The 46,736-nt window shown below is 51.7% G+C and carries 41 protein-coding genes and 1 riboswitch; of the genes, 13 read left to right on the top strand and 28 right to left on the bottom strand.

Annotation, left to right across the window (positions count from 1 at the left end):
* The coding region (locus TY09_RS18620) for a hypothetical protein (protein ID WP_187119612.1) at positions 1 to 338 on the top strand (338 nt) is incomplete at its 5' end.
* 10 nt (positions 339 to 348) lie between these two features.
* On the opposite strand, the gene TY09_RS11950 is transcribed toward TY09_RS18620, so the two are convergent.
* From TY09_RS11950 to TY09_RS11925, 5 genes are all read right to left on the bottom strand, one after another.
* Positions 349 to 1,764, bottom strand: a complete 1,416-nt coding sequence (locus TY09_RS11950) for a UDP-N-acetylmuramoyl-tripeptide--D-alanyl-D-alanine ligase (protein ID WP_242841491.1) — start codon at positions 1,762 to 1,764, stop codon at positions 349 to 351.
* The gene (locus tag TY09_RS11945; protein ID WP_042434710.1) at positions 1,761 to 3,224 is read right to left on the bottom strand and encodes a UDP-N-acetylmuramoyl-L-alanyl-D-glutamate--2,6-diaminopimelate ligase; all 1,464 of its coding nucleotides are present in this window, start codon (positions 3,222 to 3,224) and stop codon (positions 1,761 to 1,763) included. Before TY09_RS11945 ends, TY09_RS11950 begins: the two co-directional genes overlap by 4 nt.
* A 304-nt stretch (positions 3,225 to 3,528) precedes the next feature.
* Positions 3,529 to 3,762, bottom strand: coding sequence for a PTS sugar transporter (locus TY09_RS11940; protein WP_042434708.1), 234 nt, complete (start codon positions 3,760 to 3,762; stop codon positions 3,529 to 3,531).
* A 19-nt stretch (positions 3,763 to 3,781) separates the two neighbouring features.
* On the bottom strand, positions 3,782 to 4,267 hold the full coding sequence (locus TY09_RS11935; protein ID WP_009066111.1) for a methylglyoxal synthase: 486 nt from the start codon (positions 4,265 to 4,267) through the stop codon (positions 3,782 to 3,784).
* 397 nt (positions 4,268 to 4,664) lie between these two features.
* Positions 4,665 to 6,017 (bottom strand): MATE family efflux transporter, encoded by a 1,353-nt coding sequence (locus tag TY09_RS11925; RefSeq protein WP_042434701.1) that lies wholly within the window; start codon positions 6,015 to 6,017, stop codon positions 4,665 to 4,667.
* A gap of 123 nt (positions 6,018 to 6,140) precedes the next feature.
* Between TY09_RS11925 and TY09_RS11920 the strand changes: the two genes are divergently transcribed.
* Positions 6,141 to 7,031, top strand: a complete 891-nt coding sequence (locus TY09_RS11920; protein WP_042434698.1) for a LysR family transcriptional regulator — start codon at positions 6,141 to 6,143, stop codon at positions 7,029 to 7,031.
* Between the two features lie 156 nt (positions 7,032 to 7,187).
* On the opposite strand, the gene TY09_RS11915 is transcribed toward TY09_RS11920, so the two are convergent.
* The gene (locus tag TY09_RS11915; protein WP_042434695.1) at positions 7,188 to 8,132 is read right to left on the bottom strand and encodes an AEC family transporter; all 945 of its coding nucleotides are present in this window, start codon (positions 8,130 to 8,132) and stop codon (positions 7,188 to 7,190) included.
* Between the two features lie 565 nt (positions 8,133 to 8,697).
* Between TY09_RS11915 and TY09_RS11910 the strand changes: the two genes are divergently transcribed.
* Positions 8,698 to 10,641 carry a methyl-accepting chemotaxis protein gene (locus TY09_RS11910; protein WP_042434692.1) on the top strand — a complete coding sequence of 648 codons (1,944 nt, stop codon included), beginning with the start codon at positions 8,698 to 8,700 and terminating at the stop codon, positions 10,639 to 10,641.
* 143 nt (positions 10,642 to 10,784) lie between these two features.
* On the opposite strand, the gene TY09_RS11905 is transcribed toward TY09_RS11910, so the two are convergent.
* From TY09_RS11905 to TY09_RS11875, 6 genes are all read right to left on the bottom strand, one after another.
* Positions 10,785 to 11,414 (bottom strand): HD-GYP domain-containing protein, encoded by a 630-nt coding sequence (locus TY09_RS11905; protein ID WP_009066205.1) that lies wholly within the window; start codon positions 11,412 to 11,414, stop codon positions 10,785 to 10,787.
* Between the two features lie 88 nt (positions 11,415 to 11,502).
* Positions 11,503 to 12,015: a chemotaxis protein CheW gene (locus TY09_RS11900; protein WP_042434689.1), complete on the bottom strand. Its 513-nt coding sequence runs from the start codon at positions 12,013 to 12,015 to the stop codon at positions 11,503 to 11,505.
* 65 nt (positions 12,016 to 12,080) lie between these two features.
* On the bottom strand, positions 12,081 to 13,832 hold the full coding sequence (locus TY09_RS11895) for a methyl-accepting chemotaxis protein (protein ID WP_042434686.1): 1,752 nt from the start codon (positions 13,830 to 13,832) through the stop codon (positions 12,081 to 12,083).
* 351 nt (positions 13,833 to 14,183) lie between these two features.
* On the bottom strand, positions 14,184 to 15,359 hold the full coding sequence (locus tag TY09_RS11890; protein WP_042434683.1) for a tyrosine-type recombinase/integrase: 1,176 nt from the start codon (positions 15,357 to 15,359) through the stop codon (positions 14,184 to 14,186).
* A 695-nt stretch (positions 15,360 to 16,054) separates the two neighbouring features.
* Positions 16,055 to 17,062, bottom strand: coding sequence for a Gfo/Idh/MocA family protein (locus tag TY09_RS11880; RefSeq protein ID WP_042434677.1), 1,008 nt, complete (start codon positions 17,060 to 17,062; stop codon positions 16,055 to 16,057).
* 73 nt (positions 17,063 to 17,135) lie between these two features.
* The gene (locus tag TY09_RS11875; protein WP_042434674.1) at positions 17,136 to 17,933 is read right to left on the bottom strand and encodes a sugar phosphate isomerase/epimerase family protein; all 798 of its coding nucleotides are present in this window, start codon (positions 17,931 to 17,933) and stop codon (positions 17,136 to 17,138) included.
* Positions 17,934 to 18,111: 178 nt separating this feature from the next.
* Here TY09_RS11875 and TY09_RS11870 point away from each other — a divergent pair, with 178 nt between their 5' ends.
* From TY09_RS11870 to TY09_RS11835, 8 genes are all read left to right on the top strand, one after another.
* The gene (locus TY09_RS11870; RefSeq protein WP_042434671.1) at positions 18,112 to 19,257 is read left to right on the top strand and encodes a substrate-binding domain-containing protein; all 1,146 of its coding nucleotides are present in this window, start codon (positions 18,112 to 18,114) and stop codon (positions 19,255 to 19,257) included.
* A 314-nt stretch (positions 19,258 to 19,571) separates the two neighbouring features.
* Complete coding sequence (locus TY09_RS11865; protein WP_042434669.1) at positions 19,572 to 20,471, top strand: glycyl-radical enzyme activating protein; 900 nt, start codon at positions 19,572 to 19,574, stop codon at positions 20,469 to 20,471.
* Between the two features lie 44 nt (positions 20,472 to 20,515).
* Positions 20,516 to 22,762: a pyruvate formate lyase family protein gene (locus TY09_RS11860; protein WP_242841490.1), complete on the top strand. Its 2,247-nt coding sequence runs from the start codon at positions 20,516 to 20,518 to the stop codon at positions 22,760 to 22,762.
* Entirely contained in the window at positions 22,759 to 23,496 is a 738-nt protein-coding gene (locus tag TY09_RS11855) for a cupin domain-containing protein (RefSeq protein ID WP_042434663.1), read from the top strand. Before TY09_RS11860 ends, TY09_RS11855 begins: the two co-directional genes overlap by 4 nt.
* 15 nt (positions 23,497 to 23,511) lie before the next feature.
* Positions 23,512 to 24,618 carry a type I phosphomannose isomerase catalytic subunit gene (locus tag TY09_RS11850; protein WP_052335634.1) on the top strand — a complete coding sequence of 369 codons (1,107 nt, stop codon included), beginning with the start codon at positions 23,512 to 23,514 and terminating at the stop codon, positions 24,616 to 24,618.
* A 202-nt stretch (positions 24,619 to 24,820) separates the two neighbouring features.
* Complete coding sequence (locus TY09_RS11845) at positions 24,821 to 25,729, top strand: AraC family transcriptional regulator (protein WP_009066152.1); 909 nt, start codon at positions 24,821 to 24,823, stop codon at positions 25,727 to 25,729.
* 242 nt (positions 25,730 to 25,971) lie between these two features.
* On the top strand, positions 25,972 to 26,964 hold the full coding sequence (locus TY09_RS11840) for a hypothetical protein (protein WP_242841489.1): 993 nt from the start codon (positions 25,972 to 25,974) through the stop codon (positions 26,962 to 26,964).
* Entirely contained in the window at positions 26,961 to 27,779 is an 819-nt protein-coding gene (locus tag TY09_RS11835; protein WP_042434657.1) for a protein-glutamine gamma-glutamyltransferase, read from the top strand. The genes TY09_RS11840 and TY09_RS11835 overlap by 4 nt, the downstream gene beginning before the upstream one ends.
* Positions 27,780 to 27,875: 96 nt before the next feature.
* Here the strand turns inward: TY09_RS11835 and TY09_RS11830 are convergent, their stop codons facing one another.
* From TY09_RS11830 to TY09_RS11820, 3 genes are all read right to left on the bottom strand, one after another.
* The gene (locus TY09_RS11830) at positions 27,876 to 29,960 is read right to left on the bottom strand and encodes a sodium-translocating pyrophosphatase (protein WP_042434654.1); all 2,085 of its coding nucleotides are present in this window, start codon (positions 29,958 to 29,960) and stop codon (positions 27,876 to 27,878) included.
* Between the two features lie 558 nt (positions 29,961 to 30,518).
* Positions 30,519 to 30,857 carry a four-helix bundle copper-binding protein gene (locus TY09_RS11825; RefSeq protein WP_042434652.1) on the bottom strand — a complete coding sequence of 113 codons (339 nt, stop codon included), beginning with the start codon at positions 30,855 to 30,857 and terminating at the stop codon, positions 30,519 to 30,521.
* Between the two features lie 165 nt (positions 30,858 to 31,022).
* Positions 31,023 to 31,259 (bottom strand): hypothetical protein, encoded by a 237-nt coding sequence (locus TY09_RS11820; RefSeq protein ID WP_035317282.1) that lies wholly within the window; start codon positions 31,257 to 31,259, stop codon positions 31,023 to 31,025.
* 278 nt (positions 31,260 to 31,537) lie between these two features.
* Here TY09_RS11820 and TY09_RS11815 point away from each other — a divergent pair, with 278 nt between their 5' ends.
* Entirely contained in the window at positions 31,538 to 32,635 is a 1,098-nt protein-coding gene (locus TY09_RS11815) for a hypothetical protein (RefSeq protein WP_042434650.1), read from the top strand.
* A 242-nt stretch (positions 32,636 to 32,877) separates the two neighbouring features.
* On the opposite strand, the gene TY09_RS18355 is transcribed toward TY09_RS11815, so the two are convergent.
* From TY09_RS18355 to TY09_RS11760, 11 genes are all read right to left on the bottom strand, one after another.
* The gene (locus tag TY09_RS18355; protein WP_052335632.1) at positions 32,878 to 33,324 is read right to left on the bottom strand and encodes a hypothetical protein; all 447 of its coding nucleotides are present in this window, start codon (positions 33,322 to 33,324) and stop codon (positions 32,878 to 32,880) included.
* A 328-nt stretch (positions 33,325 to 33,652) separates the two neighbouring features.
* Positions 33,653 to 34,120 carry a 6,7-dimethyl-8-ribityllumazine synthase gene (ribH, locus tag TY09_RS11805; protein WP_042434648.1) on the bottom strand — a complete coding sequence of 156 codons (468 nt, stop codon included), beginning with the start codon at positions 34,118 to 34,120 and terminating at the stop codon, positions 33,653 to 33,655.
* A 24-nt stretch (positions 34,121 to 34,144) separates the two neighbouring features.
* Entirely contained in the window at positions 34,145 to 35,344 is a 1,200-nt protein-coding gene (locus TY09_RS11800; protein WP_042434645.1) for a bifunctional 3,4-dihydroxy-2-butanone-4-phosphate synthase/GTP cyclohydrolase II, read from the bottom strand.
* A gap of 12 nt (positions 35,345 to 35,356) precedes the next feature.
* A complete protein-coding gene (locus tag TY09_RS11795; protein ID WP_042434642.1) occupies positions 35,357 to 35,995 on the bottom strand; it encodes a riboflavin synthase in 639 nt (212 codons plus the stop codon).
* Positions 35,977 to 37,077 (bottom strand): bifunctional diaminohydroxyphosphoribosylaminopyrimidine deaminase/5-amino-6-(5-phosphoribosylamino)uracil reductase RibD, encoded by a 1,101-nt coding sequence (gene ribD, locus TY09_RS11790; RefSeq protein WP_042434639.1) that lies wholly within the window; start codon positions 37,075 to 37,077, stop codon positions 35,977 to 35,979. Before ribD ends, TY09_RS11795 begins: the two co-directional genes overlap by 19 nt.
* A 145-nt stretch (positions 37,078 to 37,222) precedes the next feature.
* Positions 37,223 to 37,337: riboswitch (FMN riboswitch) on the bottom strand.
* 159 nt (positions 37,338 to 37,496) lie between these two features.
* On the bottom strand, positions 37,497 to 38,003 hold the full coding sequence (locus TY09_RS11785) for a DsbA family protein (RefSeq protein WP_042434637.1): 507 nt from the start codon (positions 38,001 to 38,003) through the stop codon (positions 37,497 to 37,499).
* A gap of 76 nt (positions 38,004 to 38,079) precedes the next feature.
* Positions 38,080 to 38,271 carry a capping complex subunit for YIEGIA gene (locus TY09_RS11780; protein ID WP_042434634.1) on the bottom strand — a complete coding sequence of 64 codons (192 nt, stop codon included), beginning with the start codon at positions 38,269 to 38,271 and terminating at the stop codon, positions 38,080 to 38,082.
* Between the two features lie 23 nt (positions 38,272 to 38,294).
* Positions 38,295 to 39,194, bottom strand: a complete 900-nt coding sequence (locus TY09_RS11775; protein ID WP_081759660.1) for a YIEGIA domain-containing protein — start codon at positions 39,192 to 39,194, stop codon at positions 38,295 to 38,297.
* Positions 39,195 to 39,320: 126 nt separating this feature from the next.
* A complete protein-coding gene (locus tag TY09_RS11770; protein WP_042434630.1) occupies positions 39,321 to 39,809 on the bottom strand; it encodes a (2Fe-2S)-binding protein in 489 nt (162 codons plus the stop codon).
* The gene (locus TY09_RS11765; protein ID WP_042434627.1) at positions 39,796 to 40,635 is read right to left on the bottom strand and encodes an FAD binding domain-containing protein; all 840 of its coding nucleotides are present in this window, start codon (positions 40,633 to 40,635) and stop codon (positions 39,796 to 39,798) included. The genes TY09_RS11770 and TY09_RS11765 overlap by 14 nt, the downstream gene beginning before the upstream one ends.
* Positions 40,632 to 42,962: a xanthine dehydrogenase family protein molybdopterin-binding subunit gene (locus TY09_RS11760; RefSeq protein ID WP_042434625.1), complete on the bottom strand. Its 2,331-nt coding sequence runs from the start codon at positions 42,960 to 42,962 to the stop codon at positions 40,632 to 40,634. The genes TY09_RS11765 and TY09_RS11760 overlap by 4 nt, the downstream gene beginning before the upstream one ends.
* 99 nt (positions 42,963 to 43,061) lie before the next feature.
* Here TY09_RS11760 and TY09_RS11755 point away from each other — a divergent pair, with 99 nt between their 5' ends.
* The gene (locus tag TY09_RS11755) at positions 43,062 to 44,309 is read left to right on the top strand and encodes a hypothetical protein (protein ID WP_042434624.1); all 1,248 of its coding nucleotides are present in this window, start codon (positions 43,062 to 43,064) and stop codon (positions 44,307 to 44,309) included.
* A 44-nt stretch (positions 44,310 to 44,353) separates the two neighbouring features.
* Here the strand turns inward: TY09_RS11755 and TY09_RS11750 are convergent, their stop codons facing one another.
* Together TY09_RS11750 and TY09_RS11745 are read right to left on the bottom strand one after the other, a co-directional pair.
* A complete protein-coding gene (locus tag TY09_RS11750; protein ID WP_042434622.1) occupies positions 44,354 to 45,055 on the bottom strand; it encodes a hypothetical protein in 702 nt (233 codons plus the stop codon).
* Between the two features lie 359 nt (positions 45,056 to 45,414).
* Positions 45,415 to 46,227 carry an enoyl-CoA hydratase/isomerase family protein gene (locus TY09_RS11745; RefSeq protein ID WP_042434619.1) on the bottom strand — a complete coding sequence of 271 codons (813 nt, stop codon included), beginning with the start codon at positions 46,225 to 46,227 and terminating at the stop codon, positions 45,415 to 45,417.
* Positions 46,228 to 46,736: the final 509 nt, after the last annotated feature.

The raw sequence follows: 46,736 nt of genomic DNA, 5'->3' as shown, positions 1-46,736 counted from the left end.
TAAGCCCGCGCAAGCGAAAATCCCGCGCAGGGCATTCGCTGAAAATCACTCTTCCCTATCAAGATAAAAATAAAAGGCTCGCCCTGGCACTAGGGGCAAAGCTCGCGCAAGCGGAACCCCCACGCGGGGAACACTCGCTAAAAACTTTCTCCTTCATACCAAAAATGAAAAAAGAAAAATTTCATCCCGGCATAAGGGTAATCCCTGTGCCAGCAGAATTTCCATATGAGGCAACTCATACCAAGAGAAAAGAAGAAGCGTTTGCCATGCGGCAGCGCTTCTTCTTTTCTTTATCATCAGCCCCGGGAGTTCTTCACTCCCATCAAGATTATCTATGATTTTCTATCGTCACACCGTCGCGGCCGGTACCGCTTTTCCCTCATTCGCGAGCAGCCCCCGGACGATCTCGTCGGTTTTCATGCCGCGGGAGCCCTTGACAATCACAACATCCCCGGGCTGCAGATACTCCAGCAGCTTTTTCAGAGCCTGCTCATTGGACAGATAAGAGAACACGGGCAGATGACACTCCGCCGAAAGGGCGCCCCAGCGAATCTCCTGCGCCTGCTCGCCGATGACGAACAATGCGTCAATTCCGCGGGACGCAGCGTAAACGCCCGCGTCAAAATGCGCCTGACGGGAATAATCGCCGAGCTCGAGCATATCTGCAAACACGCCGATGGCCCGGCCTGTGCCTTTCAGGTCCATCAGAATATTGACGCTGCTGCGCATGGAATCGGGGCTTGCATTATAGGAATCGTCAATGACCGTAATGCCGCCCACCTGATGAATCTGCTGACGCATAGCCGGAGGCGAATAGGTCTGCAGCCGCTCCGCCGCCTTCTGCGGTGAAACGCCCAAATACTGCGCCACCGCCAGAGAAGCCAGCGCATTGAGCACATTATGTTCCCCCGGAACCGGCAGAGTCACCGAAATGCGGAATTCCTGCGACACAGCGGTAAAGTCTGTTGTGCCGCCGAAAGAAACGATCTTCTCCGCGTGCACATCGCACCACGGCTGCGTGCCGAAAAAGACGATGTGAAAAGGTAATGTCCCCCGCAGCTGCGCGAGCAGCGGGTCGTCCCCGTTGAGGAACAGAACGGAATCCTCCGTAAAGGCATCCGTAATGTGCAGCTTTTCCGCACGGATATTTTCCTGCGTTTTCAGGTTTTCAATATGAGAAATCCCGATATTGGTCATGACGGCGCAGGTCGGCCTTGCCACCTGAGCCAGGCGGGCCATTTCGCCGAACTCGCTCATTCCCATCTCGATCACTGCAGCCTCATGTTCCGGCAGCAGACGGAACACTGTGAGCGGCACGCCGAGCTGGCTGTTGAAATTGCCCTCGGTTTTCATCACGTTGCGCTCCGCCGAAAGCGCCAGCGCAAGCATCTCTTTGGTCGTGGTTTTCCCTACGCTGCCGGTCACGCCGACCACCGGAATTGGAAAGCGGAAACGGTACGCCCCTGCGATCTGCTGCAGTGCCGCTCTGGTATCCTCTACGGCAATCCACGCGCAGGCGCCCTCGGGACGCTGTTCCTCCGGCTGCTGGGTCAGAACTGCCGCAGCACCGGCCTCGGCTGCCCCGGGAAGGAAGCGGTGCGCGTCTACCCGCTCGCCCACAATCGGCACAAACAGCGCGCCCGGCCCCACCTTTCGGCTGTCCGTCGTTACAAAAGTCACTTCCCGCTCCGGGTCTCCTCCGATGATCCTACCGCCGCACGCCTGAGCGATCTCTCTGGCCAGCATTTTCATGATCCCACTCACGCTTTCTCTATTTCTTTCAGCAGCTCCGCCACCACGACCCGTTCATCAAACGGATACTTGACGCCGCGGATTTCCTGATAATCTTCGTGTCCTTTTCCGGCCAGCACGATCACGTCCCCCCGCTGGGCGTTCTGGAGGCAATATCGAATCGCCTCGCGCCGGTCGGGGATCACCACATATTCTCCATCGGTTTTGGCCATACCGATCTTAATATCCGCAATGATGTCCATGACATCCTCAAACCGGGAATTGTCGGCGGTGATGACGGAAAGATCGGCCAGACGACCGCAGACCTCGCCCATCTCGTAGCGCCGGGATTTCGCGCGATTCCCTCCCGCGCCGAACAGGCAAACGAGCCGCTGCGGATGATATTCCCGCAGGGTCTCGAGAATGTTTTCCATGCTGACCGCGTTATGCGCGTAATCGATCAGGAGCGTGTATTCGCCGGGCACCGGCACCGGCTCTACGCGGCCCTTGACCTTAACGGTGCTCAGCCCCTGCTGAATCTGCTCCTGCGTCACGTCAAAGTGGCGGCACACCGCAATGGCGGCCAGAGCGTTGTAGGCGCTGAACTTTCCGGGAATATCCACCGCTACGGGGAAATTCAAAAAGCCGCTCAGATCAAAGCGCGCACCCAAATAGCCGGGACGGGACACAAGGCCCTCGTTTTCCGCCCGGAGCTGCGCCTCGGGAGAAAAGCCGTAGGTTTCCAGCTCGCAGGTGTGATCCTTTACAACGCCCTCCCAGTTTTGATCATCAATATTCACAATTCCCAGCCGGCATTGGCGAAACAGCATGCTCTTGCACGCCAGATATTCCTCTAAAGAGGCATGCTCGTCGCCGCCGATATGATCGGGAGAAAAGTTTGTGAACAGGCCGATGTCAAACATAAAGCCCGCAGTGCGGTACGCCTTCAGGCCGATGGAGGAGGCCTCCATCACGACGCACTGACAGCCTTCATCCGCCATTTGTTTGAGGAAAGACTGAACCTCGTAGGATTCCGGCGTTGTGTTCTCCGTCGGAATCACCCGGTCGCCGACCACCGCACCGATGGTGCCGATCAGCCCGGTTTTGATGCCCGCCTGCTCCAGAATCGCGCGGATCATATAGGTGGTGGTCGTCTTCCCTTTTGTGCCGGTCACGCCGACGGTTTTCATCCGCTTTGCGGGATGCCCGAAGAGTGCCGCAGACATCACTGCCAGCGCCAGGCGAGTATCCGGCACAACGACGACCGGCACCTGTGCCGGAAGCTCCAGCGGGTGATCTGCAATAATTGCGCTTGCGCCGCTTTTTGCGGCCTGCCCCGCATACTGATGGCCGTCCGCATGAGAGCCCCGCAGGCACACAAACGCACAGCCCGCCTTGACTTTTCTGGAATCATAAATCAAATCCTCTACCGGTACCTGAAGGTCACCGACAGCGGAATACTGCATTCCCTGCAGCAAATCGATTAAACGCATGATACAACCCCCTGATTCTGCCATTGAAAAAGCGCCGGTTTTCCCAGGCGCACTTCATCCAAAACAGCGCATTGGCCCTGCTATATTAGTATTGATTCAGTTATATCAATATTACGCAGTCAACCAAATTTTTCACCATATTTTTTATTGTTTTCCAAAATTCGGAACATGTATCCATCATAGGCGATTCTTCTCACGCTGTCAACAAAAAAGCCCGGCGCTTCCCTTAGAAAAATCCCCTGCTTTTTGCAAAAGCGTATAAAAAAAGGCACGGCTGGTTTCAGCCGTACCTAAGCGGTTTGTGTCAGGCCTCCTGAACAATAAACTCCTTCAGGGAATCCAGAATCGCCGCGTTGTCGGAGTGAATCCGAAGCTCTACGGGTTCAGACAGATCGATGCTGAAAATGCCCATGATGGACTTTGCGTCGATAATATAAATCCCCTCTACAATTTCACATTCCACGTTCTGTCTGGAAACGATGGATGAAAATTGCTTTACCTTTTCTACCGTATTAATCAGGATTTTTGTTGTGAGCATACTTGTTCCCCCTGCGTGCTTATTTTTGAAACAAATTTTCGTCATTGACCCGATCGATCACCGACTGCTTGAAATTGATGACCTTGTGCTGATACTCCCGGCTCATATAATCGGAATGAATCAGAAAGTCTGCGGTGGCGCGATTGTTTGCAATCGGAATGTCGTAGACCTGAGCGATTCGCAGCAGGGCCTTTACATCGGGATCATGGGGCTGCGCTTCCAGCGGATCGGAAAAAAAGACAACAAAATCGACGCTGCCTTCTACAATTTTGGCGCCGATCTGCTGATCGCCGCCCAGCGGGCCGCTGTTATACCCTTTTACCGGCAGACCTGTTTTTTCTGCAACCAGCTTTGCTGTGGTTCCGGTTCCGCATAAAAAATGGCCCTTCAGGATTTCCTGATTTTCGGCACACCAGTCGATCATCTCTCGCTTTTTGCCGTCGTGGGCGATCAGCGCGATGGTTTTCTGCTTGCCAATGGTAAAAGTTATAAATTCTTCATTCACACTCTTCACCTGTCTTTCTGTTTCGGTGGATGCTTTTGACCGGACTGTGAAAAGAAAACATATTTTCAGTGTGTGTGTGCCTGTTAAAGCATGGCGAAACTTAAATCTCATTATACCAAAGATTGAGAAAAATTCAAGTTGTCCCACTTTAAAAAAGCGCTCTGTTTCTCCGGTCTGCCGGCCGGGTAAATTTCGCCTGAAAATGGTGCCCAAAGGGAAAAAACATCCGGGCAAACTACGCAACGTTTTTCGTTTTTCAGCGCGATTCCGTTCCGGCTGTGTACCCGGAACAACGTTCTGTGGCAGCCAAGGGGCCGCACAATCACAAATGCCCCATAAAGCAGCAAGCGCACCGGAGCCTAACCCGCCCTGTGCCCCTGCTGAAAAACAGAGTTTTTTACTCTTCCGCCTTTGTCTTGAAGCAGATTTTTTTAACCCTCGTCACATAAACCACAGCCTGATAAATGGTGACGACGATCCATCCGATCCCGGTGGCATAGGCTACCGCCGACAGCCCCGACGTCTGCACGAACATATAAGAAAGGATCACACGGATGGTAATGTGGAGCGTTGTGCCGATTACCGGAACATAAATCATCCCCACGCCGCGGTAATAGCCGACGAACGCACTCCCGATGTAGTTCAGAATATAGAAAATGGAAACGACCTGCATGTACTGCACCGCGTACTCAAACGCCTTGCCCTCCGTGCTGCCGAGCATCCAGAAAACGGTGGTGCCCGCTGTCGCGGCCATCAAAATCGACAGAGCGATGCCGAGCACGGTCATCATCATGAGTGAGGTGCGCAGCCCTTCCTTCACCCTCTTTTCGTTTTCCGCGCCTTTGTTTTGGGCGATCAAGATGGAAGTGGACGCTGCGCCGCTGTCCCCAAAGGAATTGATGAACCCTTCGATTCTGGTGGTCGCCGTATAGGCCGAAATCATGTCGATGCCCATCGAGTTGACCGCGCCCTGCACCAGCAGCTTGCCGATATAAAGGCTGGACTGATGAAATGCAGACGCAGAACCGAAATTGGCCGTCTTTTTCATGAGCGATTGGTCGTACTTCATGTCGGCCCGCCGGAACATCAAATCGGGAATCTGGATGCGGATATACAGGAAACTGAGAAGAACGGAGATCAGCTGGGAAATCACCGTAGCCAGAGCCGCCCCGACCACACCGGTGTGCATACTGCCCACAAACAGCAGCGCCAAAGCCAGATTGATCACAATGGAAACCGCGAGGATGACAAGAGCCGCCCTGGTATTCCCGACCGCCCTCAGAACAGCCGAGCACAGGTTATATAAATAGCTTGCGAACAGGCCCGCAAAAATGACGACCAGATATTGATAGCAGTACTCGGCCACATCGGCAGGGGTCTGGATCAGATGCAGCAGGGGCTTTGCAAACGCGATGCCGCATATGCTGATCAGCGCGGTAAACGCCACGCCAAAAACCGTTGAAAGATAAAATTCGGTGCGAAAGGTTTCCATATCCTCTTTCCCGAACAGCTGACCCAAAACGACCGAAATTCCCGCACAGAAGCCGCTGAGCACAAAGATAAACAGGTTCATCACCGTGCCGGCCACCCCGATCGCGGCAAAGGCGACGTCGCCGACATACCGGCCGATTACAATTGCATCGATGGTGTTGTAAAGCTGCTGCAGTATGTTGCCGATAATCAGCGGGATCGTTATGGCAATCAGCTCTTTTTTCATATCGCCCCTGGTTAAGTCCATACTGTGTGTCATCGTGACTCCTCCATGATCTCAAATCTTTCACAGTAAGGGTATCACAAGAGAATACATTTGAAAAATGCTTATTTTACTGATAAAATATAACGTAACAGTTATATTTTAAGAGCAGGTGATCAGATGACAGAGTTAGAAATGCAGGCTTTTCTGATGGTAGTCAAAACGGGAAGCATTACCGCCGCTTCTCAACAGCTCTACATCACACAGCCGGCACTCAGCAGACGCATTCACGCATTGGAGGCCGAGCTGGGCTACCGTTTGATGGAGCGGAGCAAGGGAATGCGTTCCGTTGAACTGACCCCGCGTGGCAAAGCGTTTGTTTCGGTTGCCGAAAAAATGCTGGCCGTATGGTCTGAGGCCAGAGAGCTGGCGCAGTTCGACAGCAGCAAGGTATTCCATATCTCTTCGGTAGGCAGTGTGTGCGCGTATATCCTGCCCCCTGTTTTTTTGCGCTTTATGAAAAACAACCCCGACTGCCGCCTGGTATTCCATAATCATCACTCCAGAGAAGCCTACGAGTATATAGAAAACCGGCAGACCGATATGGCCTTTATTTCCGACACGCAGTTTTCCAGAACGGTAGAGACCATTCCCGCTTTTCGCGAAAAGATGCTGCTCGTGTCAAACGGAGTGCCCGGGTTGGAAAAGGAAGTTCATCCGTCCGCCCTGAACGCGAGACAGGAAATCCGCCTGCCATGGAACCCGGAGTATGATCTGTGGCATGATTACTGGTTCGGCGCAAACGCGGCTTCCAAAGTCATTCTGGATCAAATGTCTTTGCTGGAGGATTTATTAAACGAGAAAAACACCTGGGCGGTTGTGCCCGCAACGGTAGCCGGCAGGCTGATGCAGAATCAGCAAATCTCCCTGCATCGATTGCTCGACGGTCCGTCGGACCGGATCATCTATTATGTGATCCCGAAAAACCAGAAAAACGAATACGTGCAGAAGCTGCTGAGCGACCTGGATTTCATCCTGCAAAAAAACGACGTTCTTGAATCATTTTTGTAACTGGTTTCATCCTACATAAAAAAGTGAAGCTTTTTGAGAAAGCATTTCCGCAGCACGAGAAAAGGCCCGGAGATCAAATGTATAATTTGATCTCCGGGCCTTTTCTTTGAAGAGCCAGCCGCCTTTCAGGAAGGCGGACGGCTTAATTTGACAGCGTTAAATCAGCATCATGTAAATCGGGATGACGATCATGCTCGCAATGGTGGTAACAACCGTCGCGATTGTGGCGAATTCATAATCCGCGCCATACTGCTTTGCGATTACCCCCGTGCTGGTAACCGCGGGCATCGCGGCCTGAATGACAAACACCTTGGCCATCATGGGCGGAATCGGAATCAACAGCTCCAGCGCGATCACAACGACCGGGCAGAGCAGGAAACGTGCCAGCAGCAGAACCACAAGGTCACGGTCGAACCGCAGCTTTTTCAGCGGCGTGGAGTGAAGCACAATCCCGATGAAGAACATCGCGAGAGGAGTCGTCAGCTCGCCGATATATTTACAGCTGTCCATCACAAACCGCGGCAGCTGAATGTCCAGAAGAATCAGGATCACGGCGACCACAAACCCCGCGAGGGCCGGGTTGAAAATCCGCTTCAGCGTGCTGAAAGAGAATTTTCCCGCTTCTCTTCCCTCATCGCCGTCTTTGCTGATTTCGTAATTGCCCAAAGTCCAGAAAAAGCAGGTGTTTGCAATATAATAAATCAGAACGTACGGGGTGCTTTCCGCGCCAAACAAGGACAGATTGACCGGCAGCCCGATAAAGATCGTGTTCGAGGTGAAGAAAATGCAGCGAAAAACGCCCTTTCGCTTGGGGTCTACCTTGAGCAGATTACTGACGAGAACACTGATAAAATACGACAGCACAATCGATGTGATGGGGATTATCAGCCCGCCCGAAAGCTCCTGCAGCTTCGCCTTATCGAAGTTCGACATCAGATTCCACAGCATGTAGCAGGGGAACGAAACGTTCACGATAATTTTCGAAAAAATAAGACTGGTTTTTTCATCCAACCAACCAACGTGGGTCAGAAGCCAGCCCGTCATGAACATAATGATGATTGTCAGAATGCTTTCGATCGCGTGTAAAAATGTCAGTATCATGTGCACAAACTTCCCGTATTGCAAATTTCAGATGACCGCTCTGCTAAGATCATAGGATGCCAGCATTTTATGGTTACCCGTAACCAAATTATAACACTGTTTTCAATAAGTGCAAGTGCGCACTTACCGCTGAATCCCTCCATCCGCCCATTTTCAGCGCTTTTACGGCCCTTAAAAAAAGGTATTTAACCGTACCGCAAACGCTTTCGGCCGGAAAGAGAAGTCTCGCTGTTTTCCAGTATTTTTGCGGGCCGCTACGGTTTTCGGTTAGAAAAATCGGCATATTTAATGGAAAAATTTTCCTTTAGTAACTATTGTAATTGGATTTCAGCTTTTACAGGACGACATTATTAATAGACAATCCTCTATAGTTTGATTCACTTCAAGATCGTCCAGTCTTTGCGGTCTGTTTTTCGCTGCGCTGCGTTGTCCTCCTCGCCAGGCGCCAGCCTGCCTTCGCTTGCGAAACAAAAACATCCTCGCAAATACAAGTACACCTTTCAAGCGAATCAACTATACCTAAGAAAGAAGGATTCTGAAAAAACTCGGTAAAGGAAGCTCTGGAATGCGAAAATTATCAATTACACGCAAAATCAAATCCCTGAAAACAAAACTGATCTTGAACACAATTCCTGTTGTAGTGCTGACAGCCCTTTTAAGCCTTGGCGTTGGCGTTTATTCCAGCTACCAGGGATTAACCCAAAACGTAAACAGTGATCTGAACTCGATGGGTAAGATATTGACGGAATCCATCACCTATGGTCTGGATAATATGAAGAGTTCTCTCCAATCTGCCGCGTCCTCCAACACCCTTGGGGCCCCGGGGCTGACCGAACCCATCATCGCGAACATATTGGAGCAGCAGATGAGCTCTTACGGCTACCAGTCGCTGAGCCTTGTCGGCCAGGATGGAAAAATTGTGAGCGCAGACCTTGATCTAAACGGCAAAAGCGTTGCGGACCAGGAATATTTCAAGGCGGCTCTGGCCGGAAAAACCTATTTTTCGGAACCAATGAAAGATATCAACGGCAACTTTTGCGTGATCGCCTGTACGCCGATGTCTAACGACAATTTCAAGGGCGTGCTCATGGCGACAATGGACGCCCATGTTTACAGCCCCTTCATTCAGAATGTTGTCGTGGGCAAAACGGGCAGTGCGTTTATCATCAATAAAGACGGCGTTTTGATCGGCAACATTGCACCGGAAAAGGTCGACCAGCGAAAAACCGCTGAAATTTATAAATACGCCGATCTGACGCAGAGCGGCATCACCATTTATTCTTACAGCACAGGGGACCGCATCTGCTACCATGCCCCCCTGCCCGGAACAGACGGCTGGTCCTTCGGCATCGTGGCGCCCATCAAGGAAATGACCTCTTCCATTGAATATACGATCATCGGCCTTTTGATTTCGTCGATTGTCTGCATTCTGCTGGGCGTTTTGTTCACCCGGTCGACGGCGAAATCCATCGCAAACCCGATTACCCTTGTCTGCCGCAGACTGGAACAGTTGGCGGAAGGCGACCTGCACTCAGACACAGTAGAGGTAGATGCACAGGATGAAACCGGTATTCTAGCCGATTCTCTAAAGAAAACAGTTTTGTCTCTGCGCAGTTATATTGCAGAAATCACACACGTTCTGCACGAGGTATCGAACGGTAATCTGCTGGTGAAAACGGAGTTGGAATACAACGGGGATTTTGTGCCGATTCAGGAGTCTCTGGAAAACATCACCCATTCGCTGCACGAGTCGATGAGCTCGATCAATCAGGCCTCAGACCAGATTGCAAGCGGTTCTGAACAGCTTGCAACCGGCGCGCAGTCTTTGGCTATGGGCTCTACGGAGCAGGCCAGCTCTATTGAAGAACTGTCTACTGCCATCTCTGAAATCGCAGAAAACGTAAAAATTAATGCACAGCACGCGGGCGATGCAAGCGAGAGAGTATTGGCGGTATGTTCGAAGATTGAAGTAAGCAACCAGTACATGAAGGACATGGTCGACTCGATGTCCAAAATCAATGATTCTTCCAACGAGATTGAAAAGATCGTGAAAACCATTGAGGACATTTCGTTTCAGACAAACATCCTTGCCCTTAATGCCTCTGTGGAAGCAGCCCGGGCAGGTTCGGCCGGCAAGGGCTTTGCGGTAGTTGCGGACGAGGTGAGAAACCTTGCAACAAAAAGTGCTCAGGCAGTAAAAGACACCGCGCTTTTAATCAATCATTCCAGAGAACAGGTGGAAAAGGGTACCGTAATTGCAGACAGCACCGAACAGGCACTGGCTGAGGTTGTGCAGAGCATTCAGGTGGTTACCGATAATGTGGAACGGATTTCTGAGGCTTCTTCTCATCAGTCGGAACAGATCGATCAGGTCACACAAAACGTAAATCAGATCTCTGGCGTGGTACAGACCAACTCGGCTACCGCGGAAGAGAGCGCGGCGGCCAGCGAGGAGCTTTCCGGGCAGGCTCAGATTCTGAAAGAGCTGGTAGAAAAATTCCAGTTATGATCTCCCACCGCCGCAAGACCTGCCTTTAGAATCATAGAAATAAAAAGTACGCCTTGATCGGGCTTTCTAAGCCGTTTCAAAGCGTACTTTTTTCTTTCTTTAAAGGAAGAGAAATTGCAGGATAAAACGTACCGGAAACGCGGCTATTCGCCGGAAGCATGCATTTCATCCAGCATGCGGAGGATTTCGGCCTCATGATCCAGAAACAGGGTTACCAGAGCGGGCTCAAATTGCCGGCCGGCCCCTCTTTCCAGCTCGCTGCACGCGTAATCGTGCGAGTATGCGGATCGGTAGGCCCGATCGCTTACCATCGCGTCATAGGAATCGCAGATCGCGGTCGCCCGGGCTACCAGGGGAATCGCTTCTCCCCTTAATCCAAAAGGATAGCCCTTTCCGTTCCACCATTCGTGATGATAAACCGCGGCATCACGGAGTAAGGGAATCAGGCCCTCGGGTATCCCGGTGATCTTCCCTCTGCGGGCCAGATCCAGCAGCTCCTGCGCGAATACGGTGTGCTGCTGGACAATGCGGTATTCGTTCGGGGTCAGAATTCCCTGCTTTGTAAGAAGGCTGGGCAGAACACACACTTTGCCGATATCGTGATAATAGGCGGCCAGACTGAAATATGGATACATTTCATCCGCTGCGTATGCGTGCAGCCATTTTGAGAATCCCTCCATCAGCTTGCCCACATTCTCGCTATGCCGGATTTGTTCTTCAGGAAGCATATGCAGAATCTCTTCCGCGCTTAAATTCTCATAGATGATTTTCAACGGTTCCCCCTCCTTAGAAGCTTTTGAGGCACTACACCGTTCCTGTTGATGTGCGCTTATTGACTGGGAAATCGACTGGTTTCGATTCTCATCCCCGAACCGTCTGGGGCTGAACCGACAATTCAGTTTCACCGAGAATTTTCGCTGTGTGAAGCAGCAGGGCGATCCTGTCCTTTTGGGAGCCGCCCGCCAATTGGGCAATCCCGGTGAGATAAGTATCCATTTGTTCCGTATTGACCTTAGGAGGGGGAGCGATTTTATCCGGAGAAATATCGGTCACCTCATCCACCTCGTCCACGATCAATCCAAAATTGCTGTGGCCCACATGAATAATGATAATGCAGGTGCGGTCATTGTACGGTATTTCTGCTTTTCCAAAGCGAAGCCGCACGTCGATCAGCAGAATCATCTGTCCGCGCAGATTGATGATACCCTTGACATAATCGGGGTAATCCGGAAGCTCTGTCATCTCTTGCAGCCCAACGATCTGAACGACGTCTGTAATCGAAACCCCAAAAAGCTGGCCGTCTGTCCAGAAGGTCAAATATCGTCGTTCTGTATCGTCTTCCCGCCTTGTGTCCCATTCGACCGGTTGTCCCATCTGTAAAACCTCCTTTTCTTTGCTATCCTCCGCTACGAGGCAGTGCCATTATTCCCTGCCTCGTCTTAGAAAGAAAACCAGGGCTCCGTTTCAGCCGCTTCAGTCTGTCGGCGCTTTTGCGTATCGAAAGAGGCGTGGCTCTGTGCGCCTGCCAGCTTGAATTTCGATACCTCTTCCTGCAGGGTTTGCGCCTGAGCCGCGAGTTCCTCGCTGGAAGCGGAGCTTTCTTCTGCGGTTGCAGCGTTGTTCTGCACCACGGCAGACACCTGCGACAGCCCCTGATTGATCTGTTCGATCGCCACCGCCTGCGCCGAGGAGGCAGCTTCTATCTCCCGGATGGTCTGATCAACCATCTGCGCTTTTTCGGACACCTCGCCCAAAGCTTTCAAGGTTTCCGCGGCGAGCCGCTCCCCTTCCGACACGGTAGCCACCGACTTTTGAATCAGGTTCGCCGTCTGCTTTGCCGCCTCTGCAGATTTTGCGGCAAGATTGCGCACCTCATCCGCCACTACGGCAAAGCCCTTTCCTGCGCTGCCGGCACGGGCGGCCTCTACGGCGGCATTCAGGGCAAGGATATTTGTCTGGAAAGCGATATCCTCAACCAGCTTTGTGATTTTGGAAATCTGCTGCGAGTCTTCCCCGATTTCGTGCATGGCTCCATCCAGGCGCTGCATGTATTCGTGGCTGTCCGACATGCCTTTGACAGCCTGTTCCACATAATTGGTGGCGTTGCTCACACTGACGGCATTGTGCGAAGCCTGCTGGGCAACGCTCACAATGGAAGCATTGAGCTCTTCCACAGAAGCCGCCTGCTCCGTAGCGCCGGACGACAGAGCCTGCGCCGCGGAGGAAACCTGCTCGGACCCGGTGTTGACCTGGTCTGCCGCCATGCTGATCATCTGCAGCGTATTGCTCAGATCGTTCTTGATCCTTTCCAGCGCCAGCCCCAAAGCATCTTCTTCGGAACGAAGCGGAACCGTCTGCGTGAAGTCGCCTTTGCTGATCACCTCTGCGGCGATCACCTGCTTGCGGATGCCTTCCAGCATTTTTGTAAACGCGGCGGCAAGCTGGCCGGTTTCATCTTTGGAATTCAGATCGCCCAGATCAACATCCACTCTACCCAGCGCGATAGAACCGGCCGCATCCACAATCCGCTCAATGGGTTTCGTAATCATGCGGGAAATCCGCAAGCCGAGAAGTCTTCCCGCGACAGCGCCCAAAACAACAAAAATGGCGAGTACAATCGTCAGCACGATCGCGGACTGGCCGTTTGAGTCGCTGGTACTCTTTGCCGAAGTCATCCGGTTTTCCACAAGCTGTTTCATATTTTGAAATAATGTGGTAGTATCATTCGTTGCCGAATGCAGTGCTGCCGCCGCAGCCTGCTGGTTGCCGGCCTGTGCCAGCTCGAACGCCTTTTCAACCGCCGGGACATACGATTCATTGAAAAGCTTTTCAACCGTATCTACCAAATCAAGGCTTGCCTGAGTAGTGATGGTCGGGCGATAAATCTCCATGTCATCCAGAAATGTCTGCATATTGTTTTTGCAGCTCTTGTTATATTCCTCGACCTTTGACGGATCGTTCGATTCAATGATTGCCTCTCTCACATCGACCCGGCTTTGATAGATCGCCTCATAGGCACGAATCAAATTATCGATCGGCGCAGTCTGTTTTTCATACAGGTAGGTGTCCATGTTGTTGATATGGATCATCCCGAAGGTTCCGATCCCGCCTACGGCAAGTATCAGCAGAATCATGGCGAGAAAGCCGATGGACAATTTGCGGGATATGCTGAAATCCTTGAATTTTTTCACGTATATCGCCTTCCTTTATTTGATTTGAGTGTTTTTTCGAGATCAGCCTTTTGTTTCCTGGATTCCTTTCATCCCTTCCAGAGAAACCTTAGCTTCTCTTTCATTGACCTCTGTTCAAATAAACGCCTTTTCTCAATTCCATTTTTCTTTTCCTTCATTTTGGCACCCCCTCAAAGTATGACTATTTTGAAAAATGTTTTTCATTCTGTTTCTCTGCCGTTATGCTGCTGCCAACCGTGCAGACTTTTCCCCAGAATTCTCCTCTTTGCAGAGGATATAATAAAATTGGCTGACTGTTATGTAGTGTCGCAGTTTATCTAAGACTGTACGCCCCCCAATCAGATTGCGGGTCTACACGGCAGGTATCGCAGCCATGACGGCAGAACTGACGGCGAATGAAGAAGCTCCCATATGTGCAACATGCATTTCGTTGAGTTTCTCAATCGCTTTTTTCTTTTGTTCCATGAGGGAATGCGCATAGACATTCAGCGTAATGCTGACATTGGAATGGCCCAGGATCTCGCTGAGGGTTTTAATGTCTACCCCCAGCTCCAGAGCTCTTGTTGCAAAGGTATGGCGGATCGCGTGAAATTTACGTGTTCGTATCCCCGCTTTTTTCAGCAGCTTTTTGTACAGCCTTTGATATACACGGGGATCAAAGGGCTCGGTGCTTCCTGAAAGCACGTAGCAGTTTTCTATCATCGGGCCAAGGCGGTTTTCCTCCACGAGCTTCAACAGGAATGCCGGAAGAGGGATTTTTCTGCAGGAGGTTCTGCTTTTCGGGGTGCCTACATAGAGCTGCGTTTTATTTCCATCCGGCTCAAAATTCCGGATGCGTGCTACGGACCGGGAAATAGACATGGTACCGGCTTCAAAATCAATATCGCCCCACTGCAAGGCGCATAGCTCACCAAGGCGGATACCGGTGTAAAAGCAAAGAATGATCCCCAGTGCTCTTTGATCGGCTGAGGACTGTACTGCATACTCGATCAGCCGCTGTTCTTTCATGGAGAAAACCGGTATTTCTGTGCAGGGCTTTACCTTGGGAAGTGTGACCGCTTCGATGAAAGGCGCGTATTCCGGCGATTTTTTTGAAATTTCCCGCAGGGCTGTTTTGAAAATGGACAGAATTTTTTTCTGATACGACCCAGAGATAGCCCCATTCCCATGAATCGATCGGACAAACGCGGTGATCGATCTTTCTGACAACTGTGCGTTTTCAGGCAGGCTGAAATGAGGGATTACATATCCCTGCATGCAGTAATAATAGCTTTCATAAGTGGATGGTTTCAAGCGGCTGGCCGTATCGCCCGCCAGCCATTCCTCAAATAAATCTGCGGCGTTCGTTTGGACGCAGACCGGTTTCTGATTAGCAGCTTTGTTCTGCTCCTGAAGGTTCTTCATTTTTGCACGGACATCCCGGTAGGTTTTGGCGTAAAAGTATTGATACTTTCCCTGCGGGTTGATGACTCTCCCTTCCCATCGTCCGTCTTTTCGTTTGTAGATGTTTTCTCCTTTGCGTGCCATTTCCTGATGACTCCTTTCAGATGTGACGCTTGTGCTGACGGCGCATTTTTTCGTACAAACGAAAAAATCTGCGTTTTTCACTAAAATTCATCTGATTATCGTCCGCAATGATTGTTTTTTTAGCGAGATTGACAGGCGAAATCAGATCATATATAATGAAAATTGTCGTAGTGTGTCAAACTGAGGGGTCTCGGTCTTAGATAAACTGCGACTGTTTTTTGTCCATTTGAGCATTTTCAGGGAATCAAAAAGGCTGCTTCGGCAGGCATGATCTGCGGCAGAAAGCACTGTGCGATCGGCCGAAAGCAAGCTAAAAAATGATGGTATTTTCCGTTCTGCACAATAATACAGATCAAGAAATTCCTTCCCCATTTTGCAGATTGGGAAAGAGAATCTCTTGATCTGTACTTTTACCGCCAGAAAGCCCTTCGCCGATGCACTTGAATAGACGGAGCTCTTCTGCCTCTGTCGGTATCACACAGTTTGAAAAATTGCTTTCGCTGCCCGGGCTGACCGTCTCCTTCTGTCCTATACTAGTAATCGATCGCATTGAGGGGATATTCCATGCTTTTTTCTAACTTTTGTTAACTTTTTATTCAAGCTGCCGGATAAAGACTTTCACACAATCGCATGAGAGGCAAAAAAGAAAGCCGTCCCGGTTCCGTGAAGGAATCGGGACGGCTTTCTTTTGATTTTTACAAATTCACCAGGATGTTTTGATCCGCGGATTCATGGATGGCGTCGATAATCCTGGTCAGTTCATAAGTAAAGTCCAGACTGACATCAAATTCGGTTTTTCCGTTCAGAACATCCGCGATATGGTCGTAAATCTCCTCCGGCTTGGAGAGGGTTTCCACCGTGTACTCTGTTGTTTCCACGTTAAATTCGCACCTGTAAGCGTCGGGGTCCTGGTTTTCGGGGTAAGAAATCACATCCACCTGCGCTTTGGTGTCGCGCATGGTGATGGTTCCCTTCTCCCCGCGGATGATCCAGTTGGGTAGAGTATCCGTAGAAATATTATGCTCCACGTTGACCAGTACGCCGCTCTCCGACTTCATCATGGCGAAGAACATATCTTCCATATCGCCCGGGTTGATGATCTGCTTTTTACACGAATACACCTGCCGGATGGGCTCGCCCACCAAGTCCATCACCCCGGCCACCAGATGCGGGCCCCAGTTGTAAAGATATCCGCCGCCGTATTCGCGGTACATCTGCCAGTCGCTGCGTTTGCCGAACGTGTACTGGCTGCGCTGTATCTCGAACACCTTGCCGATGGTACCCTTGTCGATCAGCTCTTTGAGCAGTCTTTGGTCATATGCCCAGTGCAGCTGCATCCAGGGCAGCACCACGCCGTTCTTCTGCCGGATGACCTCCATCAGTTCATCCGCCTCTTTCACATTCATGACCCATGGCTTGGTAATCAGCACGCGTTTGCCGGCGTTGACCAAATCCTTTACGATGTTAAAATGCGTACAGCTGGTGGTGAGAACGATGGCAAAATCATATTCCGCAGACTGTACAAATTCTTCATACGAGCCGAATACCCGGCACCCCTCAAAATTGCCGGCCATCGCCTGTGCGCGCTCGGGAATCAGATCATAGGTGCCCACGATCTGAAATTGCGGATTCTCCAGCAGAATGGGCAGATGCAGCGCATTTGCGGTTCTGCCGCAGCCAATGATTGCGGTTTTGATAGACATGACGATTTCCTCCCTAAAATCAATTTTCTGTTGACAGGCCGATTCAAATTCCCCTGTTTTGAATTCCCCGTTTTTATGAAAGCTGAGCCTTCAAAAGCCGGAGCGCCTTACCCATGCTTTCCGGCCCGACACCGCCTTTTGCTTCGAAGCTGATCGTTTTGTCATATTCCTTTTCCGCCAGAATCTTTAGCACGGCGCTGACCTCTTCGCTGTAGCCGTCCTCCGGCAGGATGCGGTCTTTTTCCGCCACATGAACATGATTGAGACTCGGATAGCACTGGTACAAATACTGCGGATCCTCCGCGTTGTAGGCCATGTGCATGGTATCCGCCAGCATGGCGACGTAGGGGGAATTCACCCTGCGCACAAGCTCCATGGCCTCCGGCAGGGTAATGATGAAATTGCACGGGCCGCTGTAAATGGCCTCCATCACGATCAGGATGTCGTATTTGGCGCACAGCGGAATAACGCATTCCTTCAGAACCGCCGTTAGCTGCTGGTACCCTTCCTCCTCAGAAACGCCTTCCGGCAGATTTCTGGCCGGGCAGCTGCCGAACACGATCTTCTTCGTTCCCAGCCGGTGCGCCCGCCCCATGGCGCGCTCCAGATAATCGCGGATCACTCCGTGATCTGCATCGGGGCCGGTCAGGCGAACTCTCTCCGGGAAAAAGTTGCAGCAAACGTCGTTAGAAAGCCCGATCTCTTTCATCCCGGACACCATTTCTTCAAAGGCTTCTTCCGAAAGGGATTCGATCAGCATCAACGGAAACTCCGCAAAATCGTACCCCGCTTTTTTGATGCGACGCAGCAAATCGTAATCCACCGCCGTTCTTGTCGCCGCCGCAAAATCCGTACAAAATCCAAACCTCATGTCTTGTGCTCCTCCCTGCTTCGTTTTTTCCGATTCTGTTTTGTGCCTTCATTATAAAATCGCCCGGATGGAAACGACAAGGCGAATTTCCCGCCGCAATAGTCACAGAAATTATCATTGACCGTTTTGTTTATCTGGTATATAATAATAAATTATCTAAAAATGGAGGGAATCCGCCTTGGAATCCAACGGTATTTTTGTGCTGGTAGAGCCCGCCTATGTCATGCCCGTATGGTTTGAAAAAGGGATTTTAGGCCTGCAGAAATCCGCCGCCAAAAAGCGCCTGCCGCTCCATTTGATCAGCCCGGAGGAACTTTCTGACTGCCGGGGAAAAACCAAATCCGCCATTGTGGTTTCCTCCCGAAGCGACTGGACGCTCGGCGTGCTTTCCCGGCTGCGGAACTGCGGGATCAAGCCGATCCTGATCGGTACGGTTCCGGAGGAATTCGGCGAAACGATCAGCGCCGTGATTTTTAATCAGAACGCGTTCATGGAAACGATCGTCTGCTACCTGTACCAATGCGGGCGGCGAAAGCCGGCGCTGGTGGGGATCAACAGCAACTCCAGCAACGACAACACCAAATACCACACGTTTCTTTCCGTCACGGAATCCCTGAAAATGGAGGCCGGCAAAGAGGACGTATTTTTGATCGACGACGACATTATCGGCGCCATTGAGCTGTTTTGCGAAAACAGCCAGAAATACGACTGCGCGATCTGCCCGAACGACTACATTGCCGTCTGTCTTTTGGAGGCCGCGCGGCGGCATAAAATCAAGGTGCCGGAATCGCTTTACGTGGTCGGAATGGGAAATATGCTGGTAAGCATGTGTTCCACCCCCGCGCTGACCACGTTTCAGCATAATTATTTTGAAGTCGGCGTGCAGGCGGTAAACCTTTGGGATTTGCTGGAGCACAACCCCAATCTGGACGCGATCAACATTCTTCTGCACGGGGAGCTGGTGTGCCGCGGCAGCACCGCGTACCAGAACCCGCCGCCGTATGAGAGCTTTCACAGCAGCACGGCCCGCGAGCATCCGGAGCTTTCGATCGGCAAGGTGAACCGCACCATCCGCGGGCTGGAAAACTGCCTGCTCCAGTGCGATCAGCTGGATTTTGGGATCATCCGGGAGATCATTCTCGGCAGCAGTCTGGAGGACACGGCGGAAGCCCTCTTTATTTCGCAGGGTACCCTGCGCTACCGCCTGAAAAAGATGTATCAGGCCGCGGGTGTTTCCTCCCGCCAGGAGCTGGAACGAATTCTGAAACGGTACGTCACCAACCATCAGGCGTTTGACGAGCTGCTGAATGCCCCTGCCCCCTGACTGACATCTGTAAAAACATTTCCCCGCAAGTCCGCCGCGGAATCGCCGGGATGCCGCTTATCATCATAACCATTTCATTTTCTAACCAGCCGCAGGATACGTTTTCCGTATCCTGCGGCTTTTTTGACGTTCCGAACTAAAAGCGCATTTTCCTTGCCAGATTTCCCGGAACAAACGGCCCCCGCAACCGATGAGATTTTACAAAACCCTAAAAAACGCAAATATTGAAATTCTTTTCGAAAATTTGGAAAGGGCCGATCCACTATAATCAAATCAACAAACAATCTTTTGTTGATTTGATGGAGGAATGAAATATGAAAGGGTTGGTTACAGACATCCAGCGGTTCAGCCTGAACGACGGGCCGGGCATCCGCACCACCGTTTTTTTGAAGGGCTGCAATATGCGCTGCGCGTGGTGTCATAATCCCGAAACCATCGACAGCAGGCCAGAGCTGCTTTTTTATCCGCAGAACTGCATTCACTGCTATAAATGCGTTTCCGTCTGTCCCTCCAAGGCCCATAAGCTGATCGGCGGGGAGCACCGCCTGTTCCGCGATCTGTGCATCCGGTGCGGCAAGTGCACCGCCGTCTGCTATGCACAGGCGCTGCAGATGTCCGGGAAGCTGATGTCGGTCGAGGAAATCATGCGTGAGGTGCTGCAGGACCGCACCTATTATATCGATTCCATGGGCGGGGTTACCTTTTCCGGCGGAGAAGTGTTCTGTCAGCCGGAGTTCCTGCTCTCCCTGATGGACGCATGCCGGAAGGAAGGAATCCATACCGCGATCGAAACGAATCTGGCTTCCCCTTTCAGCGTGATGGAACCGGTTTTGAAAAAAACGAGCCTTGTGATGTGCGACTTAAAGCTTTGGGACAGCGAGGAGCACAGGCGCTGGACCGGAATTGGAAATGAGCAGGTTCTGAAAAATATCCAACTGCTGGATGAGCTCGGCATCCCCTTCATCGTGCGCACCCCGCTCATCCCCGGCATTACCGACGGCGATGAAAACCTGGAGCAGATCGCGGACTTTTTACAGGGCCTGCACAATCTTCAGTATTATGAGCTGCTCAATTTCAACCCGCTGGGGAACGGAAAATACGACGCTCTCTCAAGGGAAAACCCGTTCGCTAAGCACCGGCCGCTCCCGCAGCAGCAGGTGCAGATTCTGCTGGACGCGCTCGAGCAGAAACACCTTGCGGTCAAATTTGCTTAACATCAAACAGTGGCCCGATGAAAACCCGAAGAAAGGAAGAAGATATGATGTCACAGATTCAGTTCATCAATGAATTTCCCGAAGAAGAAGTGTTCACATATGATAAGCGCATCCGCCTGCTGAAAGAGCGCAAGCTCCGCCAGACGCAGGAGAAAATAGACCGCGAGGGAGGGTTGGACGAGGATGATTACGGGCGCGTGGTTCCCCCGGAGAATGCCCATTTTGATTTCGTACCCACCCATGAAAACGGCTCGTTTTACGGCTACAAGGGCTGGACGCTCAACTATACCCGTATTTTAAACCAGCACCCGCTGTACTGCGACCCGCTGGACGCGTTCGTCGGCAGAGGCTTCTTTTTCATGACCCGCGCCAAGGGCGAGATTTGGAACCCGGATTACCCTTACACGGAGCTGAAAAAAGAATTCAGCAAGTACAACATCGTCTGCGGCATCGGCAGCGACGGGCATTTTACGCCGGATATTCAGATGGGTCTGGAGCTGGGCTGGGGCGGCATTCTGGAAAAGCTCAAAAAATGCCGCATCGAAAACCCCGTGCTGGAATGCCGGGAATTCTACGACAGCGAAGAGCAGATCGTGGAGTGCATCATCGCGTTCCTGAAACGGATGGCAGGCGAGATTCAGGCCTTGTCGGAGCAGGAGCGCAACCCGTACCTCAAAAAGAATTTGCAGGAGATGGCGCAGGTCAACCTGAAAATCAGCGACCAGAGTCCCTCCACGATGCGGGAGGCCATTCAGTGGATGTGCTGGTTCAGCTTTTTCTCCCGCCTTTACAATCGCGGCCCCTCCGGCGGCCAGCTGGATGAGCTGCTGCGCCCATATTTTGAAGCGGATATGGCGGCGGGCCGGATCACCGAGGAAGAAGCCAAGTTCTATATTGCCTGCCTGTTTTTAAACGATACCCGCTATTACCAGCTGGGCGGGCCGGATGAAAGCGGCAAGGACATGACCTCACGCATCAGTTACCTGATTCTGGACGCCGCCGACTGGATCAACATTGCCTGCAACCTGACGGTGCGGGTGCACGACGATTCCGATGAAGAGCTGATTCGCAAGGGCGTGGAATATCTGTTCAAAAACAAAACGGGCTGGCCGCGCTTTTCCGGCGACAACAGCCTGGTGAACGGCTTTGTCAAATGTGGGTACACAAAAGAGCTGGCACGCCGCCGCCTTGCGGGCGGGTGCCACTGGATGAGCATTCCCGGCATGGAGTACACGCTCAACGACCTGGTCAAGGTCAACACTGCCAAGGTGTTCGAGGTGGCCTATTACGATATGATGAAGCACGAGGAGGAGCCCTCGGTCGCCCTGCTGTGGGAGTATTTTGAGCGGCACCTGGGCAAGGCGGTCGCCGTTACCGCGAAGGGTATCCTGTTCCACCTGAAGTATCAGGAGAAAAACGAGCCGGAGCTGATCTGCAACCTGCTCAGCCACGGCCCTGTGGAAGAGGGCCGCGACATCACGAAGAGCGCGCGGTATTTCAACATGTGCATCGACGGTGCGGGGCTTGCCACCGTGGCGGACAGCTTTGCCGCGTGCGAGCAGCGCATCGAGAAAGAAAACAAGATCACCTTTGAGGATTTAACACGCCACATGCAGTTCAACTACTCCGACTTTGACGGGGAATACGTCCGCCAGATGATGCTGCACAGCGAACGCTACTGCGGCGGAGATACGGCGGGCGACGCCTGGGCAAAGCGCATCAGCAAAACATTCTCTGACATGGTGCGGGAGCAGAGCAGGCTCTACCCCGAAATCTGCTTCATCCCCGGCTGGTTCAGCTGGTCGAACACGCTGGAATTCGGCCGCAATATCCGCGCGACCCCGAACGGCAGGCACGACGGCGAGGCGATCAGCCACGGGGCGAACCCGCATTCCGGTTTCCGCAAGGACGGCGCAGTCACGGCGATCGCCAATTCCATCGCGGCCATCCAGCCGGGCTACGGCAACACCGCCCCCTTCCAGCTCGAAGTTGATCCCGGGCTTGCAAACAGCCCGGAGGCCGTGGATAAAATGGTCAGCCTGATCCGCACGCTGCTTGAGCAGGGCAACACTCTGCTGAACATCAACATCATCGATAAGGATCAAATCCTGCAGGCACATCAAAATCCCTCTCTTTACCCCGATCTGGTCGTTCGCGTCACGGGCTTCACCGCTTTCTTCTCCATGCTGTCGCCGGAGTTCCGGCAGCTTGTGGTAGACAGGGTGCTGGCCGTCAACGCGGGATCCGAGGAAGAGCGGCAAGTGATTGAAAAGGAGACGCGAAGGAAATGAAAACATCTGATATTCAGCAGGAGATTTTAGACCTTGGCAAGACGACTCAGGCGGAGCTGACCCTGCTGCCGGAGGAGATTCCGGGGGCACTCCCCTGCCTGCACATCCTGCAGCAGGGAAGCAGCAAAACGCTGGAAGCGACCGGGGATACCCTGCGCGTGCTGTTCCTGATTCAGGGCAAACTGGAGTTTGCGAGCCGCGGGCGGCAGACGGTGTATTCGGAAAAGGCTGTTTACGCAGAGCATCCGCAGAAGGCGGTGACGATCACGGCTCTGGAGGACGCGCATCTGCTGGAAATCCGCTGGAAGCTGACGGAAAAAGAGGTTCAGGAAATGGAAAGCGCCGCCCTCCCGTTTACACAAACCTATGAGCAGGCGCAGAAATACCGCGACCCTTTCAAGAGCGAAAAAACGATCAGCCGCGCGATCGTGCCGCACCGCATTCTACCCCGCTTTGCCATGGGCTCGGTGGAAACGCACGGCACCGACCTGATCGGCCAGCACGCACACCCCCTGCTGGATCAATTCTTCTACAGCTTTTCGGAGAACGACTGCATTTTGCTGATCGACAGCCTGCAGCACCCCATGAAGGGCGACACCATTCTGCATATCCCGCTCGGCAGCAACCACGGGGTCTTTGTGGGAGAAACGCAGTGCGCCCATTACCTGTGGATCGATTTCATCCCGGACGAAAGCGGGCTGACCTATCTGGATGAAGTGCATAAGCCCGTATAAAGCAGGAGGATTGGCATGAAATTATCTGACAGTCTGCCGGCGCTGGCCGGCGCGCCGTTCGCGCTCGATAATCCCCGCGCCTGGCGCACCTATTTGGGCGGAAAGCTGCTGGACGCGCTGCACGGCCGGCCAGAGCAGGAGGATACGCACTTCCCGGAGGAATGGATCGCTTCCACTGTCACCGCGCGCAACGCCGGACGGGAACACATTCTCGACGAAGGGCTCAGCCACCCGGAAGAGGCCCCGCAGGTAAGCCTGCGGGAGCTGATCGAGAGTGATCCGGCGGCGTACCTGGGGGCAAAGTCCGCACAGCGCGGCGGGCAGATGGGTGTGCTCATCAAGCTGATCGATTCCAGCGAGCGGCTTTCCATTCAGGTGCACCCCAGCCGCCAGCAGGCGAAGGCTCTGTTTCAGTCGGAATACGGAAAGACGGAATGCTGGCATATTCTTGGCGGCAGAGAGATTGACGGAGAAAAGCCTGCGATCTATCTGGGCTTTCGCCCCGGAGTCACCCGGGAATACTGGAAAGAGCTGTTCCAGCGGCAGGACATTCCGGGCATGCTCGAATGTATGCACCGTTTTGAGGTCAGCCGCGGAGATACCTTTTTGATCGAGGGCGGCACACCGCACGCCATCGGCGCGGGGTGCTTTCTGGCGGAGATTCAGGAGCCGACCGACTATACCATCCGCGTAGAGCGCAGCACGCCCTCCGGCCTGCTAATCGCGGACTCCATGTGCCATCAGGGCCTCGGCTTTGAAAAAATGTTCGACTGCTTCGACTTCACCGGCTATTCCTATGAGGAGACCCTGAAAAAGTGGAAGATTCCCGGCCGTGCGGAAAAAAACGGCGGCATGCTGCGCACACAGATCATCGGCTATACCAACACGCCCATGTTCCGCATGGATTCCCTTTTGGTTCCGTCGAGCGCGCACATCCGGCAAAGCGGCGAATTTTCCGTTCTGTATGTTTTATCCGGGAGCGGCCGGCTCGTCTGCGGCACGGCGGAAATCCGGCTTTCCCCCGGGCGGCAGGTGTTCTTTGCGGCAGGATCCGGAGACTGCGAAATCCTTTCCGACGGCGGCGAACCGCTGGAAACCCTGCAGTGCTTCGGCCCGCTTTGAACGCTCCGCCAAATCAATGAAAAGGACAGCGATGAACTGCATCATCGCTGTCCTTTTCATTGATTCCTTTTGTAAAGCAAATTATTATTTCGGCAGCACTCTGAGTTTTATTTTTCTAAAAAATGATTTTATTCTATCGCTATTTACGGCGTTTATTTGGTATAATGAAAATGAAATAATCGCAGTCAGGCGGTGAGTTACCATGCGGCGATATGCTCAGTACAAAGAAAATTTCATCCGCGATTTCTCTGTGGAGCACAAGGTCACCACGCAGAGCGAAAAAATCAATTTTCATATTCACGACGTGTTTGAAATCCTCTTAAACCTGTCGGACGACATTCAGTGCATCATACAGGATCAAACCTATATTTTGCGCCCCAACACGCTGCTGCTGTTCAACAACATGGACCTGCACCTTCTGCGCATGCTGCCGCAGGCCAAGCTAAATGACCGTTATGTGCTGTATTTTAAGCCGGAGCTGATTGAGCCTTTTTCCTCCGCGTCCACCAATCTGCTGGAATGCTTTTTCTTTCGCCCGTTTGCGGACGCCAATATTTTGTTCCTGAGCCCGGAAGAAGCGCAGGACATTCAGGTGCTGTTAAGCCAGCTGAATTATCAGCAGAACCATTTTGGGGAGGAGCAGAGCCAGCCGCAGGACCTGTTCGGCCAGGACTTGATGATCAAATTTTTATTTGGCCAGCTCCTGATCAAAATCAACCGCATCTATCGTGAGCAGCATCATTTGTGCAGTGATATGGATACCGGAACCTATGGCCGCATTTACGAAATCATTCAGTATATCCATAAAAATTACATGGAAAAATTGTCTCTGGATTTCCTGGCACAGAAATTTTATATCAATAAATTTTACCTGTGCGAGCTGTTCCGAAAGGTGATGGGCATGACTCCTACCCAGTATCTCATCAGCTGCCGGATTGCAAAATCGAAGGAGCTGCTTTTAAACAAGTATTCGGTGGATGATGTCTGCGCCCTTGTCGGCTACAACAGTCTGGCCCACTTCAGCCATTCCTTTAAACAGCATACGGGAAAAAGCCCAAAGCAGTATCAAACGTCTCATGAAAACAACAGCCTGTTTCCCCCACTGGAATAGTGCGGACGAAACCTGACTACGGCAATTCTATCTTTTAAAGCGATCCCTCCACCAGCTGAGCTGGCGGGGGGATCGCTTTGTCATGGAGCCGGATCGGTTTGCGTCCTTTATTTTCGTCTTTTCCGTCTTTTTAAGAAACAAGGACACCCTGCCTTAATATGATGGTATCAGGCATTAAAATCCTGTATATTCCCGTCAGCTCTATCTGCGGACGGAAGACAACAGAAGACGGAGTTGATTTTATGAACGCAGATCATTTGAATGATTACAGCTATCTGGATCAGATCCGGATGACCGAAGGAACCGAAAAATGCAAGGGCACTTTTCTTGAGATTTTCCGGAAAGACGTCAGGCGTGCGGCCACCATGCTCAACGACGATCGGCTGATGTTCCCCAGCCTGTACATACTGCGCGAACCAATCCTGCAGCAGCGCGCTCAGAGATATTTAAACTCGCGCAATATGACTGCTCTGCAAATCGCAAACCGGGTCAAAGGGCCCAAAACGCCCGGAGCCAATTCTCTGTCGCCCAAGCAGAATTCGGCGTATCCCGTTCTCAAATGGATTTTGGAAACCGGCTCTGCCGAAGAAATCCCTGAGGACGATTATGAAGAGATACTGGATGTGGCAGCATCGGTACTGATCACGGTTCATAAAGATGCCGATATCCTGCCGCTGGTGGTTGATCTGATTTTCAAACGCAACCGGGACGGGCGCTATATCCATGACCTGGTCTGGGCGCTCTTCCGCTTCCAGGACCCGCAGGTATTAAAGCTGGTCGCGCAGCGCCTTGTGTCCTCCGAACCGAAGGACGCCGAGCTGGCCGCCGAGCTTTTAAACATCGATAAAACCGATCTTCAGGCTGTGAGAGGCGACGGCAACGGGCGGCACGAGGGATATCTTCACTGGCTGGAAGAAAATCTGCCCTACCTGTATTTCACGCAGGAAACCTTTCAGTATACAAGCAAGCCGACGTTTTGTGCCGTAGACCTGGAACGGAAATACCTTCAAAAAGGAACCCCCTCCTACAGCAAAGAGCCGATTTCTTCGTTGGACGACGATGAAAATGAATCCATCGCGGCCTTTCAGCGGCTGAGCTTTGAGGAGAAGAAGGCTTTATCCGATTACTCGCAGAAAATCTGCAGCAAAAGCGTGCCGGCCTGGAAAGAATGGCTGCATGCGCCTGTGAAAGAGCAGATCAAGACGGCAAAGACCAGATTGGAGGGAGACGAATGATTACGGTATCCGGCTCCTCTCTTCCTCTTTCTGACATCACCGGGGAGTACCCCGAAAACAGTATCGAAAGGCAGCTTTTGGAGCAGATGTCCAAAAGCACGGAGAACTACCGGTACGACACACTGGATCAGCTCAAATTTGAGCTTTCCATGCGCAGGGAAATCGTGAACGCGGCAAAGCAGCTAAACAGCAGCGGAATGAAATTTGCCGTTTTCCATAAGTCGGAATGCAACCCGGACTATTGGGAAAGAACCAGCAACGGCGGTTTCCTTCTGAAAGACGGAGTAAAGCCCAGCGACGCGATCCGGGATATTTTTAACAACGGACGCAAGTACGGTACGGAATGCGCGACCGCCATGGTAATTGTGTATTACAAGGCTCTGCTGGAGGTTCTTTCAGAAGAGACCTTCAACCGCCTGTTTCCCTCGATCTACCTGATGAACTGGCATAAATTAGATCCCCTGCTCCGGGAAACCGGCGCGCCCAAACCCGTTGCGGATATCCTGCTGGGAGACCGGTGCTACTTCATCAATCCCGAAGTCGACCCGGAAGTCTCGGAACTGCAGGGCGAAAATGTCATCATCCTGCCGGGCGGCCTGTATTATGGGCATGGAATCGGGATCACCACCGCCGACCGGATCATCCGCATTCTGAATGCCAACCGGATAGAAGGCGCAACTCAATCAGCTCATTTCATCGAGAATTCCGCGGCCCGCCCTGACTTTAAAAAGCTGGAAAAGGCATCCCAAAGTTCCTCCTCCACACAACCCTCTGTCCTGAACTGGCGGCCTTTCCCCCAGCCGATTTCAGGCTAGATGATTCAATACGGGGTTCTCGCTATTATAGCAATAAAGAGCGGGGGTACTGACTTTAATAAAGTCAGTACCCCCGCTCCCTTTTTATCGATTCTGTTACATCAGACCCAACAGATTAAAGGAAAGGATCAAACCGGAGAACACGATAGAAACCGTAGAGCACAGCTTGATCAGGATATTCAAAGACGGCCCGGAGGTATCTTTAAAGGGATCACCAACCGTATCGCCTACCACGGCCGCCTTATGGCAGTCGGAACCCTTGCCGCCGTGGTGCCCGGCCTCGATGTATTTTTTGGCGTTATCCCATGCGCCGCCGGCGTTGGACATAAACACGGCCATCGCAAAACCGGTCACGGACACGCCGCCCAGCAGACCGACCACGCCTTCCGCACCCAAAACCAATCCGGTAGCGATCGGGACAATGATGGCGAGAAGCGCGGGAGCGACCATTTCACGCAGAGCGCCTTTGGTGCAAAGGCTGACGCACGCGGCATAATCTGGCTCCGCTTTGCCTTCCATAATCCCGGCGATCTCCTTAAACTGGCGGCGGACCTCCATCACGATGGACTGCGCCGCAACCTGAACCGCACTCATTGTAAAGGCAGAGAATACGAACGCCAGCATGGCGCCGATGAACAGCCCTACAAGAACCGTAGGATTGGTCAGAGACAGATTCATGGTAAAGCCCTTCTCCGTCACAATGTTGACGTAAGACACCAGCAAAGCCAATGCGGTCAGCGAAGCGGAACCGATGGCAAAGCCCTTTCCGGTCGCCGCAGTGGTATTTCCCAGGGAATCCAGCGCATCAGTGCGCTCACGAACCTGCTCGGGCAGACCCGCCATCTCCGCAATGCCGCCCGCGTTATCCGCCACAGGGCCATATGCGTCCGTAGCGAGGGTGATGCCGAGCGTAGAGAGCATTCCAACCGCGGAAATGCCGATTCCATACAGGCCCATGTTATAACTGACCGCTCCGCCGGCAGCAAAGAAGCTGATGATGACGGCGACAACGACAATAATGATAGATGCGGCGGTAGACCGCATTCCCAAGGACAAGCCGCCGATGATCACCGTGGCGGAGCCGGTCTCGGACGAGGCGGCCAGCTCCTGAGTCGGCTTATAGGTATCGGAGGTATAGTATTCCGTAAAATAGCCGATGGCGCAGCCGCCGATCAGGCCGCAGAGAATGGCAACGTAAACGCCCCAATTTCCAACGGTGTAATAAGTCAGAGGAGCCGCGACAATCGCGGACAGACCGGCGGCCAGATAGGTACCGGTACGCAGCGAGGTCAGCAAAGACTTTTGGGTCGCATCTTCCTTTGTTTTGACAAAGAACGAACCGATGATCGAGCATACGATTCCGCACACCGCAAGCAGCATGGGCAGAAGCATCCCCTCAAAGCCGTAGCCGGCAGCGGCGGCCAGCGCGAACGTCGCCAAAATAGAGCCCACATAGGATTCGTACAGATCAGCGCCCATGCCGGCCACGTCGCCGACGTTATCGCCTACATTATCGGCAATTGTAGCGGGGTTGCGTGGGTCATCCTCCGGAATACCGGCCTCAACCTTGCCGACCAGGTCGGCGCCTACGTCGGCTGCCTTGGTATAGATGCCACCGCCCACACGGGCAAACAGCGCCATAAAGGAAGCGCCCATACCATTCATTACCATGATATTGCCCAATTGAGTGGCGTCGGTGATGCCAAAGCCATAGTGCAGCAGATGGAACCAGATGGAAACATCCAGAATCCCCAACCCCACTACGGTAAAGCCCATGACGGAACCGGAGGAAAACGCGACACGCAGGCCCTTGTTCAGGCTTTCAGAGGCGGCCTGCGCGGTACGGGCGTTGGCATTGGTCGCGATTTTCATCCCGATAAAACCTGCCAGCATCGACCAGATACCGCCCGTTAAAAAGGCAAAGGGGGTAAATTTAGAAAGCATTTGCCCGTTGGTGCCAAAGGCCATTGCCAACAGGACAAGGAACACCACGACAAACACCTTTGCAACCGTAGAATACTGGTGCTTTAAGTAGGCGTTCGCACCTTCACGGATCGACGCGGCTATTTTTTGCATTTTCTCGGTTCCCTCAGAATAACTCATCACCCGGTTTCTTTGCAGGTAAGCAAAAAAGACAGCGAGTACAAATCCGACGAAACCAACCCAAAACATATTTTGCATGGGGGTTCACTCCTTTTCATTTTCCTTTCGAACTATGGAGAACAGAAACTCTTTACCCGACAATGAATTCAAAATCAATGAAAGGCAGCAAAATTCCCGCAACAATCTCGAATGCTGCGGAAAGCAAAAACATTGATCTTGGAATCACTGTCACAAGAGTTATGTACACAAATTGTCAGCGCCAGCCAGCAGAAGCCCCCCTTTTCTCGTTGATGCAGACACACTGTTTTCAATACAAAAAAGGGTGGGAGCTTCTTACGAAGCCTCCACCCTAAGCTACAAATCTTGAAAACAGATATCAATACATGATGAACATCTGCCCAACCGGAATTTTTCAATATTTAATTGTGCTAATTTTACAACTTTATCCCAGGCTTGTCAACACTTATGAATAAAAGGAAGGAAATCTATTTCCACTTTTCATCAATTCTTTGTAAGAAATTTCACAAATTGGTCAATCAGGAAAATGCAGATTTCCCACCCGATGAGTGATCGTTCAGAAGATAAAAAAGAACCGTCATGTGACGGTTCTTTTTTATCTGATCAGCGATTCATCATTCACATGGCCTTGCATTCCGCGGCACATTTGCGGCATTCATCGGCGCACTGCTGACAATGCTCGTCCTTAAATTGAGCGCAGCCCGCTGCGCATTCCCCGCAAACCGTGGCGCACAGCTGGCACATCTCTTTTGCATGCTTTGCATTCATGGTCATCAGGCAGGCTGCTTCCTGGCAGAAACCTGCACATTCCAGCATCATGCCGATATGATTCGTTCTTTGTGCCACATCTGGCTCCTGCATGCAAAGGACCGCGCATTCATGGCACGCCTGAAAGCAGCGAAGGCAGGCATCGATACATTTCTGATAATTGTTAAGGGGTTTTCCCACAATACTCATAGACAGACATCTCCTTTTGGAATCATTGATGCTGATAGTGTTCACGTATGACGTTGTATTATGTGTATCAATCGCTTTCTGCAGCAATATGCCCCAGGGGGTTGGGAAGATTCCTTAGAAAACACAGCTTATCCTTCTTCGGCTAAAAAAACAGGCAAGCAGAAGTTAAACCTCTGCCTGCCCGTTTCTGACTCTCAGTCCCAATTCCGTGATCATGTATTGATCTTCTCCGGCCTGCCCCTCTCTGATTTTAGAGATGACATGTTTTTCAAGAAGCTCCTGAATATTCTCTTCACTCACTTTGTGAACAACAGGGCTTTTCTTGGATAAAATAAGATTGTGTCCCGTTGCTTCCCCCACTTCAAACAAATTTAAGAGTCTCCCGATTTCTCTGTTTGTCATAGTATCACATCCTATATTAAAATTTCACCCTATGCATGAACTTCTGATCAGCCATTATTATTGCCTGACGGTTATTGAATATGCAAATTCTGGCTGGCCGAATCATACAGCCGCGTAGAAGAGCGCTGCTGATCCTGTAAAACAACGGACGCTGCCTATCGTCAAAGCCCGATCCACCGAGATATTTATTTTTCAGAATATAGGTACTGGGCATACCGACCATGCATAGTATGATAAAGGAAAAATACACATACTGTTAAGTATTGCGAGGTGCTACTATGGCAGATAATCTGGTTCGTCACATGTTCCCCGGAAACAACAGCAGCCAAGGCTTTTTCTCTTATTTCGCTTATATATTGCCGCCGACAAAGGCCAGGCGCATCTATTGTCTGAAAGGCGGCCCCGGCGTGGGCAAATCTACCTTTTTAAAGCGCATCGGTGAGCGGATGGCGCTGGAAGGATTCCATCTTGAGTACATGCACTGCGCGTCGGACCCGGATTCGCTGGATTGTTTGGTGATTCCGGCGCTGGGCGTAGCGCTCATCGACGGCACGGCCCCACATGTCACTGACCCGGTATACCCCGCCGCTGTAGACGAGATCATCAATTTGGGAGAGTATTGGAACGCGGAGGCTATCCGCCAGAACCACGATGAGATCATTCGTATCAACGCGGATATCAAGCGGCAATACAAGCATGCCTATCAATACCTTGCAGCGGCCAAATGCCTGATGGATGATATTTTGGAAACGCTCGAATCCGCAACAGACAAAGCCGGCCCGCTTCTGCAGGCGCAGCGGATCATCGACAGCGAACTAGAGAAAGTGGCGGTAACCGGCAGGCTGGGCAAAACCCGCCGTCTGTTTGCCAGTGCCATCACTCCATCGGGTGTTGTCAATCATCTGGAATCGCTGGCGAACAGCGCAGACAAGGTGTATTCCATCCGGAGCCTGTGGGGCGTCGGCGTGAACGAAATGCTGAAAAAAGTGACCGACGAGGCGATATTCCGCGGACTGGACGTAGAGCTGTATTACTCCCCGCTTACGCCGGAAACGCGTATCGAGCATGTGCTGATTCCGGAATTGAAGCTGGCGTTTCTCTCTGAGAAAGACGGCTTCGAGCTGAAAGACCGCCGCCAGACGATACTGGATCTGACGCAGTATATCGACCCTGCGCTGACCGAACCGCAGAAGGATGCGACAGAGTTCAACTCCAAAACATTTGATACGCTGTTGGGCGAAGCCTTAAAAGCGCTTGCCCAAACGAAAAAGCTGCATGATGAACTGGAAGGGCACTACATCCCGCATATGGACTTTGAGCGCGTACAGCAAAAGGAAGAAGAAGTCTGCGAACAGATTCTTGCGCTGGCAAAATAGCTGGACTGCTACAACTATATGCTTGTATCCCTATTGAGTATGTGCTGAACCCTGATTCATTCCTCTTTGAATATCCTCCTTTTGATGTTTCCCTGCAGCTGCCGGAAGCATCAAAAGGAGTTTTTTTGCCCTTTTTGCCGCGAAGGCTTTGGGCTCCGCCTTTATCGTCGTCGGCTGTTTTACAAATAGAAATGCCCCTGTCCGTAATGCTTGAATACGGACAGGGGCATTTCATAAAATATTCAGTTGGATGTGCCCTGATGGGACTGCTGGTTTAACTTGCGGGCTTCCTGCTCAGCCTGAGAATTCATGCTGCTCACACTGGGAGTGCTCTGGCTGGACGCATTCTGGTGGGACTGCTGGTTCAGCTGACGAGCTTCCTGCTCAGCCGCAGAATTCATGCTGTTCACGCTGGAAGAGCTCTGGCCGGACGAACTCTGGTGAGACTGCTGGTTCAGCTGACGAGCTTCCTGCTCAGCCTTGGAATTCATGCTGCTCACGCTGGAAGAGCTCTGGCCGGACGAACCCTGATGGGACTGCTGGTTCAGCTGGCGGGCTTCCTGCTCAGCCTTAGAATTCATGCTGCTCACGCTGGAAGAGTTCTGGCCGGACGAACTCTGGCTGGACGCATTCTGGCGGGACTGCTGATTGAGCTTCTTTGTGTTTTCTAAATTGTCATTTGTATTCATCCTAATAATCTCCTTTGAAATCAAAGTACGCTTTTAGTCTTATCCAAAATCCAGAAATTATTTGTTTATTCGCAAATAATTTTTTATTTCATGATAAATTCTTGCCAGCCAATCATTGTATTCTGCCGTGCAGTCCAAACGCAATGGTTGAATCTGTCTTTTGCCTGCGACGAATTGACTGAAACAATAGAGATCTATTCCAAAAGCGCTCACTTTTTATCCTCTGGGGATTCCAAAGCGGAAGATTACTAATATGAAAAAAGCAAAGCATCTGCCCTTTTTTATTTTTTGATTCAAACAGAATGGGTCTGTTCCAGTTGGTTTTGCTTTACGCTTCGATTTCACGAATCAGGTTGACCATTTCAATCGCGCCGACGGCGCAGTCAAAGCCTTTGTTGCCCGCTTTTGTACCTGCCCGTTCTATGGCCTGCTCAATATTTTCCGTGGTCAGCACACCGAACATGACGGGAATGTCGCTGTGCAGGGATACATGGGCGATCCCCTTCGACACCTCGCTGCACACATAGTCGTAGTGGCTTGTGCTGCCGCGGATGACCGCGCCAAGGCAGATGACGGCATCATACTTCGCGCTTTTGGCCATCTTAGAGGCGATCAGCGGAATTTCAAAAGCTCCGGGAACCCAGGCGATGTCAATATTGCCCTCCCCGACCTCATGGCGTTTCAGTCCATCCAGCGCACCGCTCAAGAGCTTGCTTGTGATAAACTCATTGAAACGGGCAGCGACAATGCCGATGCGAATGTTCTTGGATACGAGTTTTCCTTCAAATGTTTTCATACCTGACTCTCCTTTATTTCAATATCAAAAATTCAAAAGATGGCCCATTTTTTCCTGCTTCGTTTTCAGGTAGAACAGATCGTGTGCGGTAGCATCCATCCGGATTGGAACGCGCTGTACGATCTCCATCCCGAAGCCGGAAAGCTGATAGACCTTATCCGGATTATTGGTGAGCAGGCGCAGGGTCTTCGCCCCAAGGTCACGCAGAATCTGCGCGCCGATGAAATACTCCCGCAAATCCCCTGAAAACCCCAGCGCAAGATTCGCCTCCAGCGTATCCATCCCCTGATCCTGGAGCGCATAAGCGCGCAGCTTGTTGATCAGCCCGATCCCGCGGCCCTCCTGACGCATATAGAGCAGAATGCCGCGGCCTTCCTTCTCGATCTGCGCCATGGCCGCCGCGAACTGCTGGCCGCAGTCGCAGCGCTCAGAGCCGAACGCGTCGCCGGTCAGGCACTCGGAATGCACACGGCACAAAAGGTTCCTGCCGTCGCCGATTTCCCCTTTTACCAGCGCCACATGGTGTTCACCATTCAGCTTGTTGATGTATCCGTAAATTCTGAAATCACCGTACTTTGTGGGGAGAGATGCACAGGCAACCTGCTCAACCAGCTTGTCATTTCTTTTGCGGTATTCCTGCAGGGCTTTGATGGTGATCATTTTAAGGCCCCATTTTTCCGCCAGCTCCATCAGCTCCGGCGTACGCATCATGGTTCCGTCTTCCCGCATGATTTCACAGCACAGGCCGCATTCCTTCAAACCGGCCAGCCGCATCAAATCCACCGTGGCTTCGGTGTGCCCATTCCGCTCCAGAACGCCGTTTTTCTTTGCCGTCAGCGGGAACATATGGCCGGGGCGGCGGAAATCCTCCGGCTTTGCATTTTCCTCCACGCATTTCATGGCGGTGATGCTGCGCTCGGCGGCCGAAATCCCGGTGGTGGTGCTCGTGTGGTCGACAGAAACCGTGAACGCCGTTTCATGGTTATCTTTATTGTCGCTGACCATCTGGGGGAACTGCAGCTTTTGGCAAAGCGCTTTGCTCATGGGCATACAAATAAGGCCCTTGCCGTGCACCGCCATAAAGTTCACGTTTTCCGTAGTGGCAAACTCGGCGGCGCAAATAAAATCGCCCTCGTTTTCGCGGTCCTCATCATCGGTAACCAGAATGATTCTGCCCTGCCGAAGCTCTTCCAGAGCCTCTTCAATGGTGCTATACTCCAACATGTTATTTCCTCCTTAAAAGCCGTGTTTTGCAAGAAATTCTGTCGTGATCGCCGTCTTTGGCGACTGGGGACCCAGAAGCCGCTCCACATATTTTGCAATACAGTCGTTTTCCAGGTTGACGATGTCGCCGATGCGTTTTTCAGACAGAATGGTCTGTGCCGCGGTATGCGGTATGATGGATACGCTGAACCCATCGTTATGAACTTTGGCCACCGTCAGGCTGACCCCGTCGAGGGCAACCGAGCCTTTTTCAATGATGTACCTTAGAATAGGGGGGCCCGTTTTCACGGTGTACCAAACGGCGTTATCGTCCTTTGTTATGGCGGAAATCGTTCCGGTGCCGTCGATATGCCCCGAGACAATATGCCCGCCGAACCTGCCGTTTGCGGGCATCGCCCGTTCCAGATTGACGGGACTTCCCGCACGCAGGCTCCCCAGAGAAGAACGGGTCAGGGTTTCGTGCATCACATCGGCGGTAAAGCCGCTTTGAGAAAAAGAGGTGACGGTAAGGCAGACGCCGTTGACCGCGATGCTGTCCCCAAGGCGAATCCCCTCCAGAATCATTCTTGCGCCAATCGAGACGGCGGCGGAATCCCTGCCCTTGCGGATGCTCTGTACTTTGCCGACCTCTTCTATGATTCCTGTGAACATGTAAGCACCTCGCTTTCCCATAAAATATCTTCGCCGATCTGCATGATCGTCGGCTTGCCCAGCCGGAAGGCCTCCTGCGGGGAATCGACCCCGTGGCCCGCCACCGGCGTTTTTGCGCTGCCGCCAAACAGCTTAGGGGCAATGTAAGCCTGAACCCTGTTCACGATCCCGCTTTGCAGCGCAGACCAGTTCAAGGTTCCGCCGCCCTCGAGCAAAATGCTATCGATTTTTCTTTCACCCAGTACCCGCATCAGGCAGTTTAAATCAATGCGGCCATCTTTTTCGGAAATCACCGCAATGTCGCAGCCGGCTTCCAGATAAGGCCGGTGCTTTTCACGGTCGGTTACCGCTGTGGCAAGGAGCGTACCGGCTACCGCTGTCGATGTGATGAGCCTCGCCTGCAGCGGTGTTCGCAGACTGGTATCGCAAATGATCCGCAGGGGATTTCTGCTGTTTTCCATCCGGCAGGTCAGGAGGGGATCATCCGCGAGAACAGTGCCGACACCCACCATGATGGCAGAATACCGGTGCCGGTCTTCATGAACGCGCCGGCGCGCCGCTTCCCCGGTAATCCATTGGGATTTACCCTGATGTGTGGCGATTTTCCCATCCAGCGTCATCGCGTACTTCATTACCACATAAGGCGTCCCTTTTTGAATGTAGTGAAAGAAGCTCTGGTTGAGCGCGTCGCATTCGTCTTTTAATCTGTTTTCCGTCACCTCGATTCCGTGGGAGCGCAGAATCGCAATCCCCTTCCCCGAAACCTGCGGATTGGGGTCGCGGGACCCGATCACCACCCGGCGAATGCCACTTTCCAGAATGGCGTCGGTACAAGGCGGCGTTTTGCCGTAGTGGCAGCACGGCTCAAGGGTCACATAGATCGTGGCGCCGGCCGGAGGGGATTCACAGCTCGCAAGCGCGTTTCGTTCCGCATGGAGCGATCCGTACTTTTCGTGATACCCCTGCCCGATGATCTGACCGTCCCTTACAATCACCGCGCCCACCATCGGATTGGGATTCACCCATCCACAGCCCTTCTTTGCAAGTTCGACGGCCAGGCTCATGTATTCCGTATCCGTCATATCACACCTCCAAAAACAGAAATGCCCTGAACAAAATCGTTCAGGGCATTTCCGCGGCACAGAGAGTAACCGATGATGAAATAAAAAAACTCTGGAATAAAACTATTCCAGAGCAAAATTTCATACACACAGTTATCCTGTATCCATTTATCTTCTTTCATCCAGACTATACTGTCGGCTTCGGAGTTACACCGAATCATGCCTTGCGGCTCGTGGGCTTTACCACCGGTAGGGAATCGCACCCTGCCCTGAAGATTATTATTCAATTACATTTATCATATCACTTGTTTTGTATTTGTCAAGAAAAAAGCGAATCAAAAGGGAACCGTTCTATAGGAACAAGATTCTGTCTTTTGAACGTAAAAACAGAATTCCCTTTTTGTTCTAAGTGAATCTTCCATTGCGCGCACGCATGGATTTCACCCATTTGCCTGATCCAGAAAGCGCCGGAGCTGTTCCTTGGAAACACCGACGTTTTCAACGGAATCTATCTTTCGGCCTTCCATCCGGTAAGCCGGCACGACCCACACACCGGAGCGCTCAAACGCAAGCTGATTCGATTCTGCCAGCGCCTTTTGGTAAGTCCCCTGCTGCAGCGCCAGCCGGAAAGCGTCCGCATCGACGAGATCGCGCACGGAATCAGTGAGCACATCGATGCTCTCAATATCGATACGATCTTTCAAAGCCGCCCGATACATGCGAGCATGGTACGCCAAAACATCGACCCCGTTTTCCCGAGCGAAGAAGTAGCCCTGTATACACAGGTCGCTGTGCAGGCCGTATCGGTCAGGCCTGGGGTGTGCTTCGCAGGGGCGCCAAACGACGCTGACGTCAGGATACTGCGGCATAAGCTCCGTTAAATACTCGTGCGCCCGAAGGCAATAAGGGCAGGCATAGTCAAAGAACACTTCTAATTCCTGTTTCATTTCATTCACCCCATTCACAGAATAAAACGGAGAGCGAAAAATGTCAAATTGTTTTTTGCCAACCTTTTCCTTTCGATCATAATCCCATTACAATCATTGCGTCGCCGTTCGGAAGATGAACCACACCGGCTTCAAATAACCTGGCCATTTCCACAATCATCTGCTCGCGCTGCTCCTGATCCTGAATGTGCAGGCACAGCGGGTCCCCGCCGACAATTTGATCCGGCTGATTTGTAAAGTACACCAGAATCTGCGGGTCGTTTGTCATTTTCCTCATTCCTTTCCTGATCTCTAACGGGACATGATCCTTCGTACCTTGCGGCTGTTTTCCAACACGGGCGTATTTTGGATCGCCGCTATCATCCGCCCGATATCGCGGTCAACCGGCACCAAAGCGATCACCATCTTATCCTGCTCCACGCTGCGCTTGACATACTGATACGTCTTGACACCCAGGGTGCTGGCCGCCTCATACAAAATGGCCTGCCGCTGCCCGGCGTTTTCCAACGTGGCGCGAAACTGCTCTTTTTTGGGGGTAATCACAACGCCCAGTCCCTGTTGGAGAAATAATTCCCGCGCTACAGGCGAGCCTGCCGCACCGGTAACGTAAACATCGTCGACAAATAATTTGGAGCCCTGTATCTGAATCTTCCCCTGCTGAACGACACAGATATCCCCCACCCGTTTTCCGCGCGTAAACCGCTTGAGCAAAAATACCGACAGCATCCCCAGCGCGGCGGCCGTGATCACCGCAAGAGCGCGCGGCAGACTCTCCATCAACAGCACAACAGAGGATGCGATCATGGAGGAAATCATCGAAATGTAGTTTCGCGCCTCATAGGTTTTTGAAATCCCGTCGATATACGCGTCCCCGCGGCGGGCATATCCGGAAAGCTCCAAGTTATCTAAACTCTCCTGCTCCATTTTGCGGATATCCCGAAAATGCTGCACCGCCAATGCCAGAAAAGTAAAGGCCGCGTAATCCTTTTCCAGCAGCGCGGGGATGGCGACGGCCCCCAGCGCAGCGGCAATAAACCCGGCAAACAGATGGATAAACTGGCCGTCAGGGTAAGTTGGCGTCTGACGGTAATCCACCACCAGCGTAATGGCGCGCGCAATCGTGCCCACCACAATTCCCAGCCCGATTGCCCAGGCATACGTGATACTCAGCATCTCCTCATGAATTGGCATACTCAAAGCATCCCCCAAACTTGTATCAGAATCGTGTAGTAACGGAAAATCTCGTCTTATGCCGCTCTTTCCTGTCCCTTGCCGCTATCAAAACAGCTTGCGGGTAGGGAAAGTGGCACGCCTGATTCAAACGTCAGCGGCCTGCAAAGAATCATACATCAAATGAACCGCTTTTCTGATCTCCTGATAACTGGTACAGCGGCACAGGTTGGACTGCAGCCATTCTTCTATGACAATTTCGTCCGGCATGACAGGGTGCTGCGTCATCAACGCATGACACACCATTAAAAACCCGGAGGTGCAGTACCCGCACTGAAATGCGTTTGCCTCCACGAAGGCTTTTTGTACGGCCGCTTTGCCGCCGAGCCCCTCTACTGTGATGATTTTTTTATCCTGAGCCTCCACCGCCAGCATAAGACAGGATTTTGCCGGCCAGCCGTCGACCATCACCGTGCAGGCGCCGCAGTCGCCGTTTTTGCACCCGGCCTTCGCACTGGTCAGCCCGAGCTGTTCCCTTAATACATCCAGCAGGATGTCGGAGGGTCTCACCATTACCTCGTGAGAATCCCCGTTTACATTGAGCGATATGACTGTTTTTCCCTCAAGCTCTATCATTCTGCCATGCCTCCAACAACTCGCACAATGTGTTCCTGAATACAAAGGCCCGGTACTCACTCGAGCCTTCCACGTCATGATAAGGCGGCTCCGGCAATAATTCAGCCGCTTTTTCCGCGCGAATCTCGGGCGAGAGCCCATGATCGTTCAGCACAGCCTCTATCTGACTGCTGCGGAAAGGCCGGGAGCAGATTCCGGAAAACGCCGTACGCAGGACGTCATCCTTCCAGATCGCGGTGACATTGACCAGCGGATAATCGATTTTTTCCTGCGTGGTCTTTTTGATATGGGCATGACGCGCCTGCAGTGCCCACACGGGAATATGCACCTGTACGATCCATTCCCCTTCCTTTAGCCGGACTCTGCCGTCAAAGATGTTCTGAAAAGGAACCCGCCGAATTCCATCCAGCCCGCTGGTGGTCACCTCTGCGTCGGATAACAGCAGCGGCAGGCTCGTCTCACGATAAATAATGGTACCGCACAGATTCCCGCCCAACGTGATTCTGCATTGATTGGTGTGATCCGCGATCCGGCCGCAGGCAAGCCCCAGCAGCGGAAACAGCTTTGATTCCTTGATCTGGTTGAGCGTGCAGGCCGCCCCGATATTCAAAAAGAAATTGTCTTTTTCTAAAACCCTGCATTCGGGAATGTTTTTGATATCGACGACCACGTCGGGATGAATGCTGCTTACCCGGCACATCGTAATGATTTCAGACCCGCCGCCATAGCAAATGGCCTTTTTATTTTCGTTTTGATACCGTTTGAATGTGTCTGTCACTTCGTTCAGCGTATCGGGCCGACAATAAACAAAATCAAATGGAATCATGGTTTCTCCTTCTGTGATGCTTTCCATATATTTTCCGGAGTCAGCGGCAGCGTTACCTCTTCTATCCCGAACGCATTGGACAGAGCGTTCCCAAGCGCGGCCGGAATGGCAATAAGCCCATGTTCGGCATAGCTGCGCATTCCATAGGGGGAATCGTCCTGCGGCGTTTCCACAAAGTCCACCTGATAATCCGGCTCCTGCCCAATATGCATCAGCTTATAGGTGCGCAGAGTCGGTGCCTGCGGTACCCCCTGACTGTCATAAGAAGCGGCTTCCCGGCTTGCCATGCTCATTCCCATTGCCATTCCGCCCGCTACCATGGAGCGCATCGATTCCGGATTGATTACTTTCCCGACATCCATCACAGTTAAAGCGGAGAGGATACGATAGCTGAAGGTCGTGATGTCTGCTTCGACCTCCACCACCTGAGCGCCGAGCGTCCACGCAGGCCCCGTTTTCCCTTTCCCCGTTTGGGGATCGAGCATGCTGAGGCCCTTGAGCATCATTCCGCCCCTCCCCAGCACCGGCTCGCCGATCGACGTTCCGTCAGGCGCCTGATACCCCTGCGCAATATCCTTGAACTCGATGAAGCGCTCCGGATTCCGAATGGAATAAACGCGCCCGTGAGACACCTCGATGTCTGAAATCGGGCAGCCAAAGACCTGTGACCCGTTGCTTCGAAGCTGCTGCAGCAGATCGTCGGCAGCACGCAAAACAGCCTTCCCGGCCATATATTCGGTCAGGCTCGCCACCGTTTTCCAATGCTCCGGAGCTGCACGGGTATCAACGCTCAGCACCACGTGTACCTTTTCGCAGGGGATACCCAATTTTTCCGCGAGGATCTGAGCCAGATGGGTCTGGCCATTGGAACCCATCTCGACAACCCCGGTAACCAGATTGACACTCCCATCTGTGTTAAAGGTGACGGTGGCCCCCGAAATAGCATCGGTAGGGGGATTTTCGGTCTTCCAAAAGCAGGCGATTCCCTTTGCTTTCACCGTATTCTGCTTGATTGCGGTTCTGCTCCCGGCATCCCATAACGAGAGCTGCCTTGCCCTACTGAGGCATTTTCTCAAATCGCCGATCAGGCTTTCGGTATACGGTACCTGCGTGGGGGTGGTGCTGCCTGCGTGAATCGCGTTGCGGTAACGGAACTCCAGGGGGTCCCACCCACAACGCTTTGCCAAAAGATCGATCACCCGCTCCATGCAGAAGGTGTAGGATTCGTGCGCAAAGCTTCGGTAAGCGGTTGCATAAGTATGATTGGTATACACGCACAGGGAATCGCACAACACATGTTCCATATGATAAGGACCGGTGCAGTCTGCCGCAATGGCCTTTGCCATATACGGCGAAATATCGGTATATGCACCGCAGTCCAGGCGGAAGATCATCTGAGCCGCCTGGATCTTCCCATCTTTGTCCGCGCCGATTGTAATATCTGCCTCCAGCCCGATCCGGCTCGGCGGAGCGGCCATATCCTGCTCCCGTGTGATGATCAGGCGAACCGCCTTGCCCCCTACACTTTTGGAAGCCAAAAACGCCAGTATTTCCAACATGACGGCAGATTTTCCCCCAAACCCGCCGCCGATAAAGGGGACTGTCACCTGTATCTGCCCGGCAGGTATCATGAATGCGCCCGATATCTGCTGACGCACCGCATAGGGTGACTGAGAGGACGTCATGATCTGCACCTGGCCGTCTGAACTGATTTCCGCGCGCGCCGTACGCACCTCCATTGCGAGGTGGTCGGAAGGCGGCAAAGAGAATTGCTTTTGGACGATATATTCACATTTTTTCAATGCTTCCGCGGCATTGCCCTTCTGTATATGGTAACGGCTGGCGATATTGGTTCCTTCTTCGGGGTAGATATCCGTCAGCATTCTTTTATATCCGGTTACTTTTTCATGAATCAAAACAGCGCCTTGCGACAAAGACTCGGAAGGCGTTAATAAAACCGGAAGAGGTTCATATTCCACTTCGATCAGCCGAACCGCACGCTCTGCGACGGATTCCTCCTGTGCGACCACAAGGGCGACCGGTTCCCCGGCATATCTCACCACATTCTGCGCCAGGGCGGGACGATCCAAGAGCAAAGGGCCGTGCAATTCCTTAAAATCGTCACCCGTCAGGATCGATTTTACCCCTTTGACCGCCGAAGCCTTGGCCGTATCGATCTTCAGAATACGGGCATGTCCATATGGGCTTGTGAGCAGTCTGGCGCAAAGCACCCCCGTAGTGGGAAAATCATCCGTATATTGGGCGAAACCGGTGACCTTCTCCCACGCATCCTTACGCTGTATGCTTTTTCCGATGGACGTAACCATATCACACCAACTTTGTATCAGTTTGATCTTTCTTAATCGTATATTTCCAAAAATTATAGAAAAAATGTAGGAAAGACAAAAGAAAGAAGGATTGAAACGATGAACCCCTTTCAACAAAAGCCTGGTAATGTTGCAGACGGCATTCTTAACTGGTCCTCTGTGTACCCGACGCCCTATAACAAAATGACAGTCGACCCCTATACGAAGGTTCGCATCATACTGATGAATGGAATTGAAGTAGAAGCCGCATTGTTCAAGCATCAATTCCACCGAAACTGTCCCAATAATGATTTGCGGCGCGAATTGGCTCTGTCCCGCCGTGTGGAGCAGCAGCAGCAAAAACGCATCAACTGGCTCAAGCCGATCGATGAGACACAACTGGAAACGACCATCGGGTATGAGCATGTCGCTGTCGATTTGACTGCATGGCTGGCACAAAATGAGCCGAACAGCTACGTAAAACAAGCCCTGGACTTTGCCCTTTTAGAAGATTTTGACCACTTATACCGCTACTCCAATCTTCTTGATCTGGATTCCCAGATACCCGCCCAGCAGCTGGTGAAAAGTTATGTGGATATCACCCCGGGGCGCCCGACAATCGCTGAACACCGGTTCCCGTATGAATCCGTCAAGCATCCTGTCGACTTTAAAACGGCGGATATCCGCACGATGCTGAACACGCTGATCATTACGGCCGGCGAGCAGCAGACCATGAACTTTTATATGAATGTCGGCAACACCTATTACAATGATTTGGGCCGGCAGCTTTATTTGGAAATTGCAATGATCGAGGAACAGCATGTCAGCCAATATGGCTCGTTGCTCGACCCGAACGCCACTTGGCTTGAAAACCTGCTGCTGCATGAATACACGGAATGTTACCTGTACTATTCTTTCTATCAGGATGAACTGGACCCCAATGTCAAATCGATATGGGAGCTTCATCTGGAGCAGGAAATCTCGCATCTGCACAAGGCGGTGGAGCTGTTAAATCAATATGAAAAGAAAGACTGGCAGCAAGTCATTCCCGGCGGAGAATTCCCGAAGCTCCTACAGTTTCACGATACCAGGGACTATGTCCGGCAGGTGCTGAAGGACCAGATTTGCCTGACCGCAAACAGAGAAAATTTTGTACCTGTTGATCAGCTCCAGCAGAATCACGAGTTTTTCATTTACCAGAATCGCGTAAACAGCGATGTGAATGCGGTAGCAAGCCACAACGTGATTGTACAGCATCAAAACAAATTCAACGTCGATTACCGCGCGGAATCCAAGCCGAACCCTGTTCAAGGGCTGACAGACACTACAAAAGACAATACCGAGATTGCCCGGACTCCTGTCGTATAAAATACGGGATAAAAAAACTCCATCCAATTTGGATGGAGTTTTTTTCAAAGGAATAAATCAAGAGCGATGTTTGCAGCAAGCAATATACAAATGGTACTGCTTCTAATCACGGGCCTTAGACGGAGAGGAATGCGGTTTGAAGAAGAATCTATCTTTTTTTCAATCAGTCGGATGGGTTTGAAAAGGAAACTTCTAAAGTAGTATCCGATTGTAATCAAAATACTTGTCATCAGGTTTTGCACCACAAAGAACGTGATGAATTTCCCTGTATCGGCCACTACTGAAACTTCGCGTATCCAGTCAGGAACGATAAACAGCAAATATACGGTGTACAATAACCGCCAGCCGGTGTTCATGAGAAGAATCATACCCGCGTTTTGAATGATATTGCTCGATTTTCTACTTTTCATTCTCTGGAACACATAAATGATTGCAGCCATTGCCAGAGCTTCAAAAACAATAGAAATAGCCGGATTGATGACTTTATCGATACGCCCCGGCAGCATCAGGTTCAGCAGTTTGATTGACGAGCATAAGATTCCTACCCATATAATCGAGGATATTTTGTTGGTGACGCGGTATACGTTCGCCATAAAAAAGCACGCGACAGGGTACCATACGAGCCAGCTCATACTAAATGATATCAAATGCAGTAAATATCCCACCGTAGCTTCAAATATCCCCCACAAAGCGCCCCATAGGAATATGTAGTACAAATCGTTTTTTCCGTTTTCTTTTCGTTCCAAAATTCTCTCCTCCATATTTTTTTAATAAATATATGAAATTTTATAAAAAAATATTTGAAAAAGAATATTTATTTTTCGGTGAGTCCGATTATGACACCGATACTAATTATTTCAGTCCATTTGAAAAAAATGATATGAACAGGGGCGGGATTGTGTATTCCCAAATGATCGTTCCTATCATAGGTGATGTTTTTTTGCAAAGGCTCCCTTTTTGTATATTTGTTTCAAAGTTTAAAGTAAGAGCGGATTTGTTCGTAATCTGCTCTTGCTTCTACCCGACGACGAAAAACCCGACCTGCGCAACAGTGCAAGCCGGGTTCTTCGCTATAAGTACAATACATTGTCTTACAAATCGATAATTATTTTTTGCTGGACTTTTGATTCAGGCGCTCCACCAGAGCAGCCGTCCGCGTGCGGTAATTATCCAGCTCGGTCACAATCCCCATGAAGGAAGATACCAAATCCAGTGAGGAGCGCAGCGTGCTCTGCTCGCTCTGGTCAATCGCGCGTTTTGTCAGCCGCATGGCCTGCTGCGGCGCATCCATCAGCCTCTGAATATACTGTTCAACATAGTCATCCAGCTGGTCATCGGGCACAACATGTGTAACAAGGCCGATTCTTTCCGCTTCAGCGCCCTTCAGCACCCGTGCCGTCAAAAACAGATCAAGCGCTTTGTCCCGCCCCACTAGGCGCGGCAAAAAGTAGGCGCCGCCGTCGCCAGGCACGATTCCAACGTTGAAATAACTTTCTGAAAACGACGCGCTTTCCGAAGCAATGCGGATGTCGCACATCAGGGCCATATCCAATCCTGCCCCCACAGCAGAACCATGAATCTTCGCGATAACCGGTTTGTCGATTTCCTCCAGAATCAGCGGGATGCGCTGAATCCCCCTCCAAAGAACGTTTTTTCGGGCAAGCGCAGTGGAAGTAATATCGTCATTACTCTCGAAGAAGCCTTCCCCGGCCGCCATGGCCTTTACATCTCCCCCTGCGCAAAACGCCTTGCCGTTTCCCGACAGAAGGACGACGTAAATATCATCCCGATCACGGATATCCTCCAGTGCAGCTGTCCAGAGTTGAATCATCTCCTCACTGAAACAATTGAGATGCTCCGGGCGGTTCATGGTAATGCGTGCCAAATGATCCTTTACCTCATAAATGAAATCCGGCATCTGGTTGTACCTCTCTTCCCATTGGCAGTATTGGCATATGCAGTTAGATAAAGCAAGTGCTCCCTTGTATTTTCGCCTTTCAGAAGAACCCTGTACGCTATTGTCGATTCAAATTGTTCGAGTGACTTCTGCATATCTTTTTTCCAGTTTTCTCGGCCTGCTATTAATTTGTTTTTACAAAATGGAAAGCTTTTTATTGTTCGGCACACTCATGGTTTTCCTTCTACAGAAAGAAAATGTTAGTAAAAATAAGATTACATTTAATTCCAATTTATGTCAATATCGAAAAAGATTTAAAACACAAAAAGATTTTAGGCCCGATCCGCTTTTTAGAAACAATTGGTAAGATACTCTTTCCTATCAATTTCTCGCTCTTTTCTATGAATCGGCAATCGGCACAAAAGGACTTGTCTGTGTAAGAACGCGCCCGGCTATGGCTATATAGTTGAAATGAAAAAGTGAACAGTTCTTTGAGGATATTTAAGTTCCAAACACCAGAAAGGCCCCGG

The organism is Faecalispora jeddahensis (assembly GCF_000577335.1).
GTDB lineage: Bacteria > Bacillota > Clostridia > Oscillospirales > Acutalibacteraceae > Faecalispora > Faecalispora jeddahensis.
This window is presented reverse-complemented; position numbering and strand designations above follow the sequence as displayed.

Bases quoted from the DNA above. Each gene is read 5' to 3' on its own strand.
- TY09_RS11945 (WP_042434710.1), bottom strand. From the start codon at position 3,224: ATGCGTTTAATCGATTTGCTGCAGGGAATGCAGTATTCCGCTGTCGGT.
- TY09_RS11940 (WP_042434708.1), bottom strand. From the start codon at position 3,762: ATGCTCACAACAAAAATCCTGATTAATACGGTAGAAAAGGTAAAGCAA.
- TY09_RS11925 (WP_042434701.1), bottom strand. From the start codon at position 6,017: ATGACACACAGTATGGACTTAACCAGGGGCGATATGAAAAAAGAGCTG.
- TY09_RS11920 (WP_042434698.1), top strand. From the start codon at position 6,141: ATGACAGAGTTAGAAATGCAGGCTTTTCTGATGGTAGTCAAAACGGGA.
- TY09_RS11915 (WP_042434695.1), bottom strand. From the start codon at position 8,132: ATGATACTGACATTTTTACACGCGATCGAAAGCATTCTGACAATCATC.
- TY09_RS11910 (WP_042434692.1), top strand. From the start codon at position 8,698: ATGCGAAAATTATCAATTACACGCAAAATCAAATCCCTGAAAACAAAA.
- TY09_RS11900 (WP_042434689.1), bottom strand. From the start codon at position 12,015: ATGGGACAACCGGTCGAATGGGACACAAGGCGGGAAGACGATACAGAA.
- TY09_RS11890 (WP_042434683.1), bottom strand. From the start codon at position 15,359: ATGGCACGCAAAGGAGAAAACATCTACAAACGAAAAGACGGACGATGG.
- TY09_RS11880 (WP_042434677.1), bottom strand. From the start codon at position 17,062: ATGTCTATCAAAACCGCAATCATTGGCTGCGGCAGAACCGCAAATGCG.
- TY09_RS11875 (WP_042434674.1), bottom strand. From the start codon at position 17,933: ATGAGGTTTGGATTTTGTACGGATTTTGCGGCGGCGACAAGAACGGCG.
- TY09_RS11865 (WP_042434669.1), top strand. From the start codon at position 19,572: ATGAAAGGGTTGGTTACAGACATCCAGCGGTTCAGCCTGAACGACGGG.
- TY09_RS11860 (WP_242841490.1), top strand. From the start codon at position 20,516: ATGATGTCACAGATTCAGTTCATCAATGAATTTCCCGAAGAAGAAGTG.
- TY09_RS11855 (WP_042434663.1), top strand. From the start codon at position 22,759: ATGAAAACATCTGATATTCAGCAGGAGATTTTAGACCTTGGCAAGACG.
- TY09_RS11850 (WP_052335634.1), top strand. From the start codon at position 23,512: ATGAAATTATCTGACAGTCTGCCGGCGCTGGCCGGCGCGCCGTTCGCG.
- TY09_RS11845 (WP_009066152.1), top strand. From the start codon at position 24,821: ATGCGGCGATATGCTCAGTACAAAGAAAATTTCATCCGCGATTTCTCT.
- TY09_RS11840 (WP_242841489.1), top strand. From the start codon at position 25,972: ATGAACGCAGATCATTTGAATGATTACAGCTATCTGGATCAGATCCGG.
- TY09_RS11835 (WP_042434657.1), top strand. From the start codon at position 26,961: ATGATTACGGTATCCGGCTCCTCTCTTCCTCTTTCTGACATCACCGGG.
- TY09_RS11830 (WP_042434654.1), bottom strand. From the start codon at position 29,960: ATGCAAAATATGTTTTGGGTTGGTTTCGTCGGATTTGTACTCGCTGTC.
- TY09_RS11825 (WP_042434652.1), bottom strand. From the start codon at position 30,857: ATGAGTATTGTGGGAAAACCCCTTAACAATTATCAGAAATGTATCGAT.
- TY09_RS11820 (WP_035317282.1), bottom strand. From the start codon at position 31,259: ATGACAAACAGAGAAATCGGGAGACTCTTAAATTTGTTTGAAGTGGGG.
- TY09_RS11815 (WP_042434650.1), top strand. From the start codon at position 31,538: ATGGCAGATAATCTGGTTCGTCACATGTTCCCCGGAAACAACAGCAGC.
- TY09_RS18355 (WP_052335632.1), bottom strand. From the start codon at position 33,324: ATGAATACAAATGACAATTTAGAAAACACAAAGAAGCTCAATCAGCAG.
- ribH (WP_042434648.1), bottom strand. From the start codon at position 34,120: ATGAAAACATTTGAAGGAAAACTCGTATCCAAGAACATTCGCATCGGC.
- TY09_RS11800 (WP_042434645.1), bottom strand. From the start codon at position 35,344: ATGTTGGAGTATAGCACCATTGAAGAGGCTCTGGAAGAGCTTCGGCAG.
- TY09_RS11795 (WP_042434642.1), bottom strand. From the start codon at position 35,995: ATGTTCACAGGAATCATAGAAGAGGTCGGCAAAGTACAGAGCATCCGC.
- ribD (WP_042434639.1), bottom strand. From the start codon at position 37,077: ATGACGGATACGGAATACATGAGCCTGGCCGTCGAACTTGCAAAGAAG.
- TY09_RS11785 (WP_042434637.1), bottom strand. From the start codon at position 38,003: ATGAAACAGGAATTAGAAGTGTTCTTTGACTATGCCTGCCCTTATTGC.
- TY09_RS11780 (WP_042434634.1), bottom strand. From the start codon at position 38,271: ATGACAAACGACCCGCAGATTCTGGTGTACTTTACAAATCAGCCGGAT.
- TY09_RS11775 (WP_081759660.1), bottom strand. From the start codon at position 39,194: ATGCCAATTCATGAGGAGATGCTGAGTATCACGTATGCCTGGGCAATC.
- TY09_RS11770 (WP_042434630.1), bottom strand. From the start codon at position 39,809: ATGATAGAGCTTGAGGGAAAAACAGTCATATCGCTCAATGTAAACGGG.
- TY09_RS11765 (WP_042434627.1), bottom strand. From the start codon at position 40,635: ATGATTCCATTTGATTTTGTTTATTGTCGGCCCGATACGCTGAACGAA.
- TY09_RS11760 (WP_042434625.1), bottom strand. From the start codon at position 42,962: ATGGTTACGTCCATCGGAAAAAGCATACAGCGTAAGGATGCGTGGGAG.
- TY09_RS11755 (WP_042434624.1), top strand. From the start codon at position 43,062: ATGAACCCCTTTCAACAAAAGCCTGGTAATGTTGCAGACGGCATTCTT.
- TY09_RS11745 (WP_042434619.1), bottom strand. From the start codon at position 46,227: ATGCCGGATTTCATTTATGAGGTAAAGGATCATTTGGCACGCATTACC.